Source organism: Duganella fentianensis, from assembly GCF_964031615.1.
GTDB classification, from domain to species: domain Bacteria; phylum Pseudomonadota; class Gammaproteobacteria; order Burkholderiales; family Burkholderiaceae_D; genus Rugamonas; species Rugamonas fentianensis_A.
Genome location: NZ_CAXIQN010000022.1, coordinates 460,969 through 515,376 on the forward strand (window position 1 = coordinate 460,969; position 54,408 = coordinate 515,376).

Genomic DNA, 54,408 nt, shown 5'->3' on the forward strand with positions numbered 1-54,408 from the left:
TGTTCCAGCCAAGCGTAGCCAGATGTTCCTGTGGGTCGCCGCAGAAGAACAGGGCCTGCTCGGTAGCGCCGCCTATGCGGCCGCACCGCTGTGGCCACTGGCGAAGACTGCTGCCAACCTGAATCTGGATAGCCTGAACTTTGTCGGCGCCACGCGTGATATCGGTACCCAGGGTAGCGAGCGCACAGAACTGGGCAAGCTGGCCGAAACCACGGCCAAGGCCATGGGTATGCGCATCGCCGACGCCGAGCCGGATCTGGCCGGTGGCTACTTCCGTAGCGATCACTTCAACTTCGCCAAGAACGGTGTGCCGGCCTTCTCGATCGAGTCAGGCCGCGATTACATCAAGGATGTGGCAGCCGCCAAAGCCAAGGCCGCAGCTTACGGTCCGCGCTACCATCAGGTGACGGATGAATACGACGCCAGCTGGGATCTGTCGGGCATGGTGCAGACGGCACAGTACACGCTGAATCTGGGCCGTGTGATTGCCAACGGCGCCAAGCTGCCAGAGTGGAAAGCGGGCGACGCGTTTGCCCAGCCACGCAACAAGAAGTAAGCCGCACTAGCTGTAACACGAACTGAAACGTAAAAGGGCGGACAGTAGCGATACTGTCCGCCCTTGCTGTTTCTGGCCCCGGCTTAGTGGTGGAACGAGACGGTGATGGTGGTGCCCGTCAGGTCGATGCCGCGGATAGCAATGCTGCCGAAGCTAGGCCCTTCCGACCCTTTGACGCGGATGTTATCGAAATTGATTTCCCCGATAGAGGAGGGCATGGCCAGCGTGAGCGAACCATCTTTGTTGATGGTGGCGGTGGCCTTGCTGGGATCGTAGACCACGTTCTTCATGCTGGTATCGGCTTCCAGAAAACCCAGCACGGGATTGACGATCTTGGCCATATCGCCGATCACTTCCAGCCCGTTGTGCTTGGCGTCCTTGACGGCGTTGACCAGCTGGTCGCTCAGACCTTGCGCCGAAGTCTCGCCCAGTTCCTCTTCGCTCATGGCCTGCAGGCCGGCTCGTTCGTTGATCTGCAGACCGCGCTGGTCTTTGCTCAGCATGACGGGCGTGCCGATCGCCAGCGAAGGCAGGGCCTGTGCCGCATAGCCTTCCAGCGGTGCCAGTAGCGAGGTCGCGATAGCAGCGGCCATACGCAGGCGGCGCTGCTTGCGCAGGGCGTCTTCGATGTGCTGCTGGGTGATCAGGTTAAGCTCGGAGAAAATGTCACCGAGGCGCTGACCTGTCTTGCGCTGGGTTTCAATTGCCTGCGCCAGCTGTTCTTCCGTAATCAGCTTCTGCTTAACCAGCAGCTGACCCAGCATCGATTTATTCTGTGTATTCGACAACCATCCCATCGCTGTTCTCCTCTGTTGTTTTTATGCCGACTTGCGCGGCAAGTTGGCTTGTAGCGATTCCGGTTCGGGCCCCGATTGATGTGCCAGATGCACAATATCCGAAGGCGCCATACCGAACCAGCGCTTGCAGGCACGGTAGAACGCACTCGGTTCGGAGAAGCCGAGCTGGAAGCTTAGCATCTTTAAGGACAATTCCCCGCAGCTCAGTGACTGGCGTGCCAGTTCGCGCCGCGTGTCGTCCACCAGATTGGTAAAGCTGGTGCCTTCTTCGGCCAGCCGGCGTTGCAGGGTGCGCTCGCTCATCATCAGCTGGGCGGCCACATCGTCGCGATGGGGCGGGCCTTTGGGCAGCAGGCTGGCTAGCAGTGCCTGTACCTTGGCGCTGAAGGTCGGTGGTTCGGCCTTGGCCAGCGACGCCAGCACGGGCGCGCCGCTACCGGCCGCCAGTGGCGGATTGGCTGGCAGCGCCATCACCAGATCGGTATCGGAAAACTCCATCACGTTGTGCGGCATGCCGAATTTGACGGGGCAGCCGAAGGTCTCTTCGTAGATGTGGGCATTGGCCGGTGCGGGGAAGCTGTATTCCACCACAACAGGGGCGATGTCATCGCGCCCCGCCGCGCAGCGCAGCGAGCGCAGTAGCACGCACCAGACAAAATCGTAGCGTTGTTGCGGCACCACGCGCTGGGCACCGGGCAGCACCAGACCGACGCGGGTATTGCCGTGGCAGCGCTCGATGGAGCTCTGTACCGTGGGCGAGACCAGCATGATGTGGCCCATCACGCCCAGCCAGCCGAGCCTGTGCGGCGAGGAGATCTTCAGGCCGATCAGCGGATCACCCGACTGGGCCACCACCAGTTCCCACAGGTGGCTTAATTTGTCGGACAGCGTCAGTGCATCGCAGGCCAGACCTTCGCCTTCGTTCAGACCGGCTTGGGCAAACAGTGCATCAGCCGCTACGCCGGAACTGGTCAGGCGCGATTTGACGCCACGCACCAGATGCAGGGCGGAGGAGTAACTCATGGCGTTACCGCAGCGCGCAGGCGCAGGCCGATTTTTTCTTTCAGCCCCTGCAGCTTGGGATCGATCACGGCGCGGGTGTCGGCGGCCACGCCCTCACCCAGAGTCTTCTGCATTTCCGGCAGCATGGATTCAAATTTCTTCTTGACGGGCGATTCCAGAATGGCGATCAGCTGGCGCAGTTCGTCTTCGCTGAAGCGTTCTGCCATCAGCGGCGCAATCTTGGACTGGATCAGTTTGTCGGCACTGGCCTTGGTGATCGGCGTGGCATCGGCCATGAAGGCTTTGGCTTCGTTGACGATGTCCAGCATGGCCGCATCGCGTTTCTCCGGCGCGGCGCGGCCCTGCAGCATGGCACGGGCCTGCTGCACGGCGTCGGCCACCGGCACCTGCAGCATGGACTGGCCGATGGTGTCCGGATTCCACAGCTTCAGCACCTGTTCGACCAGTGCCTGCTTGGAGGGCGCGGCCGGTGCCGGCGTGGCGGCATGAGCGGCGGCGCAGGCAGCGCTCAGCGCCAGTGCCAGCAGGCTGCGGGTGAGGATGGGTGTGCTCATAGTTTGCTCCTTGTTCAATCAGAATCGCTTGTTGATTTCAAATCCGACATAGCGCACGTGGATATCGCCGTTGACGTTCTGTCCGGCATACGGGTTATAGATAATGTTGAGGAAGTTGCTGCAGTTCAGGTTGCAGTCGGTATTGGCCGGCACGTTGTAGCGGCCTTTCATGTACGAGCCGGTAACACTGATGTCCAGATTCTTGTTGACCTTGAAGTTCAGCCCTGCGCTCAGCAGCTTGGTGTTGGGCAGCGGCGCCAGCAAGTCGATCTTGTCGTTGGGGACGGAAGTCTTGCGCGGCTCGAAGCCGAAGCGCAGGGCCAGACGGTCGAACGGGAACAGTTGCAGGCCGTAAGCGAAATTCACCAGACTCTTGTAGCCGCGCGGGATCACCAGCTTGCCCGAATCGGGAATGCCGTACAGGCGCGCCACTTCCAGCAGCTTGATGCTCTGGTCGAACTGGAAGCGCAGCGCATCCCATTCGCTCCAGCGTGCATAGCTGGCATCCACATTCAGCTGCAGCATGCTGATGGGGCGCAGCTTGATGCCCACCTGCAGGTGCGAAGGGAAGGGAATGATGGCGCTCATATTGCCCTTCTGGGTGGCCGGAATCGAACTGGGGAAGCCCAGCGTGGCACCGGCGATAGGCCCCAGCAGGCTGGCGTTCATGCCGCGCACGAAGTTACGCAGCATGGGTTCGGTGTCGAACTGGTAGTAGCCCGTATAGTGGGTTTTCGAGCCGCCCTGATACACCACGCCCAGTGCGAAGCGGGGATTGGGCTCCCACAGCACGCCCAGATTGATGGTGGGATCGAAGGGTGCCGTCATTTCAAGGCGCATATTGGCCGCCTTCTTGAACGGGCTGACCATGCCTTCCTTGCCACCGCCGCACACGCCGAAGCCCAGCACGTCGATGATGTTGCCGCCGTCTTCAGGGCACCAGCCTTTCTGCAACTGGCCGAATACGCCCAGCAGTTCGTTGGGGAAGCGCATATTGGTATCGACCACGAAGGCGGCGTGGGCGATAGGTACGGACACGCCGAAGCGCAGCGTGTCGGAATATTTATAGCCCACCGAGGGCGATAGATACACCAGCCGCTGGATCTGTTCCTGCCGGCCCTGATACTGGCCCGGATCGTTGGGATCGGTGGTGCGGTCCAGACTCATGGCCTGCGACATATAGCTGTCCGTGGCGAAGGTCCATGGCGAGCCGGCCTTGTTCCACGCCATGCCCACGCCCGGCACGGCCACGGCCGGCAGGCGCCAGCCCGGTACGCCGTAGCCGGGCACGAACATGATCTGGCGCACGGGACCCGTGCGGGTATTCGACAGCGGGTCGTCGCGCCAGCCGCCGATATCGAAATTCGGCCCCGGCGTGAGCGCGGCCGAGGTGCGGATCGAGGCGACGAAATTGTGGATGCTTTCGCTATCGCCCGTCAGGCGCGCCAGTCCGGCCGGATTGAAGTGGATCGAAGCAATACCGGGCGGATCGGCCGTGACGGCATTACCCAGCGACATAGCCACCACGCTGGTGGTGAGGTTTTCCGTCAGCGCCGCCTGCGTGGCCAGCGGCCACAGGGCAGCGCAGGCAGCGAGGGCGCTGGCAACGGCCAGCGCGGCCGGACGCATGGCGAACGCCGAGGCTGGCATCGACGCGCTGGTCTGGCGGCTGGCGAATGGAGCGAACATGGCGGCGCGATCCGGTCAGGCTTAGAAGTTGAGCGGCATGTTCATGCCCACCGTCATGTTGGGCGAGTCCGGCGTCAGGCCGATACCCACCGACAGATTGATGGTGGTCTTGGGCGAGATGCGGTAGCCCAGACCCATGTTGAGCAGGCTGGAAGTCTGCATATGGGTCTTGGCTTCGAGGCCGTCGGCAAAGCGCAGCTTGGAGCCAGCCGAGATGGCCTGCTGGAACGACAGCGTGGTGGAAATGCCATACGACAGGGCGTACGCAAAGCCCATGCCGAAGCCGACCGTCTTGCCCGGCTGTACGCGCGTCAGAATACGGGTGCCGTTGACTTGCCACAGGTTCTTGGCCGGCGCGCTGACGGTGAAGTTCAGCGAGCCGAACAGCGCAACCGGATCGACGATGCGGTTCACGCTCAGGCCGCCAGTGAAGGCACCCACACCGCTGCCGGTGGCTTCGCCGCTACCGGCGATGATCTTGAACGGGCTGCGGCCGGTAGGCAGACGCAGATTGCTGGTCAGGGTCAGACCGGGACGGTCACGCTTGGCTTCGAATGGCTGCCAGCGTGCGCCCAGCGCCAGATCGCCCAGCGAGTTGGATACGCCGTTGGACAGGTTGTTGTCCGAGTAGCGCGAAATAAACGGCATGGTGACGTTGCCGGTCAGATTGTCGAGCAGACCGTAGTCGACCGAGAAGGTATTGGTGACGCTGTGCGAGCTGGTGTTCTCGATGTTGAACAGGGTGGTGCTGCCATTGGCCAGATCGGTAACGATGCGTTCCTCGCCGACGTAGGAATAGGTGATGTCATAGGTCACGGCTACCTGCTTGCGGCGGATCAGCGAGTACTGCTTGTCGACGGCCGTCAGGGTCTGCTGCAGCAGGGCGCTCTGGTCGCCTTCGCCGTCTTTCTTGGCCAGAGCATCGCGGGCGGCGTCGGCGCTGGCAGGCGGCGTGGTGCCGGACTGGGCCTGTGCCGATGGCGCCAAGGCAGACAGGGTGGTAAGAGCGAGGGCAAGCGGGAGGGCAGTGGGGAACTTCATGGTGGTCATCCTTGTGAGAGTGGGCGAGGCGCTGTAGTGGCTAGTGGCTGATAAGGCTTAGTTACGATGCATCCAGGTACCGGCGGCGCCCGAATTGACAGCCCGCAGTAACTGCTGGGCCGAGTTGCTCATAGGGCCATCCAGCCGGCCCTTGTTGGTGACGCGGTCCATGTCCGCGATGCCAAGTTCGTGATCGGTCAGTGCCATCTTGGCTAGCGGCTGCTGACCGGCCGCGGGGGAGATGATGAACAGGGTGTTCTTGTCCCACCAGCGGGCGAATTCTTCCACTGAAAAAACGATGTTGCCGGCCGAGGGATCGGCCAGAAATACCGCGCCGTCGCGGATGCCGCGCAGTACCACGAAGTGTTTAAAGCCGGCATAGTCGATCGGCACGATGGCCGGTTCGTTGAGCGCCATCAGGTCCTTGATTTCGGCACGGAAGCCGGCGCCGGACAGACCCAGCGAACCGACATAGCGCTTCATGTCGAGCAGCGAGAAGCCGCGCCGTTCGATGATTTTTTCCTTCTCGCCTTTTTCCAGCATGCCTTCCATGGCCTGCTGTTCGTTGACCATCACACCCAGGTGATAGTTGAGGATGGTGACCAGCGCGGCCGAGCCGCAGCTGAAGTCGAAGGCCTGGCGCACGATGTGGCGGTACTTGAGTTCGGAGAACGGTTCGGCCTTGAACGACTGCACATAGCTGCCCCCGCCCAGCAGGGTCTGGGGCATTTCGAACTGGTCGTTGGGGCGGTCTTGCGGGGTGTGGCGTTCGATCAGACCACCACCGCCGATGACGGCAGCGAGCACGCCGAGCAGGATCATCAGCATGATCAGCCAGCCTCGCCTGCGTGCGCGTCAGGCGCGCCGCTTACGCGCTTTGCCCGCGCGTAAAACAGGTTTTTCCGGGGCGCAGAGTGAGCGTATCCCCGGGGCGTCTGGCGCCCCATTGCTGGTGTCATGTAGTCTCCGAATTTACTTATACGAACGACCGTGCTTTTATTTGGCGCTAATCGTTCGCGGTTTTTTATTGATGCCATTAACGCATGTGTCGGTTCCGCAAGGCATGCATTTTTTTAGAAATGTACCTCTAGACTTTTTCGACACAGGCTGTGGTAGCCGCAACAACTTATTTGCAACATTGCTCTCACTCTCAGTGGCTCTCAAGGTCAAGCTGTTGGCTTTTTGGGTCAGCGCGAAAAGATAGACCGTGGTTCGACAGGACTTTTAAGATGGACTCACTTAATAGCCAAATATTAAGATTTCACGCACCAAGCAGTGCACCCCGAAACTCCTACCCGGAGCCTAGGAAGGACCTGAGGAACGTGAGCCCACATTACAAAACCAACATAAACCCGGAGATCACAAATGCAAATCGTTAAAACCGCAATCGCAGCAGCCCTGGCATCCTTCGCTTTCTCGGCTTCGGCCATGACCCCGATCCAAGACGCAGAACTGAGCACCGTTAGCGGTCAGGACGGCGTGTCGATCGCTGCCAATCTGAACATCAAGATTGACTCGTTCGTCTACACCGATACCGACGCAGTTGATGCCAACGGCTTCGGTGGTGGTTCGGTAAGCTTCAACGGTATCAAAGTGAACGGCCTGATCGCCGCTAACATCGATATCCTGTCGAAGAACTCCTTCCTGGCCGCTGCTGGCGCTGCTGGCGTGACCAACCCGGGCACCTTCTACAACCCAGCTACCGGCGGTGACGTGGTACAGATCGCGATCCCGGCGAGCGTGGTTGCTGACGGCCACTACCTGAACGTGTCGGTTGATTCGATCAAGATGGGTAACAACGCTGCATCGTTCGGTTCCGTCGCAATGAACCAGATCGACATGCGCGGCACCACCGTGTGGATCTTCGCTCACTAATCTAGCAAGGCAACGCAACGAACTGGCCTGACGGGTCTGTAGCTTGGCCTGTCAGGTCAGTGTAGCAAGCTAGACGGTAATAAAGCAGCGGCCCTAAGATGGCTTAGCAGCACAACAAGTAAGAAAACAAAAACACAACCATATCGGTTCATAACATACACGGAGACTTACCATGCAATTCTTCAAAACCGCAATCGCAGCAGCCCTGGCAACCGTCGCTTTCTCGGCATCGGCCATGACCCCGATTCAAGACGCAGAGCTGAGCACCGTTAGCGGTCAGGACGGCGTATCGATCGCTGCTAACCTGAACATCAAAATCAATTCCTTCACCTACACCGATACGGACGCTCTGGACGCCAACGGCATGGGTGGCGGTTCGGTAAGCTTCAACGGTATCAAAGTGAACGGCCTGATCGCCGCTAACATCGATATCCTGTCGAAGAACTCCTTCCTGGCCGCTGCTGGCGCTGCCGGCGTGACCAACCCAGGCACCTTCTACAACCCAGCTACCGGCGGCGACGTGGTACAGATCGCTATCCCAGCGAGCGTCGTTGCTGACGGCCACTACCTGAACGTGTCGGTAGACTCGATCAAGATGGGTAACAACGCTGCATCGTTCGGTTCCGTTGCAATGAACCAGATCGACATGCGCGGTACCACCGTCTGGATCTTCGCTCACTAATCAGGCGAGCTTCAACAACAGCCGCGCAAGCGGCTGTTGTTGTCTCTACACTTCCCATGAAGATGACATTGCCCTCGCGCTGCCTGCATGTGTGCATGGCGCTGGCGTTGCTTTGCAGCCTGCCGACCGCCTCGGCCCAGATGCAGCCGCTCAGTGAAGCGGAGCTGTCCAGCATGCACGGACAGGGCATCGTGGCGATGACCAATACCAGTCTGAATGGCTTCGATTTCAGCAAGGTGTCGCTGGATGCCGACATCACGCTAAGCGCCAATCTGCGCAATGTGCGTCTGGGTGAATACACCTATGCTGCGCGCAATGGCACGGGCGCCGATCTGGATATCTCGCTGCTGCAGTTTGGCCGCAGCGATGGCAGCGAAGCCCAGCGGCTGGTGCATATTGCAAATCCCTATTTCGAATTCGTCTACCGCAATGCGGCCGATGGCGCTACCCGCGAAGCCATAGGCATGCGCTTCGGCTTTGAAGCCATCAGCGGTGACGTCGGTATGAAAATCAACACCCTGTCCGGCTCGATGGCCGTGACGGGTATCGCTGCCGACGGCAGCACCGTGCAGCTGGACTCGCGCACCGATGCGCTGGGCGGCAAGCGCTGGGATGGCGCGTGCACGGCACCGTGCCTGACGCTGGCGCAGGTGGGCGGTGTCACGGCCGGCGATGCCAGCGGCCCTAGCCGCGATTTCTGGGTGTCGCTGCTGAAGACCACCGTGCAGTTCCCCACCACTAACGGCGCGCCTGCAACGGATGCAGCGCAAGCCGGGGTGTGGCTGAACTGGCGCGACAAGCTGCAGGCGATCAACACCAGCGGGCTGGTGCCTGCCAACCTGCCCAAGGGCCGCTGATGCACGGCGCGCCGGCCCGTTCCATCTGCAAGGCCGCACTGCTGGTGCTGGCCGCATCGGCCGCACTGACGCTGGCCGCGCCGGTACTGGCGCTGGAGCCGCTCAGCGATGCGGCGCTGTCGGCCGTGCGCGGACGCGATGGGGTGAGCTTTGATCTGAACGGCTTTGCCATGAGCGGCGATGCGCGCGTCAGCTACACCACGCCGATCGGCACCACACTGTATGTGGAAAAATTCACTGCTTCGCGCAGCGATAATCCGCTGCCGTTTTCCGACCCGTACACACTCGACATCGTGCCCGGTGCAGCGGGGCTGGCCGATGTGGTGAATATCGCTTTCCCGCAGAATACCTATGCCCAGCAGCGCTGGCAGATGGCCTACGACTGGGGCATGACGGCCAATGGCGTGACGCGCGAGCAGAGCAGCGTGGTCATCAAGGATCTGGTACTGTACGGCGGCGGCCTGCAGTTCACTACGCCGCAAGTCAATGATGGCGTGGCCTTCGGCGCGGCACTGCGGATGGATATCGGCCAGCTATCGCTGCGTCCCCGTGGCCGCACGGACGACACGGAAGCCATGGTGTGGAACGGCATCCATGTGGGGGCCGTCGATGGCAGCGGCATGTTCACCAATACGCCGTGGATGCTGGCCAATGTGGCGTCGCAGCCGGCGGTGATCAATGCGCTCAGCGACGAAACGGGGCCGCGCCTGCACATCGGCATCGACTGGCCGGATAGCCGTTACGGCAGCGGCGTGGCACCGGCTGGCGGCATCGTGGTCGATAATATTTCCTTTGTCAGTCCCGCTCAGCCGACGGTGGATCTGGGTTCTTCGCGCATAGGCTCGATCCAGATTCAGTACCTCGATATCAAGTTCAAGCACTGATGGCCGACCTCCTATCTACCCAGTGGCGTATCCGCAAGCTGCCAGCCGTGCTGGCGCTGGTGGGCGCGGCTGTCAGCGCCGTCGCCAGTTCTACCGCCAGTGCTGGTTCTTTGCGCGCGCTCGATGATCAGGAACTGGCGCAGGTCACGGCGCGCGATGGCATCAGCTTTGCCGCCCACATTTCGCTCAACGATCCCACACTGGTGGGCGCCGTCAGCGATAGCCGGCTGTCGCTGGGCTTTAATGGCGACGGCCAGAACCGCTACATCGTGTTCAAGAATGTGCGCGGCAAGGTCGACATGTTCGCCGTCAGTCTGGGCGTGGAAACCCGTAGCGATGGCGGCGGTGATTACATCGCCATCGGCCTGCCCGGGTTTGTCCGCTATACCAATCTGGGCTTTGAATCACTGAGCGTGCAGAATGATCCGAATGCCCCCGTTACGGGCAATCTGGGCAGCCTGAATATCAATGGCACCGTGTCCCTGCAGGGACAGGTGCGGCTGTGGTCACACTGAAGCCCGGCGTGAAGCGGGCGGCTAGTCGCGTGCGGCAGCCAGCCAGATAGCGAAGGCCGTCAGGGGAAACGCCAGCCCCGTCCACAGTACGCCCTGCCAGCCATGCCGGGCAAACATCCACGCACCGAGCGAAGAACCGAGCGCACCGCCGAGGAAGAATAGCGCGATGTACAGCCCGTTCAGGCGGCTGCGAGTTTCTGCTGCCAGTGCGAACAGCGCGCGCTGACCCGTTACCAGATTGGCCGAGACGCCCATGTCGAGCACGATCGACGCTGCTACCAGCACGGCCAGTTCCAGCATGCGGCTGCCGTGCACCAGCAACGGCAGCGCGTATCCCGCCACCCCTAGCAGCAGCGCGGCGGCGGTGGTGCTGTGACTCTTGCCCTGATCGGCCCGCCGTCCGGCAATGGGTGAAGCGATGGCGCCAGCCACACCCACCAGTGCAAAGATGGCGACGCCGGTCTGGCTCAGTTGAAAACGCGGTCCCGTCAGTTCCAGCGAGACGCAAGTCCAGAACAGGCTGAAGGCGCCGAACATGCAGGCCTGATAGGCGGCACGGCGGCGCAGCACGGGGGTGTCGCGCAGCAGATGCCAGAGCGAGCCCAGCAGCGCAAAGTAATGCAGGCCGGCGTTAGGCTGGCGTTGCGGCAGGCGCTGGCGCAGCAGCGCCGCCAGTGCCAGTGTGGCGCAGGCCGACAGGATGAAGATGGCATGCCAGCCCAGCGCATCGGCTACCAGACTGGCAACGGGACGGGCCAGCATGATGCCCATCAGCAGGCCGCTCATTACGGTGCCCACCGTCTGGCCCCGTGTTTCGGGGCGCGACAGGTGGGCGGCGAATGGCACCAGTATCTGCGCCGCCACGGCCGTCAGGCCTATGCAGAAAGCGGCTAGCAGGAACAGGCTGGCACTGCTGGTGCTGGCGGCGGCCAGCAGGGCAGCGGCGCAGGCCAGCAAGGCGAGGCAGATCAGGCGGCGGTTTTCCAGCAAGTCACCGAGCGGGACAACAAACAGCAGGCCGAGGCAGTAGCCGATCTGGGTTAGCGTGACGATCAGGCCTGCCGCGCCGGGCGCCAGTCCCGTGGTCTGGCTGATGGGACCGATCAGCGTCTGGGCGTAATACAGATTGGCGACGATCAGGCCGGTAGCGCTGGCCAGTAGCCAGACCATGCCGGCCGAAATGTCTTGCTGGTTCGGAGACTGGCTCATTGCACTTCCTACAGTTAGCAGGCGGCAATTTTACCGGCGATCACAAAATGCTGCTGAGCGCGAGTTAATCGGGACGGCGTTGCCACAGCAGATACAGCACGCTGGCCGCCAGCACGGCGGCGCTACAGTCCACCGCCCAGTCGCCCAGGCTGCCATGCCGATAGGGGAAGAAACTTTGCACCACTTCGTCCAGTGCGCCCATGGCGGCAATGGTGAGCACGGCTTTCACGGCGCGCTGGCGTGGCCGGCCGCTGCCGCCGGTAAATAGCAGAAAAGTCAGGCCCGCGTAGGCGATGCTGTGCAGGATCAGGCCGGAGGCCACCTGGCCGATATCCTGTCGTGCCCCGGGCAGCGAGCCCAGTATCAGTATCAGCAGGTAGAGGGTGATGGCAGTCCAGTAGCGCAGACGGCCATAGGTGTCGGTGAGGAGTAGAAGCTTGAGCATGGACCGGACAATAGCACGGCTGGCATAAAAAGAAAGTGCGCCAGCAAGCTGGCGCACTGTACTTCCGTCATGCCTATCTGGTGCATGTACCGAAGATGTGTCCAGTATAGGGGGCGATTGTGACGGCCTTATGACGCGGCACAAGCCTATCAGCAAAAAAAAAGCCCGCTGATGAAAGCGGGCTTAAAACTATTTTCTTGGAGGAGAATAGTGGAGACAGGTGAGATTATGGGCATGGCGCAGATATTTGTCTAATTGTCGTTTCCGATAACTGACATGCGCTTTACTTATATCTCACTCCTGCACAGGCACGGTGTAGTTGAGGGCAAGGCGGCCGCCATCCACATACAGGGTCTGGCCCGTCATATAGCTGGCATCGTCGCTGGCGAGGAAGGCGGCAATCGACGCCACTTCTTCCGGTTCGCCGCAGCGGCCCATGGGCGTGCGCGACAATATGGTGTGGCGCGCTTCCGGGCTGGCCATGACGGCCTGCTTGGCCAGTTCCGTCAGAATGGTGCCGGGGCCGATGCCGTTGACACGGATGCCGTGGCTGACCAGATTCAGCGACATGACTTTGGTGAGCTGGTTGATGGCACCTTTCGACACCACATATGGCACCTGATTCGGGATCGCCAGTTCCGCGTTCACGCTGGACATATTGATGATGCAGCCGCTGTGCTGCTTGACCATTTCGCGCGCCACGGCCTGACCGCACAGGAACATGGATTTCAGGTTGATGCGTAGCACGCGGTCGAAATCTTCCTCGCACACGTCCAGGAAGTTGGCAGCGTGGGTCACGCCGGCGTTGTTGATCAGGATATCGATGCGGCCAAACGCGGCCAGCGTGGCCGCCACCATGGCATCCACATCGGCTTTCTGGCTGACGTCGGCGGCGAAGAAGCGGGCCCGTTCGCCTAGCTCGGCGGCGGCCGCAGCGCCCTCCGGTTTGATATCCACCAGCATCACGCTGGCGCCTTCACGGATCAGGCGCTGGGCGCAGGCCAGTCCGATGCCTTGCGTGGCGCCCGTGACGATGGCGACTTTCTGGCTTAATTTCATGGTGTGCTTCCGATAAGTTTGAAGGGTGAATTCTAGCAGCCCTGACACGCAGCAATTCGGCCAGTGCCGCGCGGATTTCGTTACAATAGAGGGTTTGCAACAGAATAAAAGGGCAGAGCCGTGACTTTCATCAATAAATTATCCGCCGCGTGGACGGCTAACGACTCGCTGCTGTGCGTGGGTCTCGACCCCGACATGGCCAAACTGCCCGCCCAGTTCCAGCAGGACCCGCAGGGCATCTACCACTTCTGCCGCGAAATCATCGATGCGACGGCTGATCTGGCCTGCTCGTTCAAGCCGCAGATTGCCTATTTTGCCGCGCTGCGCGCGGAAGCCCAGCTGGAACAGATCTGCGCCTACGTGCGCGACAATTATCCGCACATTCCCCTGATTCTGGATGCCAAGCGCGGCGATATCGGCGCCACGGCACACCAGTATGCGCGCGAAGCCTATGACCGCTACGGCGCCGACGCGGTCACCGTCAATCCCTACATGGGTTCCGATTCGGTCGATCCGTATATGGACTGGGCCGACCGTGGCGTGATCATCCTGTGCCGCACCTCGAATGCGGGCGGCTCCGACCTGCAGTTCCTGAACGTAGATGGCAAGCCGCTGTACCAGCATGTGGCGCAGCTGGTGGCGCAGAAGTGGAACCGCAATGGCCAGTGCGCACTGGTCGTGGGCGCCACCTTCCCGGAAGAACTGGCACAGGTGCGTGCCATCGTGGGCGACATGCCGCTGCTGGTGCCCGGCATCGGTGCGCAGGGTGGCGATATCGCTGCCACCGTCAAATCGGGTCGCACCGCCAATGGCACGGGCATGATGATCAATTCTTCGCGGGCGATTCTGTACGCGCCGCAGCAGGCCGGCGAAGACTTCGCCGCCGCTGCCCGCCGCGTGGCGCAGGAAACCCGCGACGCCATCAATCAGTACCGCGCCTGAGGCTAGGCTGACCTACTAGGCTGGCCTACTGGGCCGGTGCGATCAGCTCGACATATTCGTACAGCTCGGACAGAATCTGCTCGGCCCGTTCATCGGCATCCTGCTGCAGATGATCGATCTCGCCGAAGAACTGGTCGATGCTGCGCACCCCGCCCGCGCCATCGTAGAAACGGGCAGCACGGTGCTGCTCCCAGTGCTCGAACTCCGTTTCCGACAGCGTGTCGGGGAAATTGCGCGCGCGGTAGCGGAACAGCAGTTCGCCCAGACGGGCATCGCCGAAGGCTGGCGAGGCAGCGGCCAGACGGGCCGGGGTTTCCTTGCGCAGACTGTCGAGCAGGCGGCGATCGTCCTTGCTGACAAAGCCGTTGTACAGGTCTTCATCCACATCCAGCGCTGCGCCAGCAGGGCGGTAGAACACTTCGGCCCACACGGCGTCCATATCCGGCCCCGTTGCCGCCAGTTCTGCCGCAATAGCCGCGTTAGCCTTGCCCTGCTCCAGATCGAGCCCCCATTTGGCTGCCATGGCGGGCGACAGAGTTTTTAAATTCGATACCAGCATCGGTGATTTATTCAGGTGCACGCTTTTCACGGGCAGCCGTGTCATCCCTGCCGGCATGGCGTCGCTGCGGGTGAAGATGCGGGTGCGGATGGTGTCGGCATCGAGCGCGTACAGTTCGCGCGGATCATAGGCGCAATCCCAGACGATCAGTTCGTTCTTGTTGGTGGGGTGGGTCGCCAGCGGCCACACCAGCGCCAGACAGCCGCGCTCTGCCGGGAACATGCCCGACACGTGCAGGAAGGGCTGGCGCAAGGCCGGTGCCAGATGCAGGCCTACTTCATCGGCCACGCGGTCTTTCTTGTGCAGGGCCAGACAGAAATCGAACAGCTTGGGCTGGTGCTGGCGGATCAGTCGCGCCAGCGCAATGGTGGCGCGCACGTCGGACAGTGCATCGTGCGCTGCTTCGTGCACCAGACCATTGGCGCGGGCCAGATCTTCCAGTTTGAAACTGGGCTTGCCATCTTCCTTGCTGGGCCAGACGATGCCGTCCGGACGCAGCGCATAGGTCATGCGCACCACATCGAGCAGATCCCAGCGGCCGCAGCCGTTCTGCCATTCGCGCGCATACGGGTCGATCAGATTGCGCCAGAACATGAAGCGGGTGATCTCGTCATCGAAGCGGATGGTGTTGTAGCCCACGCCGATAGTGCCGGGCTGGGAGAAGGCCTGTTCGATGGTGGCGGCAAATTTATGCTCGGGCACGCCCCATTCCAGACATTGCTGCGGGGTGATACCGGTGATCAGGCAGGACTGCGGATCAGGCAGGAAATCATTGGCAGGCTTGCAGTACAGCATGATCGGATCGCCGATCTCGTTGAGGGCAGCATCGGTGCGGATTGCCGCAAACTGGGCCGGACGGTCGCGGCGCGTGTTGGCGCCAAAGGTTTCGTAGTCGTGCCAGAGGAAAGTGGTTGTGCTCATAAGTTGCGGTCAAGTTATTCGAAATTCTGCCGTTAATTGCAGGATACCCCTCATCAGGAGTCAGATCATGGCAACTCCCGTATCGGCCACTGCAGGCGGCAGCGCCGCCGCGTCCAGCGTCCCTGCCGCAGCCAGAGACGACAGCAAGATGTCGTCCACGGCCAAAGCCAAGGCACAGCTTAACGGCTCTATCGTACAGGCTTCTTTGACAGTGTCGCTGAATTCCTCCAACGAACCCCTGTCCGTGGTGCTGAAAACGGCGCTGACCGGCATCAACGAGGCGCTCAAGGACCAGTTTGGCGATAACGCCATCCAGAATGCCATGTCGCAGGATAATACGCCGGAAGGTACGGCGAGCCGCATTGTAGCGCTGTCCACCGCGTTTTACGATGCTTTCAAGCAGCAGCATGCGGGGGAAGCGGAGGATGCCGTGCTCGACAAGTTCATGGCTACGCTGAAGCGGGGTGTGGATCAGGGCTTCAAGGAAGCACGCGACATCCTCGACGGACTGAAAGTGCTGAACGGCGAAGTGGCCAGCAATATCGACAAGACCTATACGCTGGTGCAGCAGGGCTATGCCGACTTTGCTGCCGCGCATAAGACCCAGCCTGCAGCGGAGGCGGCGAGCAGCTAGGCGGCAGGCGTGGCGGGCTGCGCTGCCTCTGCCTGATGGCGCGCCACGCAATTGCGCCCCAGTGCTTTGGCGCGGTACAGCGCGGCATCGGCGTTGGCGATCAGCGCCTGCTCGTCCTGTCCCGGCTGCAGGCTGGCGACGCCGAACGAGGCTGTGATGTGCGGCAGCGGCAGCCGCATATCGCTGAACACTTGCGCCTGCCGCATGCGTTCGCACAGGCGCTCGGCCACGGCCACGGCGACTTTTTCGCTGGTGTCGGGCAGCAGCACCATCATTTCCTCACCGCCATAGCGTACGGCAAAATCAGTCGGGCGCAAGGCACTGCCCAGCACTCCGGCGGCCGTGCGCAGCGCCTGATCGCCGGCCAGATGGCCATGGGTATCATTGAAGCGCTTGAAATGGTCGAGATCGAGCATGATCAGGGCCAGTGGTGCGTGCGAGCCGTGTGCCGTGGCGATCATGGTGGGCAGCAGGTCGTTCAGCCAGGAGCGGTTGTACAGGTCGGTCAGGCCATCGATCATGGATAGCTGGCGGTAAAACTCGCCCAGCTTCTGGCGCCGCCGCAACTGCGCATTGGCAGCACGGATGCGGAACGACAGCAGGCGCAGCAGATTGCGCGCCAGCACATGCGATTCGTCAATCAGCTGCCAGACCAGTTCGGCATTGATCATCAGCACATCGGTTTCTTCCAGCGCCGTGATGGCGTTCAGATTGGCTTCCTCGTCCAGCACGGCCTGTTCGCCCACACTCTCGCCGGGCAGTATCTTGCTGATGGTGCCATCGGCCATGCCGGTACGGGTATCGGTGGCCACGGCCAGCGCGCCACGCAGGACAATGTACAGGTGGGCGATGTGCGATTCGGCGATGCTTTCATCGGCCGCCAGCCGCATGATGGGGCAGGGTGCCAGCAGGCGGGCCATGGCCTCGGCGTCGGTGGAATTGCGCAGCAATTGCAGATCGCTGATCTGGTAGTCCGAGGCGCCGAAGGTGCTGATGTGTTTCAATGTGGTCTTTCAGAATGCTGGTTGATACGCCTGATCATCATAGCTGAACTGCCTGTTGGCCTGTGTAAATTTTGTTCAGGAAGTTGTTGCATGATCTATCAGGCGATGCTCCAATACCGCCTTTACGCCTTAGGGAAAGCCCGACATGAAATGGACTGATGCAGTGGGAACCGGTCACCGGGCAGCGGCCGATGCGCGCATCGTTTCGCTGGTGCCATCGATTACGGAAATGCTGTGCGACTTCGGGCTGGCTGGCCAGCTGGTGGGACGCACGGGCTTCTGCATCCACCCTAGCGAAATCGTGCAGGATATTCCCAAGGTGGGCGGCACCAAGGATGTGAATATCGACAAGATCCGCAAGCTGGCGCCTAGCCATCTGGTGGTCAACATCGATGAAAACGAAAAGCCCACGGTCGAGCAGCTGGCCGAATTTATTCCCCATATCGTCGTCACGCATCCGGTCGCGCCGCGTGACAATCTGGCGCTGGCGCAGTTGCTGGGCGGCGTGTTCTGCCGCCAGCAGGAAGCCGCGGCATGGTGTGCCGATTTCGAAGCAGAATATGCGCGCCTGCGCGCCATGCCGCCAGCGCCGCCGCGCACAGTGCTGTACTGCATCTGGCAAGACCCGTGGATGACGGTATCGGGCGATACCTATATTGCCCGCATGCTGGCGGAAATCGGCTGGCGGTTGCCGACTGAATTGCAGGGCTACGCTATTCGCTATCCGGAGTTCAGCTGGGCACCGGAACTGCTGGCGCAGATTGATGGCGTGCTGCTGTCGAGTGAACCCTATCGCTTCACGGAGGCCCATGCGGCCGTGCTGGAACAGCAGATCGGCAAGCCGGTACAACTGGTGGATGGGGAGATGCTGTCGTGGTATGGCAGCAGAGCGCTGCAGGGCTTGCGGTATTTGCAGGAGCTAGCAGGGCGCTAGCTCCGTGGCGTACTGAGTGGCCGTGGTTTATTCGGCGTCGGCTTCGATGGCTACGCCGCTGTGGCGTTTATCCTGCAGGCGACCTAGGGCGCTATCGACGGCGCGTTTGAGTTTTTCGGCAGCACCGCCGATGGCCTGATGCAGGGTGGCAGCGTGGTCGCTGACAGCGATCGGCTGCAGACCCGTGACGCGGGCTTCCAGCATGCAGCGGTTGTCGCCGTCTGCCGATTTCTGGACCAGATTGTCGCTCAGATGCACTTCGACGCGATTGATTTGTTCGCCGAATCGTTGGAGCGCATTCTTCACGACAGTTTGTACGTGCTCATCGAGACCTGCATGACGTTCGATGGTTTTGTCGGCATGGATAATGATTTGCATATGCTTGCTCCTTGTTGTTGAACTGCGATTTCATCTTACTCCTTTTTTGCTCAGGTGGGCGCTTAGGTAAAACTTAAGCGGGAGGGAGATGGGCAGCAAGGCGCTAGCCGTTGATCAGGGAAGCGCCGATATTGATCGACAGGCCCAGCACGGCCAGATTGTAGAAGAAGCACAGCACCGACTGGCACAGCACGACTTTGCGCAGTGCGCGGCTGTGGATGCTTACATCGGCTGTTTGCGCGGCCACGCTGATGGTGAACGAAAAGTACAGAAAATCCCAGTAATTGGGCGTCAGATTCTGGTCGGGAAACTGCAGCACGGGCGCGGCGGCGTCGGCCCCGCTGCGATTGATGTAAAACAGATGGGCATAGTGCGAGCAGAACATGGTGCCTATCATGAACCACGAACCGGCCAGCGTCAGCACCACGAAACCATAGTGGTACAGCATGTCCGTGGGCGGGGCATTTTTCAGCACCGACAGTTGCGACACGATGGCGGCCAGACTGGCCAGTATCAGCAGCGATAGCACGGCAAGTATCACGGGACCTCTTTCATCCTGCCGGCAGGCGGTGCGGCGAATGTCGTGGTGGTCGGCCCGCGCCATCATCCGCGCCATCATGGCGAGGTAGCTCCACACGGTGACATTCCACGCCGTCAGCAAACAGGTCAGCAGCGGCCAGCTGGCCGGCAGCAGCAGACCGGTGGTCGTGCCCAGTGCCAGTGCGGCGCTCAGGTGCGGACGGGTGTGGATGATGCGCGGTAGCGGCAGGCTCATGAACTCTCCGTTTGGTTCTGTGCGGCGCGTTCCTCGTGGGGGAAACGGTCCATGCGCGACAGCACGGGGAACAGCACGCTCCATAGTCCCGTCACCACCAGCGTGGCGGCCCCGCCAAACAGCACGGCGCGAGTCAGCCCCATCCAGTTTGCCGTCAGGCCTGATTCGAATTCGCCCAGTTCGTTGGAAGCGCCGATAAAGACGGAGTTGACGGCGCTGACGCGGCCACGGATAGCATCTGGCGTTTCGTACTGTACCAGCAGGTGGCGCACATACACGCTGATCATATCGCCTGCGCCCATCAGCAGCAGCGCGATCAGCGCGACGATGAATGTGGTGGTGGAACCCAGTACCAGTGTGCACACGCCGAACACGGCGACGCCGCCCAGCATCCACGCACCCACGCGGCGGGTAATCGGGAAGAAGGTCAGGGTGATCGAGCAGACGGCAGCGCCTATGCCGGGCGCCGTACGCAGCATGCCCAGCCCCGTCGGCCCCACATGCAGCACGTCGTGCGCCAGCGCCGGCAGCAGGGCGGTGGCGCCGCCGAACAGCACGGCGAACAGGTCGAGCGAAATAGCACCGAGGATCACTGGCCTGGAGCAGACGAAGCGTAAGCCTTCCAGCACGGTATGCCAGGTGGCCGGTTCGCGGTGGCTGGCTTGCGGTGCCGGTTTGGTCAGGCACATCAGCACGACTGCTGCCAGCAGCAATGCTGATGAAATGAGGTAAACCGTTTTCGGCCCGGCCAGATACAGCAGGCCGCCCAGCGTGGGGCCGAGGATGATGGCCAGATGGAAGCTGGAAGAACTCAGCGCCACCGCCTTGCTGAAACTCTCAGGCGGCACCAGATTGACCAGCATGGCTTGCGTGGCCGGCCCCATGAAGGCGCGCGCGCTGCCGAACAGTACCAGTACGGCGAACACGGGCCAGACGGTCCCCAGGCCGGCCAGCGTGAAGCTCAGTAGCAGCAGGCCGCACAGCAGTTGCGCGGCCAGCGCCAGCGCCACCAGATTGCGCCGGTTGTAGCGGTCGGCCGCGTGACCGGCCAGCAGGATCAGTAGCAGGAAGGGGGCAAACTGGGCCAGTCCGATCAGACCCAGATCGAACAGATCGTGCGTCATGTCGTACACCTGCCAGCCGATGGCCACATTCTGCATCTGCACGGCCAGCGTGCCGAGCGTGCGGGCTGACAGATAGAAGGTGAAATTGCGATGGCGCAGAACGCTGAAGCCGTTGCGCGAGGCGCGAGCGTCGCTGCTGGCGTTAGTGTTGGCGTTACTGTTACTGGCGGGGTGACTGGCGTGCTGGCTGCCGGAGGAACTGGTACTGTCGGACATGGGCGCTTTCAGGGCACCGCGCCGGATGGCGCGGCATCCGTGTCGGCGCCCGCTGGGGTGAGAACTTAAGGTTGGTTGAGGTCGGCTTCGCTGGTGAAGGCGTCGGCGTAGAACTCGTCTTCCGGCAGTTGGCACTGGGCGACGAAATCGCGCTTGGCCGATTCCACCACGATGGGGGCACCGCAGGCATACACCTGATGACCGGACAGGTCGGGCAGGTCGGCCATCACGGCAGCGTGGACAAAGCCGCTGCGTCCTTGCCAGCCATCTTCCGGCAGGGCGTCGGAGACCACCGGCACGTAGCGGAAGTTAGGCATTGTTGCGGCCCACTGGCGGCACAGACCATCCATGTACAGATCCTGCGGACGGCGGCCGCCCCAGTACAGCGTCATGGCGCGCTGCGAGCCTTGTGCCTGCAGGTGCTCGACGATGGCTTTGATGGGCGCGAAGCCCGTGCCGGAAGCCAGTAGCACCATAGGTTTGTCGCTATCCTCGCGCACGAAGAAGGTGCCCAGCGGGCCTTCGAAGCGCAGAATGTCGCGCTCTTTCATGGTGGAGAACACCTGATCGGTGAACACCCCGCCCGGCATGTGGCGGATGTGCAGGCTCAGTGGCTGGTTCTGGTCCGGTGCCGTGGCCAGACTGTAGCTGCGCCGCTTGCCGTCGCGCAGCAGGAATTCGATGTACTGGCCGGCGCGGAATTTCAGGGTTTCGTTGGCGGGCAGTTGCAGCGTCATCACCACCACATCGGCGGCGACTTTTTCCAGTGTGGCCACGCGCGACGGCATTTTGCGCAGCGGGTAGTCTTCGCTACCGGCCACTTCGCGCGCTTCGATCACCAGATCGCTGTGCGCCGTGGCGCAGCAGAACAGCGCCATGCCGGCAGCCGCTTCTTCAGCCGGCAGAGCACGTTCCTGATAGGCTTTGTGGCTGACCGTGCCGCTGACGACCTTGCCTTTGCACGAACTGCAGGCGCCGTTCTTGCAGCCATATGGCAGGCCGATACCGGCGCGGACTGCGGCGGCCAGAATGGTTTCGTCGTCCTCGCAGCTGAATTGGTGGCCGCTAGGCTGTACAGTAACTTGAAACGTCATACAATCCTTCGATGAATAAAATCTCACTACAAAAATTCGCCCGTCCGCGCCTGCTGATCATCGGCTGCGGCGATGTGGGGATGCGCATGCTGCCTTTGCTGACACCGTATTTCCGCGTGTTTGCCGTCACCAGCCAGCCGGCCCGCTGCGCCGAACTGCGCGCGCTGGGTGCCCAGCCGCTAGTGGCTAATCTGGACCAGCCGGCCAGCCTGCGCCGGCTGCGCGGTCTGGCCCGTACGGTACTGCATCTGGCTCCGCCGGCAGCGCAAGGTGTACAGGATGTGCGTACGCGCCATCTGACCGCCATTTTACCTGAGCGGGCGCAAGTGGTTTATGTGAGTACCACGGGCGTGTATGGGGATTGCGGCGGCGCCCGCTTCGATGAAACCCGGCGCGTGGCCCCCACGACGCCGCGGGCCCAGCGCCGCGTCGATGCCGAACAGGTGCTGCGCCGCTGGGCGCGCCATGCGGGCGGACTGCTTTCGATACTGCGGGTGCCGGGCATTTATGCGGCCGAGCGGCTGCCGCTGGCACGGCTGCAGGCGGCAACGCCGGCCCTGAGCGCGCAGGACGATGTGCATACCAACCATATCCATGCCGATGATCTGGCGCGCATCGTGGTGGCGGCGCTGTTCCGTGCCCTTCCCCAGCGGGTCTATCATGCGGTGGACGATAGTGCCATGAAGATGGGCGAGTATTTCGATGCCGTGGCCGATGCCTACGGCATGGCACGACCACCGCGTCTGCCCCGTGCCGAATTGCGCCAGGTGGTGACGCCGGCGCTGCTGTCGTTCATGTCGGAGTCGCGCCAGCTGGAGAACCGCCGCTTGCGGCGCGAGCTGGGCGTGCGCCTGCGCTACCCTAGCGTGCAGGCATTTCTGGACGGGCAGGCGCGAGGCTGACAGCTTGCGGGCTTAGGCCTTGCGCTTGCGCTGCTGCTGCACGCGCTGCTGCTGTTTCTTCTGGGTCTGATTGCGATCCTGCTTGGCCTTGTAGATGGCCTTGGCATCGATACGCGCCTGTTCCGGCGTGCGCAGTTCTTCCAGATCATCATGCTTGACGAAATAATCGTTGGCTTGCGCGTCCATCACCAGTTTGATGGCGGCGTCGTCGTCCAGCTCGTACATTTCGTACAGCAGGGTGGTTACTTCATCGAGGAATTCTTCGTAGGTCATGGTGATGTAAAAACTTGTAAAAATGGCAGGTCGGGTAGCGCGCCCATAGGCGGGGCGGGCTGAAATGTGTCAAAATAACAACCTCTTGGCTGTCGAACATCAAATCGACCCACATCATACGGCATTCGCGCCCGTGCCGGACTTGAGCGGTTCAGCTCGCTTTACAAAAATTTATACCTTTTCTTACAACAGATGAATACCTAACATAAGTTTTAGGGGTAGAATCTCTCAAAATCTCACGAAATTAAGTGGTCTGTTAGAGGATCACTAACGAAAACGTGTATTATTTCGATCTGGTGCTAAAACTCAGGATAAATTTCTGAAATTTGTAGTACTACATCGGTAATAGAGCAAAAAATTTTTTTACCCATGTGTCGTTTTTTACGCAAGAACGGCCGCAATTATTGAAAATTCATCATGTCTCTCAAAGAAATCACCTCCTCGCCGACCTATAATCCGAATCGCGTGCTGGACGCTATCATCGAGAAGCTGCAACTGAAAAACGATGCCGCCCTGTCCCGCGCACTGGAAGTAGCGCCGCCCGTGATCAGCAAGATCCGTCATAACACCCTGCCTATCGGCGCCACCATCCTGATCCGCATGCACGAGATCAGCGATTTCAGCATTCGCGAACTGCGCGAACTGATGGCTGCCTGATTGCAGCAGATAGCGGAAAACATAACGGCGCGCACCTTACGGTGACGCGCCGTTGTTATTTGCAGCCGGCCTAAGCCTCAGTTCAGGCCGAAGTGCTGATGGTGGTACCGATGCGCTGGCCACTGGTATTGACGGTGGGCGCGACCGCTGCCTGGGGTGGCGGCGGTGGCGGTGGCGGCGCCGCCTGCTTGACCTGCTCGGCAGGTTTATCGACGGCTTTACCGGCCGTCGATGGCGTCAATTGAGTGGGCTGGACCTGTACGGTCGAAGATTGTGCGGCTGGCTGGACGGCCATGGCGGGCTCCCAGAGTTGTTCGGATACCCGTCAGTATGCCACTTTTTTGGGCATAATGCCAAAAATTTCCACTCGGCACTATTTTCGTTTTAAGCGGCCTGCGCCAGATGTGGGCGTTCAGCGAACAGGCTGCCTGCTGCTGTGCCTGTGCTGACTGCCGAATAGGCTGTGCCGTTCGCTACGGCCGAGTAGGCGCTACGGGCGGCAACGGCAGAATACGCCGTCTGCGCAGCGACTGCCGAATAGGCGGTCTGGGCTGCCACGGCCGAATACGCGCTGCCCTTGACCTGCCGGGGGTTAGCGCCCAGCAGCACGGGATAGGCCGTGCCGAAAGTTGCTTCATACAGTTGCTGCATACGCAGGCCGAGGCGCTCGTGGGCGGCCAGATCGTCCTCGCCACGCAGACCGATGTAGGGGAAGTGGTGCAGGAAGTGGCCGAACACGGCCTGACAGTCTTCTGCGTACTTGAGCGTATCGAGGATGTGATAGTGCCAGAAGGTATCCACATCGACCAGCGGCGCGGCCTGTTCCTGCGGGAAGGTCTTCATCAGATACAGGAAGCGGCGGTATTCGGCTTCCACGGCACTGGCATGTTCCAGCGTCCAGCCTTCACCGGATTCTTTGTGCATCAGTTTGACTTTAATCGGTTCCAGATCGAGCGCGTCGATAACGTTCATGGGGCATCCTTTGCATTAGTTAGGTGGAGCAACGTGGTGGAGCAGAAGCAATTTTGTCTGCTGAGCGGAACGTCCTTTTGATCTTGCGCAAACTTCGTCAGTAAATTCCCATGGCGTGCACGGAATTGCCTGAAGTGGGACGGAAATATCCTGCCCTCGTCACAGCGATTAGATGCTGGTTTCGGCAGCCAGTCTGGCGCTGGCGTTGATGTCTTCCACCGCAGGCGGTGCCACATAATCGATAGGCACGGAAATCGATATCGTGGTGCCGGAATGGTGGCCGGCCGTGATGGTGCATTGTCCGCCCAGCAGGTGGATGCGTTCTTCCATGCCGACCAGACCGAAAGAGCCCACTTTATTGCGGCTACCCTCGACCATGCCGATGCCGTTATCGCTGATGGTCATGTTGAGCATGCCGTTGCTATGGCGTAGTTCCACCCGCACCAGACTGGCGCGCGCATGCTGCATGATGTTGGACAGTGATTCCTGCAGGATGCGGAAAATTGCCGTGGCACAGTGGTCATCGAGATGGATGTCGCTCTGCTGTTCTATCAGTTCGCAGACGATGCCGGAGCGCTGACGGAACTGGGCGATCTGCCATTCCACTGCCGGTGTCAGGCCCAGATCGAGCACGGTGGGGCGCAAGTCGTTGATGATGTGGCGCACGCTCTTGATGGTGCTGTCGATCTGCGCCAGCGTGTGGCAGGCGCGCGCATGCAGGCGCGGGTGGCGCAAACGGGTGCGGGTGGCCAGCATATCCGTTTCGATGCGTAGCGCCAGCAGGTTCTGGCCCAGATCGTCGTGGATTTCGCGCGCGATGCGTTTGCGTTCCTGTTCCTTGATCTGGTCCGCATGGGCGCCCAGCTGGCGTAGCCGGTGGTGCGATTGCTGCAGACGGGACTGGCTGTCGCGCAGCTCCTGCGTCATGGCGCGCGCCATTTCGATGGCACGCCGGCGCGATGACGCGAGTGTGTGGAACAGCAGATAGATCAGCAGCGAACCGATGAAGCCGCAAGCCATGGCCAGCCATGGTAGAAAGGCATCGAAGCGCGACAGCCACAGCTTGCTGGGGGCGCTGAATTCGGCATTCCAGGTGCGGCCGTTGAAATCCAGCGGCAGGGTGACGCTGAAGCTGCGCTCTTCATGCTGGGCGGCAGGCAGGCTGGCCAGATTATCGAACAGCAGGGTAGGCGGCGACTGGCTGCCATCGCTGTTGTGGCCATCGTCGTACAGTCGCAGGTGGACGCTCTGCAACTGGCTGCCTTCCAGCGCGCCCAGTACCAGACGGGGCACGCTGAAGCCTATGCCGACCGAACCGATATAGGCAGCGCGGCGCTGCTGCAGGTCGCCTAGCGGCAAGTCTTTGCGGTAGATCGGCATGCGCAAGGCCAGTGCCCAGCCCTGCGCATGGCGGGTATTTTCCACCGGCATACCCGTGGTCATCAGCTGGCCCGTATCACGCGCCTGTGCCAGCGCTGCCGCAGCGCCGGGACGTACGCCGATATCGAGGCCGATACGGTCGCGGAAGGCGGTGGTTGGTTCTATCATGGTCAGCACGGTGTAGGACGCGCGCTGGCTGGCCGGATGGATCTGGAAATCGGGATAGCCGTCAGCGCTGCCATCGCCGCTGCGGGCGCTCCAGCGTTCGAAGGCGGCACGACGGGGGCCGCTGACCAGTTCGGCATAGTTGATATTGTCGAGCGCGGGGAACTGTTTTTTCAGCATCAGACCACTCACATAGCGGTGAAAACCGGCGCGGTCTATGCGTTCGCTGGCGGCCAGAAAACTGGCCGTGCCGCGCAGTACATCGGTGTAGGAACTCAGACGGGCATTGATGCTGTAACGCGCGTTGAAGGCTTGCTGGGTGAAGCGGCCATAGGCTTCATGTTCGATGGTATGGCGTACCAGCACTTGCAGACAGGTGCCGATCAGCAGAGCCAGCAGGATGCCGCTCCACCAGACCGGAGGCTCCGGCGCGAACCATTTCTGTTGCGGGTGCAGGAGAGGCATAGCTGAGCTCGGTTGGGGCGATGCGCCAGACTATAGCGGATGTTATTTATGGTGACTTGATTAATTTTGCCTAATTGATACTTGTCCTGAACGAAGTGTTGCAGCGGCCATGAAAAAAAGCCGGAGGCTCCTAGGGGAGGGCACCGGCTTTTTTTATTTTTGTCTAAAATGGTCTAGAACGGTCTAGAACGGTCTAGAACTTGCATCAGCGAATTACTTGGAACTCCAGTTATCTTTCAGTGTAACAATCCGGTTGAACACCGGCTTGCCGGGCTGGCTGTCGACGCGGTCGGCCACGAAATAGCCATGGCGCTCGAACTGGTAGCGCTGGTCGGGCAGGGCAGCGCTCATGCCCGGTTCCAGATAGGCCGTGACTACTTCCTTGGCGTTCGGGTTGAGCAGCGAGATGAAGTCCTTGCCGCCCGCGTCCGGCTGGGCATCGGTGAACAGACGGTCGTACAGGCGCACTTCGGCCTGTAGCGCGCTGGCGGTGGATACCCAGTGGATATTGCCTTTGACTTTGTAGTTGTCGGAACCGGGCGTGCCCGATTTCGAATCGGGGAAGTAGTTGACGTGGACGGCGATGACTTTGCCGTTTTCGTCCTTGTCGTAGCCCGTGCATTCGGTCACATAGCCATGGCGCAGACGCACGCGTGCACCCGGTTTGTCGTCGATCGGCGGGTAGTAGCGGAAGTAGCCCTTGCTCGGCACTTCCATGAAGTCTTCTTCTTCGATCCACAGTTCGCGCGAAATCGGGAAGGTGCGCACGCCCATTTCCGGATGGTGCGGGTGCACCGGCGAGCTGCATTCTTCCGTCTGACCTTGCGGATAGTTATCGATGATCAGTTTCAGCGGACGCAGCACGGCAGTTGCACGCGGTGCTTTCGGATCCAGATCTTCGCGCACGCAGCCTTCCAGCGTGCTCATGTCGATCCAGCCGTCCGCCTTGGTCACGCCTATGCGTTCGCAGAACAGGTGGATGGCTTCCGGCGTGTAACCACGGCGGCGCAGGCCGACGATGGTGGGCATACGGGGGTCGTCCCAGCCGTCGACGATCTGCTCTTCCACCAGCTGGCGCAGCTTGCGTTTACTGGTCACCACATAGGTCAGGTTCAGGCGCGAGAATTCATACTGGCGTGGCACCGGCAGCTTGAAGAAACCGCCTTTCGACAGGGTGGCCAGCAGCCAGTCGTAGAACGGACGGTGATCCTGGAATTCCAGCGTGCAGATCGAGTGGGTGATGTTTTCCAGCGCATCCGAAATCGGATGGGTGTAGTCATACATCGGGTAGATGCACCATGCGTCGCCCGTGCGTACGTGGTGGGCGTGACGGATACGGTAGATGGCCGGATCGCGCATATTCATGTTGGGCGCGGACATCGCGTCTTCGCTGATCTTGGCGCGCAGGATGTGCTCGCCGTCAGCGTATTTGCCCGCCTTCATGTCGCGGAACAGTTGCAGCGATTCGGCCGCCGGACGGTTGCGGAACGGCGAGTTCTTGCCCGGCGTGCTGAAGTTGCCGCGGTTGGCGGCCATGTCTTCGGCCGACTGGCTGTCCACATAGGCATAGCCCTGCTCGATCAGGTATTCGGCCATCGCGTACAACTGGTCGAAGTAGTCGCTGGCGTAGTGCAGGTGGTGGTCGATGCCGCCGGCAGCGTTGGGGTAATCGTAGTTAAAGCCCAGCCATTTCACGCTGTCGATGATGGTGTCGACGTATTCCTGTTCTTCCTTGGCCGGATTGGTGTCGTCGAAACGCAGGTTGCAGCGGCCCTGATAGTCGCGCGCCAGACCGAAGTTCAGGCAGATCGACTTGGCGTGGCCCACGTGCAGGTAGCCGTTCGGCTCGGGCGGGAAGCGGGTAATAACGCTAGGCATGCCTTCGCGCACGTGGGTGCCGGCCGCCAGATCGGATTCGACGATGGCGCGCAGGAAATTCGAAGGCAGCGCTGGCGCTGGGCTGTTTTTATCGTTGCTCATCTGTATTGTGGCTAGAAAAAAAGTTCATATTGATCGCTATGGCAGGCATTCTACCGTATCCCCAGCCCATCCTCGGGGGAAATGCGGGCCTACGGCAGCCACAGCGGGATCTGGCGGCGCGGGACAGGTATAATTCGCCTTTACCTGTTTCGGCAACAAGGCCCGGAGTTTCCAAAATGGAAAATTATTACAACACACTGGGTATCGCGCCTAACGCCAGCGAAGATGAGATTAAAAAGGTGTATCGCTCGCTGGCGATGCGCTTCCATCCGGACCGTAATCAGGCCCCCGGCGCGGAAGCCCGCTTCAAGAGCATTACCAAGGCCTACGAGATCCTGTCCGATCCCGCCAAGCGCGAGGAATACAACCAGAGTCTGAACCACCGCATCATTATCGACGCGGAGGCGGAAGCCTATCAGCTGTGGCGCTCGGTATTCAATCTGCACGGCACCCAGTTGCCGCCGGCCTGAGCGCATCAAATAAGAAGAATTGGAAAGTAAGTAATGAGAAAAGTACATCCCGAGTTCGCCTATCAGGCGCGCGAACTGGAAGGCCAGATCGAAGGCATACTGGGCGATCCGCCCGATCGCAAGAACTACCAGCGCATGATCGATGCGCTGGTGGAAGAATATGCCAGCGGCGGCGGCATCGAAGATGTCAACATGCTGGCCTTCGCGCTGGTCGATCAGCTCGAGTTCAACGATCCGAAAGGCTTGCTGGCCGAAGCGGAAGACTACGAATTCGGCGATGCCGCACGGGTGTTTGCCATGGCCAGCTGCAAGGGCGATGCGGCGGCGCGCATGTACGCGGCGCTGGAAGAGAATATGCCGGAGCTGGGCCGTCAGGCCATTATCACGGCTTTCCTGCACCTCAATCCCCGTCGCTGGGACGACGACGACCAGTCGCTCGAACAGCTGTCGGCCAATGATGATGGTGATGATATCGACGATGAAGATCAGGCGAGCGACGACTTCGCCCAGATGTTCGATCAGGATGGAGATTAAGCATGAGTGACAACAGCAATCTGCCGGCGCTGAGCAAGCAGGTAACCGAGCTGGTACTAGCCGGTTCCATCGAGCACGCCGAAGAAGCTTTCGCCGAAGCGGCCGACCAGTTCGGCGATCTGGCCGTGGTGGAAGTGCTCAACAATATTCCGCCGCAAGTGACGGCGCTGCACATGGCCGGTTTCGACGGCGGCAAGATGTCGCTAGCCACGCTGCTGGTGCCGCCCAAGGCATGGGCCGACAGTCTGGCGTTTATCGCCGCGACGTGGCAGGACGATCTGATCGAGGATGATCCCGAGCGTATCGCTGAATCGCTGTTCGCCCACATCCACGGCGTGGTGTTCTCGACCGACGACGAAGAGCGTCGCAACGAACTGCTGGCGGCTGCCTCGGCCACCGACCACGGTGCTACCGCGTTCGCGATCCTGTTCTCGATGGCGCCGAAAGAAATTCTCGAAGTGGCCGGCGAAATCATTTCCAAAGGCCCGTATCTGACGGGGCAGACCTCGTCCGATAACGACGTCGTGCCACTGGCGATTGCGCTGGCGCAGGCGTCGGAAGATGGCTGGGACCGCGCGCTGTTCGAGCTGTTCCCGGAATTCCGCCACAGCGCCGATCTGGCCGATGCCGAATACGACGATGATCCCGATGCCGAGCCGAGCATCCTGCAGCGTTCCACCCGCGAACTGCTGTACCGCTTGCGCAAGCAGGTGCCGTCCACGCGCAGTGCAGCCAAGCCCGGCTCGCGCCGCAGCATGGGCACCAAGATCTTCTCGTAAGGGTTGTCATGCTGCCTGCATTAGTCATAGAACGATTGCCGCGTCTGACGCGCGCGATCCAGCAACTGGCCAGTCATCCGGACGACGACGCGGCCTACGCGCTGGCCGACGAGCTGACCGGCATTACCGCCATGGTGGCCGAGAAATTCACCAACGACCGCACCGCCGAAGGCATACAGAAAGCCCTGCTGCTGACGGTGGGCGGAGTGTCGCTGGGGCTGGAACATGCGCTGGGTGAGGATACCGATCTGGCCGCGCTGGAATACCTGATCGAGCATGGCGCCGAACATGCGTTCCAGCAGGGCTTCCGGCTGGTCAAGGAACTCTCGGCCATGCCGCAGGATGCACTGGTAGGCGAGTACGATACCGATCCCCTGTACGCGGCGCGGCGTCTGCGCGACCTGTTCGTGGAACTGTGCCAGACCGATCCCAACCAGAACTGGAACGGCATGGAGCGCTATCAGGTCATGCTGAAACAGCGCAAGGAAGTGCAGGCGGTGGTGCGTTTTGCCAGCTGGCTGCGCCGCCACAACAGCGAAGGCGTGGTGACGGATACCGATCTGAATGCGGAAGGCGTGATTGCGCTGGCCGTAATCTTCGCCGTCGAAGGTGGCGGTCGCATCGTTGCACGTACGGGTCAGAAGGAGTTCGAGCGCTTCGTCAAAGCCGTGCGCAAGAACAAGCCCGATTTCGAGCAGGGCTGGGCTGCACTGCTGGCCGTGGTGCCGGTCCAGCATCACCCCGTGCTGATCGAGCGCATCGACAACTACCGCCGTTCCTGCAGCGTGCTGCAGAACATCACGGGCCGCACGGCCATGAAAACCCTGTTCGCCGAACTGGAAAACTACGCCGGTTCCGAACTCGACGCCGACTACGCCTAACGCCTTTTCACTGGCGCGCGTCATTTCCATTCACCGTTGCAAGACGGTAAGCTGCTTGCTGCCTCGATCAATCTCAGGATTGATTGAGGCTGCTTAAGCCAGTACAGGCAGTTGTGGATATCCTTGAGGCTATCCGCAACCTGCGTATAATTTCCATGAATGCCGTCTTTGTCGAACTACCGGCCTTTGCCCGTTATCGCGATGTCCGGCGCGGCAAGGGGAGTCTTGGCGGCCTGCGGGTTATCTATTACTGGTGGGATGGCGGCCCTGAATTCTGGCTATTTACGCTCTACGATAAGGATGAATTGGCGGATCTGAGTGCCAGCGACCGGAAATTGCTTAGGGATAGGCTGACAGCAGAGCTGAAGGCGAGAAAATGAAGAAGCGTAATCTATTAGCCGAATTGAACGAGGGATTTGACGCTTTGGCGGATCAGTGTGCCGGCAAACAGACCTTGCGCACACACGAAGTTGAAATTCAGCCGGCGCTATTAGTCACGGCCGACGAGGTGCTGGCATTGCGTGTAAGACTGAATCTGTCGCGCGCTGTATTTGCCCGCTATTTACGGACTAATCCTCGCACGCTGGAAAACTGGGAGCAGGGCAGGGCTAGGCCGAATGCGCAGGCCGCACTTTTGCTACGCCTAGTCGATAAGTTTCCTGATACGGTACAGCGTCTGTCCGAGGTTTAGTGGACTAGTGTATGTCCCGTGCACGGCCAGTACGGGACTGGCTCGCAATCACTCGCCTGACTGTTGAGCGATCGCCATGGCGATGGCGACAAACGCTGCGACTAGCGGCGAGTTTTCTTCCTTGCGTTGTGCCAGCATCAGTGCCGTGGTGGCCGCTGCGTCGCTAAGCGGGCGGTAGCACACGCCCGCCATGCGGATAATTTCGAACGAGGCGGGCAGAATGGAAATGCCGCAGCCGGCTGCCACGAGGCCGATGATAGTGGACGCTTCGCCCGCTTCCATGGCGATGCTGGGCTGGAAGCCGGCCGCACGGCACAGGCGGAATATCTGCGGATAGATGCCGGTGCCGGTGGTGCGCGGATACATTACCAGTGGCTGGTCGCGCAGGTCGCTGATGCTGACGCTGGGCTGGCTGGCCAGCGGGTGATCGCTAGGCAGTACCAGTACTAGCGGATCTTGCCGCAACGCGGTCAGGCTGACGCTGTCGGGGATGCTGATATCGGGCGGACGCACCAGCCCCAGATCCAGTTCGCGTTCGGCAATCGCGGCGATCTGCGGCACGGTGGGCAGTTCATGCAATGTCAGCGTGACGCCAGGATACTGCTGGCGATAGCGGTTGACCACGCTGGCGAACAGTGGCGTCAGCGGGGTGGAGTAGGTGTAGCCTACCCGCAATTCGCCCGCTTCGCCCCGTTCGGCGCGGCGTGCTGTCTGCATGGCTTGTTCGGACAGCGCCAGTACGCGGCGCGCATCGTTCAGAAACAGTTTGCCTGCCTCCGTTAGCCGCACCCAGCGCTTGCTGCGATCGAGTAACTGAGCGCCCACTTCGCTTTCCAGCTGCTGAATCTGGTGGCTGAGCGGCGGTTGGCCGATGTGTAGACGGGCGGCGGCGCGGGTAAAACTGAGTTCTTCGGCAACGGCAACGAAGTAGCGCAGGTGGCGCAATTCCATAGTTGTTATCTGTAAAAAGTATAAGAATCACCTTAAATATATATTGGACTCAAGGCGAGAGCAATCCTAAGATGCAGACTCCCTGCCTGACCGAGAGTTAGTCCATGCCACCACCCGTCGCCAGCCTTGATTCCGATACCTTGAGTGCTAATAGCTGTGCCAGCGGCACGTCCGGCGCTATCGCCAGCAGCGCTGCCAATCAGCCCGCTGCAGGCCTTGCGCGGATTGCCGCAGGCAGTGCAGCTTTCCGGCGCAGCAACCGTGCGCTGTTCTTCGGTGGCTTTTCCACCTTTGCGCTGCTGTATTGCGTGCAACCGCTGATGCCGCTGCTGTCACATGAATTTGCCCTCAGTGCGGCGCAGAGCAGCATGGTGCTGTCTGCATCGGCGGCGGCACTGGCCCTGTCGCTACTGGCATCGAGCGTGGTGTCTGAGCGACTGGGGCGCAAACCGCTGATGGTGGCGGCCATGGCGATTGCTGCCGTGCTGACTTTGGCCTGCGCTGCCAGCCACAACTATGGGCAATTGCTGGTACTCCGTAGCTTGCTAGGCATCGCGCTGGGCGGCATGCCGGCCATCGCCATGGCTTACCTGGGCGAGGAAATCGAACCGAATTCGCTGGGCCTGTCGATGGGCTTGTACATCAGCGGCAGCGCGCTCGGTGGCATGGCCGGACGGGTGATCGCCTCTGTCATCAGCGACCATTATTCGTGGCGACTGGCGCTGGCCGTGGTGGGCGCGGCAGGGGTACTGGCTGCACTGGAATTCTGGCGCTCGCTGCCAGCATCGCGCCACTTCCGTCCGCAACATACGGCATGGCGCGCGCTACCGGCAGCGTTCCGCGGCCACCTGGCCGATGCCGGCATGCCGTGGCTGTTCGCGCTGGCGTTCTTGCTGATGGGCTCGTTTGTCAGCCTGTACAACTACATCAGTTATCGCCTGCTGGCGGCTCCTCTGCTGCTGAGTCAGAGTGTGGTGGGTGCCGTGTCACTGCTGTATTTGCTGGGCATCTATAGTTCGGTGTGGGCCGGACGGCTGGCCGACCGGTATGGACGGCGTCATGTGCTGTGGGCACTGATCGCCATTCTGCCAGCGGGCCTGCTGCTGACGCTGTCGAACTGGCTGCCATTGATCGTGGCCGGTGTGGCGCTCTACACCTTCGGTTTCTTCGCTGCCCATTCCGTGGCCAGTAGCTGGGTAGGGCGGCGCGCACTGGGCAACCGTGCGCTGGCTTCAGCGCTATATCTGTTCTTCTACTACTTCGGTTCGAGCGTGGTAGGTTCGCTCAGCGGACTGATGTGGGAATCGCATGGCTGGCCCGGCGTGGTGCTGGTTTTGGGCAGCCTGCTGTTGCTGGCGCTGCTGATCGGCTGGCGTCTGCGCCGCTTGGCCCCCTTGGCGCAGGCCGATCTTTAAGCGGCTTTGCGTGACGGCTGCGGCGCGCTTCACGGGCAGTTGGAATAGGAACGCCGGCCTTCCGGACTGATGCTGACGCAGTAACTGCCGAACGCTGTGCTGATCTTGTACAGGCGCGATTTGCGTTCCCCATCCGCGCTGCTGAGCTCCACCATCCGTGCGCCCTGATACCACTTGGGCGGCACCGCCTCATGTGCCGCATTGATGCCACGCTCTAACTTGGCTTGCAGGCCATCCGGTGGTGGCAGGGGAAAGCGCTGGGGCGATTCGGCACGCAATTGCTGATCGATCCGGCCCACGCTCTTGCGAGCCTGCTGCAATAGTTCGTCGGCGCTGGCCGGTGTAGAGCGTGCGGCTGCCGGTGCTTCCGGTGCGAAGGGATCGTCCTGCCGGCTCTCCTGCAGCGCAGGGGCTGGTACTACCGTCGCAGCGGTCGGCGGCGTAACGGCTGCTGTGCTTGCGCTGGGTGTGATGATCGCTGTAGAAGCCGGTAACAAAGCTTGCGCGGCACGGCGTGGTTGGGTACGGGGTGCGGGCTTAGTCGCGGCGGGAAGTAGCCACTGTATGGCGGGACCGCGTGGAGCGGATTTGTGCTGGGTTGGAAGTTCTTGCAGCATAGCTAGTAGCAGTGCGCCATGTAGCAGCACGATCAGCAGTAAGGGCGGCAAGGCGCGTGGACGGGCAGTCATGGCGGCAGCATATCTTGCCAGATTGATAGCGCCGAGCCATGTCACAACTATTTACAAAATTTGCAACTTCAACGGGAACTGATCTGTCTCAGATGTGCCGCCAATAGCCGGCCATGCCATGCAACGCGGCAGGCGCGGGCGAGTCGAACGGGGAGCAGCACAGCCGTGCATGCAGCGATCTAGGAGGAGCATCATGTTGCCGACACTAGAAATCCATCACCGCTTTCAACTGCTGGCGCAAGCCGTGGGGCAGGCGGCGCAAGCCTGTTCAGGCGAGCGCTTGCTGCCGGCAGAATTGCGCAGCAGCGTGCAGCGACTGGATCAGTATGCCGATAAGCTAGGTGAATTGCTGGCCACGGCAGATAGCGCCCAGCTGGACCGCCTGCTGGCGGAAATGCGGGTGCTGGTGGAGCGCGCGCGGCAGGTGTGTATCAATGTGCCGCAGATATCGGCGCACACCCGCAGCGCAGTGCAGGCAGTGCAAAGCCAGTTGCAGGAATTGCAGAGTGATTTGAGTGCGCGCGCCTGAGCGCCGTGGCATGCGGCGCGGATAGTCGCTGCGCTACAACTGCTGGCGACCTAGCGCTTGGGCAGCAGATGGCGGAACGTAGGCTCGATATTCCGCTCGTGGAGATGACGGATGATGTCGTCCAGCGTGGCGTCCTTGAGCAGCAGGCCGTCGTTGCGGGATATTGCGGCACCAGTTGTAGCGCTGGGTTCGGCTTTTGCCGCAGCGCTGGTCGCTAGAGCAGCGTCAGGCTGCTGGCTCTGCAGCAGGGCACAGGCGTGGTTCCACTGGGTTACGCTGATGCTGTGCAGCCTTTCCAGAAAAGCTGCCTGACCGGCGGCAGGTGGCTCCACTTCGAGTCCCGCTTCTTCTTCGAACGCGGCGCCCATGCCGGGGTGGATAAAGGCGGACCACAGGCCATTGCTTTGTACGCGGGGCGGACATTCCACGCGGCTTTGGACATGCTGGTCAGCGTGTTGCGGTAGCCAGTCCAGTTCGTCTGCGAGCACATCGGGGAAATAGCTGGCGCACAGTTGCAGCAGAAAGGTCTCGGCCTGCTCTACAGGCACGGCCTGGCTGAGCGATAGCCATAGCTGGTAGCTGTTCTTGCCGGAGATGCTGACGGCCGGTGCGGGCAGTTCCAGCTGCTCTTGCAGGTAGTTGGCCATGCGGCACAGATTGTCCCAGTGACGGGGCACAGCCTGTCCCGCTTTGCGGCGGAATTCCAGCACCATGGCACGCGTCTGGCCAGTCGCTGAAACCAGTTCCAGCGGCTGGCTGTCGCTGTCGCCACCTAGGCGGTACAGGCGGCTGACTTCAGCGTTGAGCGGGGTGTGCATCACACCACTCCCTGTGCGCGCAAGGCGGCGATCTCGGCATCGCTGTGGCCCAGTACTTCGCGCAGGATGTCGTCCGTATGCTGGCCCAGCAGCGGTGGCGCCACCGCTACGTCGGTCGGTGTGAGCGACATCTTCATGGGGCTGCGTACCAGCTTGGTGGAGCCGGCCGTCGGGTGTGGCACTTCCATCACCAGTTCGCGCGCCAGCACTTGCGGGTTCTTGTAGACGTCATCGAGGTTGTTGATGGGGCCGCAAGGCACGCCGACCGCTTCCAGCTGTTCGATCCAGAACGCGCGCGTCTGCCTGGCCACCATCTCGGCCAGTATAGGCACCAGTTCGTCGCGGTGCTGCACGCGCAGCGGGTTGGTGGCATAGCGCTCGTGGGTGGCCAGATCGGGCCGGCCGCCCACTTCGACAAACTTCTGGTACTGGCCATCGTTGCCGCTGGCGACGATGATGTAGCCATCGCTGCAGGCAAAGGTCTGGTAGGGCACGATATTCGGGTGGGCGTTACCCCAGCGCTTAGGCGCTTTGCCGCTGTTCAGGTAATTGCTGCCCATATTCGCCAGCATGGCGACCTGCACATCGAGCAGGGCCATGTCGATGTACTGGCCCTCGCCGCTGCGGTCGCGGTGGGTCAGGGCGGCAAGGATAGCGATGGTGGCATACATGCCCGTCATCAGATCGGTCAGCGCCACACCGGCTTTCTGCGGGCCGCCGCCGGGCAGGTCGTCGCGTTCACCCGTGACGGACATCAGGCCGCCCATGCCCTGTATTAGGAAATCATAGCCGGCGCGGTGCGCGTAGGGGCCGTTCTGGCCGAAGCCGGTAATCGAGCAGTACACCAGATCGGGCTTGATGGCTTTAAGTGATTCGTAATCGAGACCGTAGCGCTTGAGCTGGCCCACCTTGTAGTTTTCCAGTACCACGTCGCTGTGGCGTACCAGTTCGCGGATCAGCGCCTGACCGCCGGTGCTGGCGATATCGACCGTGATCGAGCGCTTGCCGCGGTTGGCGGCCAGATAGTAGGCTGCTTCCGTGGTGTTGTTGCCGTCGGCATCTTTAGCGTAGGGCGGGCCCCAGGCACGGGTATCGTCGCCACTGCCGGGTCGCTCCACCTTGATCACATCGGCGCCGAGGTCGGCCAGATTCTGCGAACACCACGGTCCGGCAAGGACGCGGCTGAGGTCAAGGACGCGGATATGTCCTAATGCTTGGGCAACGGTCATGTGGTCTACCTTTACAAATTTGCTATCAGGCCATTAGTGTAGTGGTTCGTCTCGGCTCATGCACAAGGTTTTTTCGTCCACATCCGATATCTTGTACAGATTTGTGTACAATGATTCGCGGGATAAGCTGTACCGTTTAATTCAATAGGCTGAGGGGCATCACAAATGAACGTGTTAACTTTTAGCGAGGCGCGCGCCGGGCTGAAGAGTGTGATGGACGATGTTTGTATGGATCACAGTCCTGCGATCATCACTCGCCAGAATGGCGAAGCGGTCGTCATGCTGTCGCTGTCGGATTTCAGCGCAATCGAGGAAACACTTTACCTGCTCGGTTCGCCCAAGAACGCCAGCCGCCTACTTGCATCTCTGGAGCAGCTAAATGCCGGCAAGGCCCGTAGACGGGCACTGGTACGCAATGAAAAACCAGAAGGCAAGTAACAAGAAGCAGGCCGCCCAGTCCGTTGTGGCGTTCACGGATATAGGCTGGGAGGACTATCAGTACTGGCAAACTGAGAATCCGAAACTTGCACAGAAAATCAATCTTCTGATTGATGCCTGCCTGTCCGCGCCATATAGTGGAATAGGCAAGCCGGAACCGCTGAAAGGCAATCTGACAGGGCTCTGGTCGAGGCGCATGGATCTGACGCACCGACTGGTCTATGCCTACGTTGATGGCGTGCTTAATATTGTCGCTTGCCGTTATCACTACTGACTAACACTGTTAAATCGATCGCGCCTGCTGGCGTGCTAGTGTGGAACTATGTGGCCATATCCTAAAATTGTTGCGCACCGGGGCGGCGGCACGCTGGCGCCGGAAAATACGCTGGCCGGTCTGCGCGCCGGTCTTGCCCATGGTTTTCATGCGGTGGAGTTCGATGTCATGCTGTCGCGCGATGGCATCGGCATGGTGATCCATGATCCTGACTTCGGCCGTACCGTGGGCGGGCAGGGCAGCGTGGCCACCAGCACAGCGGCCGAACTGGCTGCGATGGATGCCGGTAGCTGGTTCGGTCCTGACTACGCAGGCGTCACGATACCCCGCTACACGGATTTCATCGCCTTTTGCCGTGCCGAACGCATCTGGATGAACGTAGAAATCAAACCGGCCGATGGCTACGAGGCGGCCACGGGCGACTGGGTTGCAAAAACAACACGCGAGCATTTCCTTGAAGAACTAGCAAACGGCGATCCAGCCCGGCTGCCCTTATTGTCCTCGTTCAGCTATGCTGCACTGGCAGCTGCGCGCGATGCCGTGCCGGAGTTACCACGCGGCTATTTGCTCGATCGTTTGCCGGACAACTGGCTGGAACAGGCGCAGGCACTGGGCGCCGTGGCCATCCACACCAACCAGCGCCACCTGACGGCAGCCCAGGCAGCGGCCATCAAACAGGCCGGCTATGGCCTATTCTGTTACACCGTCAATGATCCCGCCCGCGCGCGTGAAATTCTGGACTGGGGTGTGGACGGCTTTTGCACCGACCGTATCGATTTGATCGGCCCCGCCTACGCCTGACAGCCCTGTCCACCCCGTGCTCATATATAATCAACCCTTTGCATCTGCCAGCTACTTCTGCTTACGACATGAAATCATCTGAAATCCGCGACAAATTCCTCAAGTTTTTCGAATCCAAGGGTCATACGATTGTCCGCTCCAGCCCGCTGGTACCTGGCAATGATCCAACCATGCTGCTGACCAATAGCGGCATGGTGCAATTCAAGGACGTATTCCTCGGCCTCGATACCCGCCCTTATTCGCGCGCCACCACCGTGCAGCGCTGCGTACGCGCCGGCGGCAAGCACAACGATCTGGAAAACGTCGGCTACACGGCACGTCACCACACCTTCTTCGAAATGCTGGGTAACTTCAGCTTCGGCGACTACTTCAAGCGCGACGCGATCAACTACGCGTGGGAACTGCTGACCAAGGTCTACCTGCTGCCGGCCGAGAAGCTGACCGTCACCGTGTATTTCGAAGATGACGAAGCCTACGATATCTGGGCCAACGAAATCGGCGTACCGAAAGAGCGCATCATCCGTATCGGCGACAACAAAGGCTCGCGCTACGCGTCCGACAACTTCTGGCAGATGGCCGACGTCGGTCCATGCGGCCCTTGCACCGAGATTTTCTACGACCACGGTGCCGACATCTGGGGTGGCCCTCCGGGCTCGCCAGAAGAAGACGGCGACCGCTTCATCGAGATCTGGAATCTGGTGTTCATGCAGTTCAACCGCGACGAACAGGGCGTGATGCACAAGTTGCCTAAGCCATGCGTGGACACGGGCATGGGCATGGAGCGTCTGGCCGCCGTACTGCAACACGTGCACAGCAACTACGAAATCGACCTGTTCCAGGCGCTGATCAAAGCTGCCGCACGTGAAACGGGCGCCACCGATCTGGAATCGAAATCGCTGCGCGTGATCGCCGACCACATCCGCGCTGCTTCCTTCCTGATCGTTGACGGCATCATTCCTAGCTCGGAAGGCCACGGCTACGTGCTGCGCCGTATCATCCGCCGCGCGCTGCGTCACGGCCACAAACTGGGCCAGACCAAGCCATTCTTCTACAAGCTGGTGAACGATCTCAATATCGAGATGGGCACGGCCTATCCGGAACTGACGGAAGCCATGGAACGCGTGGCCCAGACCCTGAAGCAGGAAGAAGAACGCTTCGGTGAAACGCTGGAAAACGGCATGAAGATTCTGGAAGCCCAGCTTGCCAAGGACGCCAGCCGTCTGGACGGCGCCACCGCCTTCACCCTGTACGACACCTACGGCTTCCCGCTCGACCTGACGGCCGATATCTGCCGCGAACGCAACATCACGCTGGACGAAGAAGGTTTCGCTGCGGCGATGGAACAGCAGAAGAAAACTGCCCGTGCTGCCGGTAAATTCAAAATGGCTGCCAACGTCGAATACAGCGGCGAGAAAACCAAGTTCGTCGGCTACGAAGAACTGAGCGCCAACGCCAAAGTCATCGCGCTGTACAGCAATGGCGCGCCAGTGCAGCAACTGAACGCAGGCGAGCAGGGCATCGTGGTGCTGGACACCACCCCGTTCTACGCCGAATCGGGTGGTCAGGTCGGTGATCACGGTGTGATCAAAGCCGCTGGTGCCCACTTCGAGGTGGAAGACACGCTGAAGATTCAAGCCGATGTATTCGGTCAGCACGGTGTGCTGGCACAGGGCACGCTGAAAGTGGGCGATGCCGTGTCGGCCGAAGTGGATCTGGACAAGCGCGGCCGTACCATCCGTAACCACTCGGCTACCCACCTGATGCACAAAGCCCTGCGCGAAGTGCTGGGCGGTCACGTGGCGCAGAAAGGTTCGCTGGTTGATCCCGACAAAACCCGTTTCGACTTCAGCCACAATGCGCCGCTGACGGCCGAGCAGATCGCCGAAGTGGAAGCCAAGGTTAACAAGGAAATTCTGGAAAATCACGCCACCAAAGCCCAGCACATGTCGTTTGACGATGCGGTGAAGCATGGCGCAATGGCCCTGTTCGGCGAGAAATACGGCGACGAAGTGCGCGTACTGGACATCGGTAGCTCGAAAGAGCTGTGCGGTGGCGTACACGTGCAGCGCACCGGCGACATCGGCCTGTTCAAGATCATCGCCGAAGGCGGTGTCGCGGCCGGTATCCGCCGTGTTGAAGCCGTCACCGGCGTGGGCGCACTGGCCCTGGTACAGAGCCTGAACCGTCGTCTGCTGGATGCAGCGGCCGCACTGAAAACCAATCCGGAAGAACTGGGCAGCCGTATCGCTCAGGTACAGGATCACGTCAAATCGCTGGAAAAAGAACTGGCAGCGCTGAAGTCGAAGCTGGCTGCGGGTCAGGGCGATGAACTGGCGGCGCAAGCCACCGACGTGAACGGTGTGAAAGTGCTGGCCGCCACGCTGGAAGGCGCGGATGTGGCCGGTCTGCGCGAAACCATGGACAAGCTGAAAGACAAGCTGAAAACCGCCGCCATCGTGCTGGCCAGTGTACAGGATGGCAAAGTCAGCCTGATCGCCGGCGTCACGGCGGACGCGACCAGCAAAGTCAAAGCGGGTGAACTGGTCAACTTCGTTGCACAGCAAGTGGGCGGCAAAGGTGGCGGACGCCCCGATATGGCGCAGGCTGGCGGTACCGATGCTGCGGCGCTGCCGGCAGCGCTGGCCGCTGTCATCGGCTGGGTGGGCGAGCGCGTTTAATCCTTTAAGCGCCCCGCTGAAGTAGTGTTTATGCGGCCTGCGTGATCCACGCAGGCCGTTGTCGTTCATGACAGGCTGTTGTATACTTTCCAGCTTGCGTTGCAAAGATGCAACGAACGATGAACTATTTTGGTGCAGCGCGTCAATCCTACCGTTTTGGAGTAGACTGGCGTCAGTCCTAACAAAACGAGCAGGTTTTTGATGAGCGACATGTTATTAGAAGAAGCAGTCATGGAATTCCACCAGGAACTTGATGCACGCGGTTTGAATTGCCCTTTGCCCATTCTGAAAGCGAAGAAAGCGCTGGCAGAACTGCAGAGCGGGGAAGTGCTGCGCATCATGGCGACCGACCCCGGTTCCGTACGGGATTTTCAGGCCTTCTGCAAACAGACCGGCAACGCTCTGCTGTCGCACGTACAAACTGGCCGCGAGTTCGTCTTTTTGATGCGCCGCAAATAAGCGCATTGTTCTAGTTTTTCCCAAAGTCATCGTCTAGAAGATTTATTTTTTAGACGATTTCTACTAGCTAAAAAACGCACGATCGTGCTTTATTTTCTTGTGCGGCGTGGATTTCTCATATAATCTAGCCCACAGAATTTAGTCCTGCCTAACTGGTGCGAGCGATGTACAGCACCTTGGCCCGGTTTTAACCCCGATTTTTACTTTTTCCAAAGGCACAGTTATGAAAGTCTTGGTACCCGTTAAGCGCGTGGTCGACTACAACGTTAAAGTGCGCGTCAAATCCGACGGCACCGGCGTGGATATTGCCAACGTCAAAATGTCGATGAACCCATTCGATGAGATCGCGCTGGAAGAAGCCACCCGTCTCAAAGAAGCCGGCAAAGTGACCGAAGTGGTGGCCGTATCGTGCGGCGTGACCCAGTGCCAGGAAACCCTGCGCACCGGTATGGCGATCGGCGCCGACCGCGGCATTCTGGTAGAAACCAGCGCCGAACTGGAGCCGCTGGCTGTGGCCAAGCTGCTCAAAGCACTGGCTGACAAAGAACAACCGCAACTGATCATCCTGGGTAAACAGGCGATCGACGACGACTCCAACCAGACCGGCCAGATGCTGGCTGCGCTGCTGGGCTGGCCACAGGCCACCTTCGCGTCGAAAGTCGTGCTGGAAGACGGCAAAGTCACCGTCACCCGCGAAGTGGACGGCGGTCTGGAAACGCTGGCACTGACTCTGCCAGCCATCGTGACTACCGACCTGCGTCTGAACGAGCCACGCTATGTAACGCTGCCGAACATCATGAAGGCGAAGAAAAAGCCGCTGGATGTGACCAAGCCGGAAGATCTGGGTGTAGACGTGACCCCGCGTCTGAAAACCCTGAAAGTGGCCGAGCCGGCCAAGCGTTCCGCTGGTATCACCGTACCGGACGTCGCCACCCTGGTCGCAAAACTGCGTACCGAAGCCAAAGTCATCTAAAGGAACAATCATGGTCGCATTAGTTATCGCTGAACACGACAACGCTAGCCTGAAGGGCAGCACCCTCCACACCGTGACCGCAGCCGCCCAGTGCGGTGGTGACGTGCACGTGCTGGTGGCCGGTTCCAACGCAGGCGCAGCCGTGGCTGCCGCTGCACAGATCGCCGGTGTATCCAAAGTGATCGTGGCGGACGCCCCTTACTTCGCTGAAGGTCTGGCCGAAAACGTGGCCGAGCAGGTGCTGGCGATTGCCGGCGGCTACAGCCACATTCTGGCGCCAGCTACCGCCTACGGCAAAAACATCCTGCCACGCGTTGCTGCCAAGCTCGACGTTGCGCAGATTTCGGAAATCACCAAAGTCGAATCGGCTGACACCTTCGAGCGTCCTATCTACGCTGGTAACGCCATCGCTACCGTGCAATCGACCGACGCTGTGAAAGTCATCACCGTGCGCGCAACCGGCTTCGACGCTGCTGCTGCCACCGGCGGCGCGGCTGCTACCGAAACGGCTGCAGCTGTAGCCGACAGCGGCAAATCGGCCTTCGTTGGTCGTGAAGTGGCCAAGTCGGACCGTCCTGAACTGACCGCTGCCAAGATCATCGTTTCCGGTGGTCGCGGCATGGGTTCGGGCGAAGCCTTCAAGATTCTGGAGCCGCTGGCCGACAAGCTGAACGCCGCTATGGGTGCTTCGCGCGCCGCCGTGGACGCTGGCTACGTACCGAACGACTGGCAGGTTGGCCAGACCGGTAAGATCGTGGCACCGAATCTGTACGTTGCCGTGGGTATTTCGGGCGCCATCCAGCACCTGGCTGGTATGAAAGACTCGAAGACCATCGTGGCCATCAACAAAGATCCGGAAGCGCCTATCTTCTCGGTAGCCGACTACGGCATCGTGGGCGACCTGTTCGAGATCGTGCCGCAACTGGTAGCGGAACTGGGCTAATCCCCCGACGCACTAGGCGCCAGCCAGAGCCACGCTGATCCGTAAGCCGGATTGACGTGGCTTTTTTTTAGCGCAAATTCGCAGAATTCTGGAGATATTGGAGAAAAACGATGCCTTATCAAGCACCCCTGAAAGACATGCTGTTCGTGATGAACGAACTGGCCGATCTGGCCGCCGTGAACGCACTGCCCGGCAATGAAGATGCAACGCCTGACACGGCCGAAGCCGTGCTGGAAGAAAATGCCAAATTCGTCGCCAACGTCGTCGCCCCGCTGAACCACGCCAGCGACAAAGAGCCTAGCTATCTAGCCGATGGTAAAGTCACCACCTCGAAAGGCTTCAAGGAAGCGTTCACGGCTTATGCGGAAGCGGGCTGGCAGGGTGTGCAGCATCCGGTCGAATTCGGTGGTCAGGGCCTGCCCAAGCTGCTGGCTACGCCATGCATCGAAATGCTCAACGCGGGCAGCATCTCGTTCGCGCTGTGCTCGCTGCTGTCGGATGGCGCCATCGAAGCGCTGCTGACGGCCGGTAGCGACGCACAGAAAGCCACCTATCTGGAAAAACTGGTCTCGGGTCAATGGACCGGCACCATGAATCTGACCGAGCCACAGGCCGGTTCCGATCTGGCTGCCGTGCGCACTCGCGCCGTGCCGCAGGAAGATGGCACCTACAAAATCTTCGGCACCAAAATCTTCATCACCTACGGCGAACACGACTTCACGGAAAACATCGTCCATCTGGTGCTGGCACGCACCCCGGACGCACCGGCTGGCGTGAAAGGCATTTCCCTGTTCATCGTGCCTAAATTCCTCGTCAATGCCGACGGCACGCTGGGCGCGCGCAATGATGCGCACTGCGTCTCGCTCGAACACAAACTGGGCATCAAGGCCAGTCCGACGGCCGTACTGCAGTTCGGTGACAACGGCGGCGCCATCGGCACGCTGGTGGGTGAAGAAAATCGCGGCCTCGAATACATGTTCATCATGATGAATGCAGCCCGCTTCGGCGTTGGCATGCAGGGTATCGGCCTGGCCGAGCGCGCATACCAGAAAGCCGTCACCTTCGCCAAAGACCGCGTACAGTCGCGTGATCTGGCTGGTTCCGCTGGCCCTGTTGCCATCATCAATCACCCAGATGTACGCCGCCTGCTCATGAATATGCGTTCGCAGACGGAAGCGGCGCGTGCACTGGCTTACGTCGGTGCCGGCCTGAGCGATATCGCCCACAACCACGCCGATGCCGAAGTGCGCAAATCGACGCTGGCTGTGTACGAATATCTGGTGCCTATCATCAAAGGCTGGTCGACTGAAATGTCGCAGGACGTCACCCGTGACGGCGTGCAGGTGCACGGCGGTATGGGCTTCATCGAAGAGACGGGTGCAGCCCAGCACTACCGCGATGCCAAGATCCTGACCATCTACGAAGGCACCACAGCGATTCAGGCCAACGACCTGGTTGGCCGCAAAACTGTACGCGACGGCGGTGCCGTAGCGAAGAACCTGATCGCACAAGTACGCGCGACGGTAGCCGAACTGGCCGCACGTGATGGCGCCGACTTCAAGGCCATCGAAGCCCAGCTGAGCGCCGCCAGCGCGGATCTGGAAGCGGTAGTGGACTTCGTGGTTGCCAACGTCAAGAGCGACATCAAGAGCGTGTTCGCCGGTAGCGTGCTGTACCTGAAGCTGGCTGGTCTGGTTTTGGGTGGTTGGCAGATGGCCCGCGCCGCCCTGATCGCCCAGCGCAAGCTGGACGCAGGCGAAGGCGATCCCGCCTTCTACAGCGCCAAGATCGTCACCGCCCGCTTCTTTGCCGACCACATCCTGTCGCAAGCAGGCAGCCTGCGCAGCGCCATCGTATCTGGCAGCAGCGGCGTGCTAGCACTGTCCGTCGAGCAGTTCTAAAAAATTGGGGTCAGATCTGTCATTCGGACATCCGACCCCGATACTTGAGCTATCTCAAGATCATTCTCTAAAAACGTTCAGCGGCAAGTCTTGCGCTGAACGTTTTTTTATGTGGTTGTATTCCCACTTTGTTCGGGTGGTCATTGCGGTATATCAATGGTGTGATCTGCATGTCCGAATGACAGATCTGACCCCGAAGTTGTTTAGCCGTAGGCGCCGCCCGTGTAGAGCAGGTCGAACAGGCGCGACATGGTGGCAATCAGGCTGCCGGCACCCAGCATCATGCTGGCGACGAGGATGACGGCTAAAGGCCATTGGCTGGCCGACTGGCGCCCGCTGTTGGCGTTGTGGCGCGCATCCCATTTTTCGTCGCTGGTCAGGCCCATGATCAAGGCTTCGAGAAAGCCGATCAGGCCCGAGATGATGATGGGTAGCAGGTGGTAGAACGGGTCGGCTTGGGGCCATACGGCGCTGGCGGCGGCGCATAGGGGGAGGGCGCTCAGATGGGCCCACAGGGCGCGATCGCGCAGGCCGCCCAGATACAGGCGCTGGGCACCGATGCCGCCCAGTAGAAAGGCCAGCAGGGTGGCCACGGTTTTGTTTTTGTGGCGGACTTGATGCACTTCGGTCATGTTTGTTCGCTAATTTGCCGGTAAAACAGCAGTATCGGGCATAATATCGCCTCCGGCGGAGGTTTTTTTGTGCTTCAGCCTATTGCTCCGCACGCCGGATCGGGGGATAATCTTTGATTACCCCAACATTGCCCGATTATTTCATTAACGCTTGCTGCTTCGCGGCAAAGCGCGCTATAATTTGCGGCTTTTTCCGTCCTAGCACACTTTTTGGAAATATTATGGTCGTTATTCGTTTAGCTCGTGGAGGCGCCAAGAAGCGTCCGTTCTACAACATCGTTGCAACCGACTCGCGCAATCGTCGCGATGGCCGTTTCATCGAACGTATCGGTTTCTACAACCCGATGGCTTCCGGTGGTGAAGTGCCTCTGCGCATTACCGCTGACCGTCTGGCTCACTGGCAATCGGTTGGCGCACAACTGTCGCCAGCAGTTGCACGTCTGGTAGCCCAGAACAAAGCAGCTTAATACTGGTTGCTGGTTTGACCGTCAAGAATGCATCCGGGGTGCAAGTCCCCGACGATCTGGCACAGGTAGGCTTTGTCTACGGTGCCTACGGCGTTGCAGGCTGGGTCAGGATACGTCCTTTCTCGGAAGATGCGGATGCACTCCTGCGGGTTAAAACCTGGTGGCTCGATAAGCCGGGTGTCCATGATGTCGATGTCAAGCATTGCAAAATGCATGGCGGCGATGTGGTGGCGCAAATTATCGGCATTACGGATCGTAACGTTGCGGAAGCACTCAAGGGTGCTGCTGTGTCGATTCCCCGTAGCCGTTTCCCGGTCTTGTCGGACGACGAGTTTTACTGGGCTGATCTGATCGGTCTGGAAGTAGAGAATTTGCAAGGTGAGCACCTCGGTACGGTGTCTGACATGATGAGCAATGGTCCGCAGTCGATCTTGCGCATTACGCCAGCAGCCACGGCCGAAGCTGTTCCGGAAGATGGGGCGCAAGAGCGCCTGATTCCATTTGTGGACGCGTATGTCATCAAGGTAGACAAGGCCGCAAAGAAAATCACAGTCGACTGGGGCCTTGATTACTGAACATAAAGAGGGCGGCCCGCCATGCAATTTGATGTCGTGACCCTGTTCCCTGAAATGTTCGCCGCTCTGACGCAGTCGGGTGTCACCCGGCGTGCGTTCGAACAGAATAAATGTGGTCTGTCGCTGTGGAATCCGCGTGATTTCACCACCGATAATCACCGCACCGTGGATGATCGCCCCTATGGTGGCGGCCCCGGCATGGTGATGCTGGCCAAACCGCTGGAAGCGACGCTGAACGCCGCGAAAGCGCGCCAGACCGAGGCCGGTCTGCCGTCGCCGCGGGTCGTGTTCATGTCGCCGCAAGGCAAACCGCTGACCCATGCGCGGGTGATGGAGCTGAAACAGGAAGCCGGTCTGGTGATCCTGTGCGGCCGTTACGAAGCAGTCGACCAGCGTTTGCTGGATCGCTGCGTGGATGAAGAAATCAGCCTAGGCGATTTCGTCCTGTCCGGTGGCGAGCTGCCGGCCATGGCCTTGATGGATGCCGTGATCCGCCAGATTCCGGGCGTATTGAACACGGATGCGTCGGCCGTGGAGGATAGTTTCGTCAACGGTCTGCTCGATGCGCCGCACTACACGCGCCCCGAGACGTATGAAGGTGTAACTGTGCCGCCGGTACTGATGGGCGGCAACCACGCCGAGATTGAAAAATGGCGCCGCCAGCGCATGCTGGAAGCGACCGCGCGCAAGCGCCCCGATTTACTCGTTGAAGCCCGTGCAGCCGGTTTGCTGACGCGCAAAGACGAACAGTTTTTGGCAGGTTTGTAAAAACCTGCTGATGTCATGTGCAGGCATGTTGCTTGTACGTGTAACCCCCATCCTCTACTGGGCAAGTAGTACAGCGCGCCAGCATGATGGTTTATGGAGCCGTAAAATGGATCTGATTCAACAACTCGAGCAAGAAGAAATCGCTCGTCTGGGCAAAAACATTCCTGAATTTGCACCTGGCGATACCGTGATCGTTAACGTAAACGTCGTCGAAGGCACCCGTAAGCGTGCTCAGGCGTACGAAGGCGTTGTGATCTCCCGTCGTAACCGTGGCCTGAACTCGAACTTCATCGTTCGTAAAATCTCGTCCGGCGAAGGCGTTGAGCGTACCTTCCAGCTGTACTCCCCGCTGATCGCTTCGATCGAAGTGAAACGCCGCGGTGACGTACGTCGCGCTAAACTGTACTACCTGCGTGATCGTTCCGGTAAATCGGCACGTATCAAAGAAAAGCTGCCTAACCGTCGCCCAGCGGCGAAAACCGACGCTGCATAATTGTTGCGTTAGTTTAGGAAGCATGAGGCTGCAGGCCTCGGGAAAGGGCGCCACTGGCGCCCTTTTTTGTTCTGAATTCATCACTGGAGGAGAGCGTATTGGCACGCCCCCCGTTTGATCCCCGTGCACTACCCGTTGATGCCGTGGCCGGCGAAGCCGCCGTGGCGCCGGACCGTCTGACGCCGCACTGGCTGCGCCAGCGCTTTGCCGAGCAGCCTGCATGGCAGGCCGAGACAGCCGATGAATCAGCCATGCTGGCGGGCGCGCAGACGCCCACGCCAGCTTCGGTGCTGATTCCGCTGGTGGCGCGCGAACACGGCCTGCAATTGCTGCTCACGCGCCGTACCGAACACCTGAGCAAACACGCGGGCCAGATCAGTTTTCCCGGTGGTCGGGCCGAAGACTACGACGCCAGTGCGATCGAGACGGCGCTGCGCGAAGCAGAGGAAGAAATCGGTCTGGCCCGTCATCATGTGGATGTGCTGGGCACCTTGCCGCGCTATCTGACGGGGACGGGTTTCTGCGTGACGCCCGTGGTGGCGCTGCTGCAGCCACCGTTCGAACTGCAGGCCGATGCAGGCGAGGTGGCGGAAGTATTTGAAGTGCCTTTGCATTTTCTGATGGATGGCCAGAACCACCAGCGCCTGTCCGTCGAGCTGCCGGCAGGACGGCGCAGCTTCTACGCCATGCCGTATGGCGAGTATTTCATCTGGGGCGCGACGGCCGGTATGCTGCGCAATCTGTTCCATTTCTTGCGCGCCTAAGCTCGGTGCGCTATCGTAGCGGGCATTGCAGCTTAGCCCTATCCAAGGACGTTAGATGACTTTTCTTTCTATTTTATGCGCGCTGCTGATCGAGCAGATGAAGCCACTGCGGGCTGATAATCCGATTTACACGGAAATCAAGGCACTGGCACTGCGCATGGAGACCTGGTTTAACGCCGGTCACTCGAGCCACGGCCGCATGGGCTGGTTCCTGATGATGGCGCTGCTGATGGTACCAACTGCGCTGATATACGGCCTGCTCAAGCATTACAACCTGTTCCTCGCCGCGTTTGCATGGAACGTGCTGATCGTCTACCTGACGCTGGGCTTCCGCCACTATAGCCACTATTTCACCTCGATCCAGCTGGCGCTCAATGCGGGCGACGAAGCGGCTGCACGCAAGCTGCTCGGCGAGTGGACCAAGCAGGATACGGTGGGCATGGAAAGTAGCGAAATCGCCCGTCTGGCGGTAGAGAAATCGCTGATCACCACGCACCGCAATGTGTTCGGCGTATTCTTCTGGTTCCTCATGCCGCTCGGTCCTGCCTGCGCCGTGATGTACCGCGTGGCCGAGCATCTAGCGCGTGCGTGGAACGAACCTGAACACATGCGCAACGAAGCCTTTGGCCAGTTCGCAGCACGCGCGTTCTACTGGATAGACTGGATCCCGGTGCGCCTAACGGCCGTGGCCTTTGCCGTGGTGGGCAACTTCGAGGACGCCATCTATGCATGGCGCAACTTCGCCCACCGCTGGGCCGACGAAGCGATCGGCATCATTCTGGCGGCCGGTGGCGGCGCCATGGGTGTGCGTCTGGGTACGCCGGCCGAGAATGCCGCCAAGGTGCTGCCCGTCGATGCGGCCACGGTCGATACCAGCGATGAAGAGCCGGACGTACTGCCGGGTGAAGAGCCTAACGTGCGCGCGCTGCAAAGCACGGTAGGTCTGGTCTGGCGCGCCTTGCTGTTGTGGATGATGTTGTTATTGCTGCTGTCCGGCGCCGTGTGGCTGGGAGCTGCACCTTAAAGGGGTACAATAGGTGTCGCCATGGTGCAGAATGATGATAATTCTGCACCAAAATGCTTAAGCGTGAAAATTAACGATGTTATTTCAAGGACTTACGTTTTAGGGTCTTCTATAAGATATAATACGTAAGATTCTTACAGAATGATATCCGCCCGGCAAATCCGTCGGGAACGTTCACGCATTCTTGTTACCAACAAGTATCTACGCAGAAGCAGCCCGCCTATGGCCGAGTCAGCCCACAATCCGTTAGAACAGCAGGATTCGTTCTTCATCATTGGCCGCACCAGCAATGGTCGCCAGTTCCGTCCGAGTGACTGGGCCGAACGTCTGTGCGGCGTGATGGCCTGCTTCAAGCCGGAAGGTTTCGGCGGTGGCCGCGATTCCCACCTGCAGTTTTCGCCCTATGTGCGCCCCGTGGTGCTCGACGGGGTGAAGTCGGTGGTGGTGAACGGCAAACTGCGCGACCTCGAGCCTATGGCTTACCACTTCGTCATCTCCTTCGCCAAAGACAACGACCTGCAAATGGTCGATGCCTGCATCCTGCCGGACAAGACCTAACACCCGCGGTCTGCGGCCAGCGCCTGGGCTCAGGCGCTGTATTGCCATTAAATTCAGCTTAAGCTTCTAGCCGCCGCGTCGCGCTCGGCGTATGCTGCACGTTCCTAGAATTTGCGAGAGCTTCCATGAACTGCAGCCGCCTGAAATCCTGCGCTGCCGCCAGCCTGCTGCTGTGCGGCCTATCCACCTATGCCACCGGCTCGGCATGGGCCGCCAGCGCTTTGCCGCAAGGCGTAGTGGCGGGGCCTGCGACCGATGGTATCAGCGAATACCGCCTGCCCAATGGCCTGAAAGTACTGCTGTTCCCGGATGCTTCCAAGCCGACCGTCACCGTGAATGTGACTTATCTGGTGGGTTCGCGCCACGAGAACTATGGCGAAACGGGCATGGCCCATTTGCTTGAGCACATGCTGTTTAAAGGCACGCCGAAAAATCCATCCATCGTGCAGGAGTTCTCCCAGCGCGGCATGGAGTTTAACGGCACCACCTCGCTCGACCGCACCAACTACTACGAAGTGTTTCAGGCCAGCGAAGACAATCTGAAATGGGCGCTGGCGATGGAGGCGGACCGCATGGTGCACTCCAAGGTGGCGCGCAAGGATCTGGATACGGAAATGACGGTGGTGCGCAACGAGTACGAGAGCGGCGAGAATAATCCGTTCGGCGTGCTGCTCAAGCGCATGCAGAGCGTGGCTTATGACTGGCATAGCTACGGCCGCTCGACCATCGGCAACCGCAGCGATATCGAAAACGTGCGCATCGAGAATCTGCAGGCGTTCTACCGCACTTACTACCAGCCGGATAATGCCGTGCTGCTGGTGGCAGGCAAATTCGATCCGGCCAGCACGCTGGCATGGATCAGCAAGCAGTTCGGCGTAATCCCCAAGCCCAAGCGCAGCCTGCCGCCGTTCTGGACGGTGGAGCCGGTACAGGACGGCGAGCGCAGTTTCGTGGTGCGCCGTAAAGGTGATATGCAGTTGGTGGTGGTCGGCTACAAGGTACCGTCGGCGCTGCAGGAGGATAGCGATGCGCTGAGCTTCATGTCCGAAATTCTGGGTGATACACCGAACGGCCGCCTGCATAAGGCGCTGGTAGAAACGGGCAAGGCAGCGCAGGTGTTCAGCTATGGCCAGACCGGCTATGCGCCGGGGCTGCAGATGATGGGCGCCGTGGTGAAAGTGGGCGAGCCGCTGGAGCCCGTACGCGATGCGCTAATTGCCGCAGTTGAGAGCTTTGCCAGCACCCCGCCCACGGAAGAAGAGATGGCACGGGCGCGCCGTAGCTTCGCCAACGGCATCGAGAAAGCCCTGAATGATCCGCAGCGCGTGGGCGTGAGCCTGTCGGAAGAAATCGCGCTGGGCGACTGGCGGCTACTGTTCCAGGGGCGCGACAAGTTACCGAGCTTTACCTCGCAGCAGGTAGCGGCGGCTGCCGGCCGCTATCTGAAACGCGATAACCGCGTCGTCGGTACTTTTGTGCCGGAAGATGCGCCGCAGCGCGCTGAGATCCCGCCAGCGCCGCCGGTGGCACAGGTGCTGCGCGATTTCAAAGGGCAGAGCAGCGCGCTGACGGCGGAAGTGTTCAACCCCGATCAGGACAATATCGATGCGCGCACCGAACGCCTGAATATCGGTGGCCTGCAAGTGGCGCTGCTGCCGAAGAAGAACCGTGGTGCGGCGGTTTCCGTGAATTTACAGCTACACTGGGGCGACGAGAAAAACCTGTTCGATCAGGCCATCGTCGCCAGCGTGGCCAATGAAATGCTGACGCGCGGTACCAGCCAGTACACCCGTCAGCAACTGGCCGATGCGTTCTCGGAACTGAAGATTTCCGGTGGCCTGTACCAGTTCGAGACGACTGGCCCCCATCTGGCAGCAGCGCTGCAACTGGTCGCCCATGTGCTGAAAGAAGCCAGCTTCCCGCAGACCGAGTTCGAGCAGTTGCGCCAGCAGTGGCTGGTAGCTATCGAAGCCTCCCGCAACGAACCACAGACACTGGCGCAAAACGCGCTGGAGCAGCACTTTGCCCATTACCCGAAAGGCGATCCGCGTGCCACCATGAGCACTGACGAATTGCTGGCCGCCGTCAAGGCGCTCACGCTGGAGCAGGTGGTGGCCTTCCATCGCCAGTACTACGGCGCCAGTCATGGCGAACTAGCGATCGTGGGCGACTTCGATGCGGGTGCTATCAAGCCAGTGGTAGCGAGTGCCTTTGAGCAGTGGGACAGCAAGGTGGCGTATGCGCCGCTACTGCGCAGCAATGCCGATCCGGCGCCGCTGCAACGCTTCATCGATACGCCAGACAAGGAAAATGGCGTGTACATGGCGCGCCTGCCGCTGGCATTGAATCTTGACGATGAGGATATGCCGCTGCTGGAACTGGCCAACTACATCTTCGGTGATGGCGGCCTGAAATCGCGTCTGATGGACCGCATCCGTCAGAAGGATGGGCTATCGTATGGCGGCGGCAGCGCCGTGCAGGCAGGGCAGCTGGACAAGGCGGGCAGCTTCACTATCGAAGCCATCGCCGCGCCGCAGAATCTGAAAAAGCTCGCGGCGGCAATCCAGCAGGAACTCGAGCGTGCCGTCAAAGATGGCTTCACCGCGCAGGAGCTGGCGCGCGCCAAATCGGGATTGCTGCAGCAGCGCGCCCAGAACCGTGCGCAGGATGGCATCGTAGCGGCGGGCTGGTCGAATAATCTGTTCCTCAAGCGCAGCTATAGCTGGAGCAAAGCCTATGAAGCCAAGTTGCGTGCCGCCACACTAGCGCAAGTCAACGCGGCCTTCCGCAAAGCCATCGATCCATCCCGTCTATCCGTCGTGACAGCCGGCGACGCCCGCAAGAAATAGTTGGGGTCAGGTCGGGCAAAGTGCAGGTGTCAGGTCGGGCATGGGGGGCAAGTTGCCATGGTGAACTGCTGCCGAGGTTTGGAGTTATTGTTTGTTGAGGTGGGCGCGGATAATCCGGCCTACCTTGCGGCGCGAGAAGCCGCAATGGCGCGCTATTTCATTCATGGAAAAACTTAACGACTGATGCGCTTGAATAATGGCAGTTTCGGTACTCTGGCTAGCCGTAAAGTATTCGCTGAGCTGGGGATGCAAAGCGCCTTTCTG

61 protein-coding genes (2 of these 61 cut by a window edge) are annotated in these 54,408 nt (G+C 60.4%); 35 read left to right on the top strand and 26 right to left on the bottom strand.

The window, feature by feature from the left end:
- Positions 1-556: the end of a M28 family peptidase gene (locus ABNT42_RS19165; protein WP_348699657.1), read on the top strand. Its footprint begins 1,085 nt before the window's first position; 556 of the gene's 1,641 nt are visible here — the last part of the coding sequence; its start codon lies off the left edge, out of view; it ends in the stop codon at positions 554-556.
- 83 nt (positions 557-639) lie between these two features.
- Here ABNT42_RS19165 and ABNT42_RS19170 read toward each other — a convergent pair whose 3' ends face one another.
- Genes ABNT42_RS19170 through ABNT42_RS19195 form a run of 6 tightly spaced genes read right to left on the bottom strand, consistent with a single transcriptional unit; the run spans position 640 to position 6,488 of the window.
- Positions 640-1,320 carry a hypothetical protein gene (locus ABNT42_RS19170; protein ID WP_348699659.1) on the bottom strand — a complete coding sequence of 227 codons (681 nt, stop codon included), beginning with the start codon at positions 1,318-1,320 and terminating at the stop codon, positions 640-642.
- A gap of 54 nt (positions 1,321-1,374) precedes the next feature.
- A complete protein-coding gene (locus ABNT42_RS19175) occupies positions 1,375-2,376 on the bottom strand; it encodes an AraC family transcriptional regulator ligand-binding domain-containing protein (RefSeq protein ID WP_348699661.1) in 1,002 nt (333 codons plus the stop codon).
- Complete coding sequence (locus ABNT42_RS19180; RefSeq protein WP_348699663.1) at positions 2,373-2,930, bottom strand: DUF2059 domain-containing protein; 558 nt, start codon at positions 2,928-2,930, stop codon at positions 2,373-2,375. Before ABNT42_RS19180 ends, ABNT42_RS19175 begins: the two co-directional genes overlap by 4 nt.
- An 18-nt stretch (positions 2,931-2,948) precedes the next feature.
- Positions 2,949-4,619 (bottom strand): outer membrane protein transport protein, encoded by a 1,671-nt coding sequence (locus tag ABNT42_RS19185; RefSeq protein ID WP_348699664.1) that lies wholly within the window; start codon positions 4,617-4,619, stop codon positions 2,949-2,951.
- 21 nt (positions 4,620-4,640) lie between these two features.
- Positions 4,641-5,660, bottom strand: a complete 1,020-nt coding sequence (locus tag ABNT42_RS19190) for a transporter (RefSeq protein ID WP_348699665.1) — start codon at positions 5,658-5,660, stop codon at positions 4,641-4,643.
- A gap of 57 nt (positions 5,661-5,717) precedes the next feature.
- On the bottom strand, positions 5,718-6,488 hold the full coding sequence (locus ABNT42_RS19195) for a C39 family peptidase (RefSeq protein ID WP_348699667.1): 771 nt from the start codon (positions 6,486-6,488) through the stop codon (positions 5,718-5,720).
- A gap of 537 nt (positions 6,489-7,025) precedes the next feature.
- Here ABNT42_RS19195 and ABNT42_RS19200 point away from each other — a divergent pair.
- The 5 genes from ABNT42_RS19200 to ABNT42_RS19220 all read left to right on the top strand — a co-directional run bounded on the left by ABNT42_RS19200 (position 7,026) and on the right by ABNT42_RS19220 (position 10,473).
- Positions 7,026-7,535 carry a DUF6160 family protein gene (locus tag ABNT42_RS19200; protein ID WP_348699669.1) on the top strand — a complete coding sequence of 170 codons (510 nt, stop codon included), beginning with the start codon at positions 7,026-7,028 and terminating at the stop codon, positions 7,533-7,535.
- A gap of 172 nt (positions 7,536-7,707) precedes the next feature.
- On the top strand, positions 7,708-8,217 hold the full coding sequence (locus ABNT42_RS19205) for a DUF6160 family protein (RefSeq protein WP_348699671.1): 510 nt from the start codon (positions 7,708-7,710) through the stop codon (positions 8,215-8,217).
- A 56-nt stretch (positions 8,218-8,273) separates the two neighbouring features.
- Positions 8,274-9,074, top strand: coding sequence for a hypothetical protein (locus tag ABNT42_RS19210; RefSeq protein WP_348699673.1), 801 nt, complete (start codon positions 8,274-8,276; stop codon positions 9,072-9,074).
- Entirely contained in the window at positions 9,074-9,958 is an 885-nt protein-coding gene (locus ABNT42_RS19215; protein ID WP_348699675.1) for a hypothetical protein, read from the top strand. The genes ABNT42_RS19210 and ABNT42_RS19215 overlap by 1 nt, the downstream gene beginning before the upstream one ends.
- Entirely contained in the window at positions 9,958-10,473 is a 516-nt protein-coding gene (locus ABNT42_RS19220) for a hypothetical protein (protein WP_348699677.1), read from the top strand. Before ABNT42_RS19215 ends, ABNT42_RS19220 begins: the two co-directional genes overlap by 1 nt.
- Before the next feature lie 21 nt (positions 10,474-10,494).
- Here the strand turns inward: ABNT42_RS19220 and ABNT42_RS19225 are convergent, their stop codons facing one another.
- From ABNT42_RS19225 to ABNT42_RS19235, 3 genes are all read right to left on the bottom strand, one after another.
- The gene (locus ABNT42_RS19225) at positions 10,495-11,682 is read right to left on the bottom strand and encodes an MFS transporter (protein WP_348699678.1); all 1,188 of its coding nucleotides are present in this window, start codon (positions 11,680-11,682) and stop codon (positions 10,495-10,497) included.
- A gap of 64 nt (positions 11,683-11,746) precedes the next feature.
- Positions 11,747-12,127 (bottom strand): VanZ family protein, encoded by a 381-nt coding sequence (locus ABNT42_RS19230; protein ID WP_348699680.1) that lies wholly within the window; start codon positions 12,125-12,127, stop codon positions 11,747-11,749.
- A 294-nt stretch (positions 12,128-12,421) separates the two neighbouring features.
- Entirely contained in the window at positions 12,422-13,186 is a 765-nt protein-coding gene (locus tag ABNT42_RS19235) for an SDR family oxidoreductase (RefSeq protein WP_348699682.1), read from the bottom strand.
- Between the two features lie 120 nt (positions 13,187-13,306).
- Here ABNT42_RS19235 and pyrF point away from each other — a divergent pair, with 120 nt between their 5' ends.
- Positions 13,307-14,128 carry an orotidine-5'-phosphate decarboxylase gene (gene pyrF / locus ABNT42_RS19240; protein WP_348699683.1) on the top strand — a complete coding sequence of 274 codons (822 nt, stop codon included), beginning with the start codon at positions 13,307-13,309 and terminating at the stop codon, positions 14,126-14,128.
- A gap of 25 nt (positions 14,129-14,153) precedes the next feature.
- Here the strand turns inward: pyrF and sbcB are convergent, their stop codons facing one another.
- Entirely contained in the window at positions 14,154-15,608 is a 1,455-nt protein-coding gene (sbcB, locus tag ABNT42_RS19245) for an exodeoxyribonuclease I (protein WP_348699684.1), read from the bottom strand.
- A gap of 67 nt (positions 15,609-15,675) precedes the next feature.
- Between sbcB and ABNT42_RS19250 the strand changes: the two genes are divergently transcribed.
- The gene (locus ABNT42_RS19250) at positions 15,676-16,242 is read left to right on the top strand and encodes a DUF5610 domain-containing protein (protein WP_348699686.1); all 567 of its coding nucleotides are present in this window, start codon (positions 15,676-15,678) and stop codon (positions 16,240-16,242) included.
- On the opposite strand, the gene ABNT42_RS19255 is transcribed toward ABNT42_RS19250, so the two are convergent.
- Complete coding sequence (locus ABNT42_RS19255) at positions 16,239-17,246, bottom strand: GGDEF domain-containing protein (protein WP_348699688.1); 1,008 nt, start codon at positions 17,244-17,246, stop codon at positions 16,239-16,241. The two genes, ABNT42_RS19250 and ABNT42_RS19255, sit on opposite strands and share 4 nt — an antisense overlap.
- Positions 17,247-17,391: 145 nt before the next feature.
- Between ABNT42_RS19255 and ABNT42_RS19260 the strand changes: the two genes are divergently transcribed.
- Positions 17,392-18,180 (top strand): helical backbone metal receptor, encoded by a 789-nt coding sequence (locus tag ABNT42_RS19260; protein WP_348699690.1) that lies wholly within the window; start codon positions 17,392-17,394, stop codon positions 18,178-18,180.
- A gap of 27 nt (positions 18,181-18,207) precedes the next feature.
- Here the strand turns inward: ABNT42_RS19260 and ABNT42_RS19265 are convergent, their stop codons facing one another.
- The 4 genes from ABNT42_RS19265 to ABNT42_RS19280 all read right to left on the bottom strand — a co-directional run bounded on the left by ABNT42_RS19265 (position 18,208) and on the right by ABNT42_RS19280 (position 21,767).
- A complete protein-coding gene (locus tag ABNT42_RS19265; protein WP_348699692.1) occupies positions 18,208-18,558 on the bottom strand; it encodes an HPF/RaiA family ribosome-associated protein in 351 nt (116 codons plus the stop codon).
- Positions 18,559-18,661: 103 nt separating this feature from the next.
- On the bottom strand, positions 18,662-19,333 hold the full coding sequence (locus tag ABNT42_RS19270; protein WP_348699693.1) for a DUF1345 domain-containing protein: 672 nt from the start codon (positions 19,331-19,333) through the stop codon (positions 18,662-18,664).
- Positions 19,330-20,673: an MFS transporter gene (locus ABNT42_RS19275; protein ID WP_348699696.1), complete on the bottom strand. Its 1,344-nt coding sequence runs from the start codon at positions 20,671-20,673 to the stop codon at positions 19,330-19,332. The genes ABNT42_RS19270 and ABNT42_RS19275 overlap by 4 nt, the downstream gene beginning before the upstream one ends.
- Positions 20,674-20,738: 65 nt before the next feature.
- Positions 20,739-21,767 carry a CDP-6-deoxy-delta-3,4-glucoseen reductase gene (locus tag ABNT42_RS19280; RefSeq protein WP_348699698.1) on the bottom strand — a complete coding sequence of 343 codons (1,029 nt, stop codon included), beginning with the start codon at positions 21,765-21,767 and terminating at the stop codon, positions 20,739-20,741.
- 11 nt (positions 21,768-21,778) lie between these two features.
- Here ABNT42_RS19280 and ABNT42_RS19285 point away from each other — a divergent pair, with 11 nt between their 5' ends.
- Positions 21,779-22,669: a sugar nucleotide-binding protein gene (locus ABNT42_RS19285; protein ID WP_348699700.1), complete on the top strand. Its 891-nt coding sequence runs from the start codon at positions 21,779-21,781 to the stop codon at positions 22,667-22,669.
- A gap of 12 nt (positions 22,670-22,681) precedes the next feature.
- Here ABNT42_RS19285 and ABNT42_RS19290 read toward each other — a convergent pair whose 3' ends face one another.
- Positions 22,682-22,942, bottom strand: coding sequence for a hypothetical protein (locus ABNT42_RS19290; protein WP_348699702.1), 261 nt, complete (start codon positions 22,940-22,942; stop codon positions 22,682-22,684).
- Between the two features lie 417 nt (positions 22,943-23,359).
- Between ABNT42_RS19290 and ABNT42_RS19295 the strand changes: the two genes are divergently transcribed.
- Positions 23,360-23,599, top strand: coding sequence for a hypothetical protein (locus tag ABNT42_RS19295; RefSeq protein WP_155434577.1), 240 nt, complete (start codon positions 23,360-23,362; stop codon positions 23,597-23,599).
- Between the two features lie 82 nt (positions 23,600-23,681).
- Here the strand turns inward: ABNT42_RS19295 and ABNT42_RS19300 are convergent, their stop codons facing one another.
- From ABNT42_RS19300 to ABNT42_RS19315, 4 genes are all read right to left on the bottom strand, one after another.
- Complete coding sequence (locus ABNT42_RS19300) at positions 23,682-23,894, bottom strand: hypothetical protein (protein ID WP_348699704.1); 213 nt, start codon at positions 23,892-23,894, stop codon at positions 23,682-23,684.
- 89 nt (positions 23,895-23,983) lie between these two features.
- Positions 23,984-24,571, bottom strand: coding sequence for a glycine-rich domain-containing protein-like (locus ABNT42_RS19305; protein WP_348699706.1), 588 nt, complete (start codon positions 24,569-24,571; stop codon positions 23,984-23,986).
- A 168-nt stretch (positions 24,572-24,739) separates the two neighbouring features.
- Entirely contained in the window at positions 24,740-26,581 is a 1,842-nt protein-coding gene (locus ABNT42_RS19310; RefSeq protein WP_348699708.1) for a CHASE domain-containing protein, read from the bottom strand.
- Positions 26,582-26,794: 213 nt separating this feature from the next.
- Positions 26,795-28,561, bottom strand: coding sequence for a glutamine--tRNA ligase/YqeY domain fusion protein (locus tag ABNT42_RS19315; protein WP_348699710.1), 1,767 nt, complete (start codon positions 28,559-28,561; stop codon positions 26,795-26,797).
- Between the two features lie 176 nt (positions 28,562-28,737).
- Between ABNT42_RS19315 and ABNT42_RS19320 the strand changes: the two genes are divergently transcribed.
- From ABNT42_RS19320 to ABNT42_RS19345, 6 genes are all read left to right on the top strand, one after another.
- On the top strand, positions 28,738-29,031 hold the full coding sequence (locus tag ABNT42_RS19320) for a DnaJ domain-containing protein (RefSeq protein WP_155434582.1): 294 nt from the start codon (positions 28,738-28,740) through the stop codon (positions 29,029-29,031).
- Positions 29,032-29,064: 33 nt separating this feature from the next.
- Positions 29,065-29,565 carry a hypothetical protein gene (locus ABNT42_RS19325; RefSeq protein ID WP_348699712.1) on the top strand — a complete coding sequence of 167 codons (501 nt, stop codon included), beginning with the start codon at positions 29,065-29,067 and terminating at the stop codon, positions 29,563-29,565.
- A gap of 2 nt (positions 29,566-29,567) precedes the next feature.
- Complete coding sequence (locus ABNT42_RS19330) at positions 29,568-30,344, top strand: hypothetical protein (RefSeq protein ID WP_348699714.1); 777 nt, start codon at positions 29,568-29,570, stop codon at positions 30,342-30,344.
- Positions 30,345-30,352: 8 nt separating this feature from the next.
- Complete coding sequence (locus ABNT42_RS19335; RefSeq protein ID WP_348699716.1) at positions 30,353-31,225, top strand: DUF6178 family protein; 873 nt, start codon at positions 30,353-30,355, stop codon at positions 31,223-31,225.
- 113 nt (positions 31,226-31,338) lie between these two features.
- Complete coding sequence (locus ABNT42_RS19340; protein ID WP_348699718.1) at positions 31,339-31,605, top strand: hypothetical protein; 267 nt, start codon at positions 31,339-31,341, stop codon at positions 31,603-31,605.
- Positions 31,602-31,916, top strand: a complete 315-nt coding sequence (locus ABNT42_RS19345) for a transcriptional regulator (protein ID WP_348699720.1) — start codon at positions 31,602-31,604, stop codon at positions 31,914-31,916. The genes ABNT42_RS19340 and ABNT42_RS19345 overlap by 4 nt, the downstream gene beginning before the upstream one ends.
- Positions 31,917-31,964: 48 nt before the next feature.
- On the opposite strand, the gene ABNT42_RS19350 is transcribed toward ABNT42_RS19345, so the two are convergent.
- Positions 31,965-32,867: a LysR family transcriptional regulator gene (locus ABNT42_RS19350; protein ID WP_348699722.1), complete on the bottom strand. Its 903-nt coding sequence runs from the start codon at positions 32,865-32,867 to the stop codon at positions 31,965-31,967.
- A gap of 104 nt (positions 32,868-32,971) precedes the next feature.
- On the opposite strand from ABNT42_RS19350, the gene ABNT42_RS19355 reads away from it, so the two are divergent.
- Entirely contained in the window at positions 32,972-34,282 is a 1,311-nt protein-coding gene (locus ABNT42_RS19355; RefSeq protein ID WP_348699724.1) for an MFS transporter, read from the top strand.
- Between the two features lie 29 nt (positions 34,283-34,311).
- Here the strand turns inward: ABNT42_RS19355 and ABNT42_RS19360 are convergent, their stop codons facing one another.
- A complete protein-coding gene (locus ABNT42_RS19360) occupies positions 34,312-34,971 on the bottom strand; it encodes a hypothetical protein (RefSeq protein WP_348699725.1) in 660 nt (219 codons plus the stop codon).
- Between the two features lie 193 nt (positions 34,972-35,164).
- Between ABNT42_RS19360 and ABNT42_RS19365 the strand changes: the two genes are divergently transcribed.
- Positions 35,165-35,500 carry a hypothetical protein gene (locus ABNT42_RS19365; protein WP_348699727.1) on the top strand — a complete coding sequence of 112 codons (336 nt, stop codon included), beginning with the start codon at positions 35,165-35,167 and terminating at the stop codon, positions 35,498-35,500.
- Positions 35,501-35,550: 50 nt separating this feature from the next.
- Here ABNT42_RS19365 and ABNT42_RS19370 read toward each other — a convergent pair whose 3' ends face one another.
- A complete protein-coding gene (locus ABNT42_RS19370; RefSeq protein WP_348699729.1) occupies positions 35,551-36,318 on the bottom strand; it encodes a hypothetical protein in 768 nt (255 codons plus the stop codon).
- Positions 36,318-37,547, bottom strand: coding sequence for a CaiB/BaiF CoA-transferase family protein (locus ABNT42_RS19375; protein WP_348699731.1), 1,230 nt, complete (start codon positions 37,545-37,547; stop codon positions 36,318-36,320). Before ABNT42_RS19375 ends, ABNT42_RS19370 begins: the two co-directional genes overlap by 1 nt.
- A gap of 165 nt (positions 37,548-37,712) precedes the next feature.
- On the opposite strand from ABNT42_RS19375, the gene ABNT42_RS19380 reads away from it, so the two are divergent.
- The 8 genes from ABNT42_RS19380 to ABNT42_RS19415 all read left to right on the top strand — a co-directional run bounded on the left by ABNT42_RS19380 (position 37,713) and on the right by ABNT42_RS19415 (position 46,014).
- A complete protein-coding gene (locus ABNT42_RS19380) occupies positions 37,713-37,985 on the top strand; it encodes a type II toxin-antitoxin system prevent-host-death family antitoxin (protein WP_348699733.1) in 273 nt (90 codons plus the stop codon).
- Positions 37,963-38,259, top strand: a complete 297-nt coding sequence (locus ABNT42_RS19385; RefSeq protein ID WP_348699734.1) for a Txe/YoeB family addiction module toxin — start codon at positions 37,963-37,965, stop codon at positions 38,257-38,259. Before ABNT42_RS19380 ends, ABNT42_RS19385 begins: the two co-directional genes overlap by 23 nt.
- A 48-nt stretch (positions 38,260-38,307) precedes the next feature.
- Positions 38,308-39,060: a glycerophosphodiester phosphodiesterase gene (gene ugpQ / locus ABNT42_RS19390; RefSeq protein WP_348699736.1), complete on the top strand. Its 753-nt coding sequence runs from the start codon at positions 38,308-38,310 to the stop codon at positions 39,058-39,060.
- A gap of 68 nt (positions 39,061-39,128) precedes the next feature.
- Positions 39,129-41,738, top strand: coding sequence for an alanine--tRNA ligase (gene alaS, locus ABNT42_RS19395; RefSeq protein ID WP_348699738.1), 2,610 nt, complete (start codon positions 39,129-39,131; stop codon positions 41,736-41,738).
- 231 nt (positions 41,739-41,969) lie between these two features.
- Positions 41,970-42,197, top strand: a complete 228-nt coding sequence (locus ABNT42_RS19400; RefSeq protein ID WP_161036831.1) for a sulfurtransferase TusA family protein — start codon at positions 41,970-41,972, stop codon at positions 42,195-42,197.
- Positions 42,198-42,420: 223 nt separating this feature from the next.
- Entirely contained in the window at positions 42,421-43,170 is a 750-nt protein-coding gene (locus ABNT42_RS19405; RefSeq protein WP_155434596.1) for an electron transfer flavoprotein subunit beta/FixA family protein, read from the top strand.
- A 10-nt stretch (positions 43,171-43,180) separates the two neighbouring features.
- Positions 43,181-44,113 carry an FAD-binding protein gene (locus ABNT42_RS19410; protein WP_348699740.1) on the top strand — a complete coding sequence of 311 codons (933 nt, stop codon included), beginning with the start codon at positions 43,181-43,183 and terminating at the stop codon, positions 44,111-44,113.
- 110 nt (positions 44,114-44,223) lie between these two features.
- On the top strand, positions 44,224-46,014 hold the full coding sequence (locus ABNT42_RS19415) for an acyl-CoA dehydrogenase (protein WP_348699743.1): 1,791 nt from the start codon (positions 44,224-44,226) through the stop codon (positions 46,012-46,014).
- 203 nt (positions 46,015-46,217) lie between these two features.
- Here ABNT42_RS19415 and ABNT42_RS19420 read toward each other — a convergent pair whose 3' ends face one another.
- Entirely contained in the window at positions 46,218-46,646 is a 429-nt protein-coding gene (locus ABNT42_RS19420; protein WP_348699745.1) for a hypothetical protein, read from the bottom strand.
- Between the two features lie 221 nt (positions 46,647-46,867).
- On the opposite strand from ABNT42_RS19420, the gene rpsP reads away from it, so the two are divergent.
- From rpsP to ABNT42_RS19460, 8 genes are all read left to right on the top strand, one after another.
- A complete protein-coding gene (gene rpsP / locus ABNT42_RS19425; protein ID WP_155434600.1) occupies positions 46,868-47,113 on the top strand; it encodes a 30S ribosomal protein S16 in 246 nt (81 codons plus the stop codon).
- A 14-nt stretch (positions 47,114-47,127) separates the two neighbouring features.
- On the top strand, positions 47,128-47,688 hold the full coding sequence (gene rimM / locus ABNT42_RS19430) for a ribosome maturation factor RimM (protein WP_348699747.1): 561 nt from the start codon (positions 47,128-47,130) through the stop codon (positions 47,686-47,688).
- Positions 47,689-47,709: 21 nt separating this feature from the next.
- Complete coding sequence (gene trmD / locus ABNT42_RS19435; RefSeq protein ID WP_348699749.1) at positions 47,710-48,456, top strand: tRNA (guanosine(37)-N1)-methyltransferase TrmD; 747 nt, start codon at positions 47,710-47,712, stop codon at positions 48,454-48,456.
- 106 nt (positions 48,457-48,562) lie between these two features.
- Positions 48,563-48,949, top strand: coding sequence for a 50S ribosomal protein L19 (gene rplS, locus ABNT42_RS19440; RefSeq protein ID WP_155434603.1), 387 nt, complete (start codon positions 48,563-48,565; stop codon positions 48,947-48,949).
- A 98-nt stretch (positions 48,950-49,047) separates the two neighbouring features.
- On the top strand, positions 49,048-49,713 hold the full coding sequence (locus ABNT42_RS19445) for a CoA pyrophosphatase (protein WP_348699753.1): 666 nt from the start codon (positions 49,048-49,050) through the stop codon (positions 49,711-49,713).
- A 55-nt stretch (positions 49,714-49,768) separates the two neighbouring features.
- On the top strand, positions 49,769-50,737 hold the full coding sequence (locus tag ABNT42_RS19450; RefSeq protein ID WP_348699755.1) for a CobD/CbiB family protein: 969 nt from the start codon (positions 49,769-49,771) through the stop codon (positions 50,735-50,737).
- Between the two features lie 222 nt (positions 50,738-50,959).
- Positions 50,960-51,295 carry a DUF3579 domain-containing protein gene (locus tag ABNT42_RS19455; RefSeq protein ID WP_155434606.1) on the top strand — a complete coding sequence of 112 codons (336 nt, stop codon included), beginning with the start codon at positions 50,960-50,962 and terminating at the stop codon, positions 51,293-51,295.
- Between the two features lie 125 nt (positions 51,296-51,420).
- Complete coding sequence (locus ABNT42_RS19460) at positions 51,421-54,144, top strand: pitrilysin family protein (protein ID WP_348699757.1); 2,724 nt, start codon at positions 51,421-51,423, stop codon at positions 54,142-54,144.
- 84 nt (positions 54,145-54,228) lie between these two features.
- Here ABNT42_RS19460 and ABNT42_RS19465 read toward each other — a convergent pair whose 3' ends face one another.
- Positions 54,229-54,408 carry the 3' portion of a transposase gene (locus tag ABNT42_RS19465; RefSeq protein ID WP_348699759.1) on the bottom strand. 663 nt of this gene lie beyond the right edge of the window, so only the last 180 of its 843 coding nucleotides appear in the window; its start codon lies beyond the right edge, outside the window; it ends in the stop codon at positions 54,229-54,231.

What these genes read in the sequence shown, in the direction of transcription:
- ABNT42_RS19170 (WP_348699659.1), bottom strand. Translation starts at nt 1,320, where the DNA reads ATGCTGGGTCAGCTGCTGGTTAAGCAGAAGCTGATTACGGAAGAACAG.
- ABNT42_RS19175 (WP_348699661.1), bottom strand. Translation starts at nt 2,376, where the DNA reads ATGAGTTACTCCTCCGCCCTGCATCTGGTGCGTGGCGTCAAATCGCGC.
- ABNT42_RS19180 (WP_348699663.1), bottom strand. Translation starts at nt 2,930, where the DNA reads ATGAGCACACCCATCCTCACCCGCAGCCTGCTGGCACTGGCGCTGAGC.
- ABNT42_RS19185 (WP_348699664.1), bottom strand. Translation starts at nt 4,619, where the DNA reads ATGTTCGCTCCATTCGCCAGCCGCCAGACCAGCGCGTCGATGCCAGCC.
- ABNT42_RS19190 (WP_348699665.1), bottom strand. Translation starts at nt 5,660, where the DNA reads ATGAAGTTCCCCACTGCCCTCCCGCTTGCCCTCGCTCTTACCACCCTG.
- ABNT42_RS19195 (WP_348699667.1), bottom strand. Translation starts at nt 6,488, where the DNA reads ATGCTGATGATCCTGCTCGGCGTGCTCGCTGCCGTCATCGGCGGTGGT.
- ABNT42_RS19200 (WP_348699669.1), top strand. Translation starts at nt 7,026, where the DNA reads ATGCAAATCGTTAAAACCGCAATCGCAGCAGCCCTGGCATCCTTCGCT.
- ABNT42_RS19205 (WP_348699671.1), top strand. Translation starts at nt 7,708, where the DNA reads ATGCAATTCTTCAAAACCGCAATCGCAGCAGCCCTGGCAACCGTCGCT.
- ABNT42_RS19210 (WP_348699673.1), top strand. Translation starts at nt 8,274, where the DNA reads ATGAAGATGACATTGCCCTCGCGCTGCCTGCATGTGTGCATGGCGCTG.
- ABNT42_RS19215 (WP_348699675.1), top strand. Translation starts at nt 9,074, where the DNA reads ATGCACGGCGCGCCGGCCCGTTCCATCTGCAAGGCCGCACTGCTGGTG.
- ABNT42_RS19220 (WP_348699677.1), top strand. Translation starts at nt 9,958, where the DNA reads ATGGCCGACCTCCTATCTACCCAGTGGCGTATCCGCAAGCTGCCAGCC.
- ABNT42_RS19225 (WP_348699678.1), bottom strand. Translation starts at nt 11,682, where the DNA reads ATGAGCCAGTCTCCGAACCAGCAAGACATTTCGGCCGGCATGGTCTGG.
- ABNT42_RS19230 (WP_348699680.1), bottom strand. Translation starts at nt 12,127, where the DNA reads ATGCTCAAGCTTCTACTCCTCACCGACACCTATGGCCGTCTGCGCTAC.
- ABNT42_RS19235 (WP_348699682.1), bottom strand. Translation starts at nt 13,186, where the DNA reads ATGAAATTAAGCCAGAAAGTCGCCATCGTCACGGGCGCCACGCAAGGC.
- sbcB (WP_348699684.1), bottom strand. Translation starts at nt 15,608, where the DNA reads ATGAGCACAACCACTTTCCTCTGGCACGACTACGAAACCTTTGGCGCC.
- ABNT42_RS19250 (WP_348699686.1), top strand. Translation starts at nt 15,676, where the DNA reads ATGGCAACTCCCGTATCGGCCACTGCAGGCGGCAGCGCCGCCGCGTCC.
- ABNT42_RS19260 (WP_348699690.1), top strand. Translation starts at nt 17,392, where the DNA reads ATGAAATGGACTGATGCAGTGGGAACCGGTCACCGGGCAGCGGCCGAT.
- ABNT42_RS19265 (WP_348699692.1), bottom strand. Translation starts at nt 18,558, where the DNA reads ATGCAAATCATTATCCATGCCGACAAAACCATCGAACGTCATGCAGGT.
- ABNT42_RS19270 (WP_348699693.1), bottom strand. Translation starts at nt 19,333, where the DNA reads ATGAGCCTGCCGCTACCGCGCATCATCCACACCCGTCCGCACCTGAGC.
- ABNT42_RS19275 (WP_348699696.1), bottom strand. Translation starts at nt 20,673, where the DNA reads ATGTCCGACAGTACCAGTTCCTCCGGCAGCCAGCACGCCAGTCACCCC.
- ABNT42_RS19280 (WP_348699698.1), bottom strand. Translation starts at nt 21,767, where the DNA reads ATGACGTTTCAAGTTACTGTACAGCCTAGCGGCCACCAATTCAGCTGC.
- ABNT42_RS19285 (WP_348699700.1), top strand. Translation starts at nt 21,779, where the DNA reads ATGAATAAAATCTCACTACAAAAATTCGCCCGTCCGCGCCTGCTGATC.
- ABNT42_RS19290 (WP_348699702.1), bottom strand. Translation starts at nt 22,942, where the DNA reads ATGACCTACGAAGAATTCCTCGATGAAGTAACCACCCTGCTGTACGAA.
- ABNT42_RS19295 (WP_155434577.1), top strand. Translation starts at nt 23,360, where the DNA reads ATGTCTCTCAAAGAAATCACCTCCTCGCCGACCTATAATCCGAATCGC.
- ABNT42_RS19300 (WP_348699704.1), bottom strand. Translation starts at nt 23,894, where the DNA reads ATGGCCGTCCAGCCAGCCGCACAATCTTCGACCGTACAGGTCCAGCCC.
- ABNT42_RS19305 (WP_348699706.1), bottom strand. Translation starts at nt 24,571, where the DNA reads ATGAACGTTATCGACGCGCTCGATCTGGAACCGATTAAAGTCAAACTG.
- ABNT42_RS19310 (WP_348699708.1), bottom strand. Translation starts at nt 26,581, where the DNA reads ATGCCTCTCCTGCACCCGCAACAGAAATGGTTCGCGCCGGAGCCTCCG.
- ABNT42_RS19315 (WP_348699710.1), bottom strand. Translation starts at nt 28,561, where the DNA reads ATGAGCAACGATAAAAACAGCCCAGCGCCAGCGCTGCCTTCGAATTTC.
- ABNT42_RS19320 (WP_155434582.1), top strand. Translation starts at nt 28,738, where the DNA reads ATGGAAAATTATTACAACACACTGGGTATCGCGCCTAACGCCAGCGAA.
- ABNT42_RS19325 (WP_348699712.1), top strand. Translation starts at nt 29,065, where the DNA reads ATGAGAAAAGTACATCCCGAGTTCGCCTATCAGGCGCGCGAACTGGAA.
- ABNT42_RS19330 (WP_348699714.1), top strand. Translation starts at nt 29,568, where the DNA reads ATGAGTGACAACAGCAATCTGCCGGCGCTGAGCAAGCAGGTAACCGAG.
- ABNT42_RS19335 (WP_348699716.1), top strand. Translation starts at nt 30,353, where the DNA reads ATGCTGCCTGCATTAGTCATAGAACGATTGCCGCGTCTGACGCGCGCG.
- ABNT42_RS19345 (WP_348699720.1), top strand. Translation starts at nt 31,602, where the DNA reads ATGAAGAAGCGTAATCTATTAGCCGAATTGAACGAGGGATTTGACGCT.
- ABNT42_RS19350 (WP_348699722.1), bottom strand. Translation starts at nt 32,867, where the DNA reads ATGGAATTGCGCCACCTGCGCTACTTCGTTGCCGTTGCCGAAGAACTC.
- ABNT42_RS19355 (WP_348699724.1), top strand. Translation starts at nt 32,972, where the DNA reads ATGCCACCACCCGTCGCCAGCCTTGATTCCGATACCTTGAGTGCTAAT.
- ABNT42_RS19360 (WP_348699725.1), bottom strand. Translation starts at nt 34,971, where the DNA reads ATGACTGCCCGTCCACGCGCCTTGCCGCCCTTACTGCTGATCGTGCTG.
- ABNT42_RS19365 (WP_348699727.1), top strand. Translation starts at nt 35,165, where the DNA reads ATGTTGCCGACACTAGAAATCCATCACCGCTTTCAACTGCTGGCGCAA.
- ABNT42_RS19370 (WP_348699729.1), bottom strand. Translation starts at nt 36,318, where the DNA reads ATGCACACCCCGCTCAACGCTGAAGTCAGCCGCCTGTACCGCCTAGGT.
- ABNT42_RS19375 (WP_348699731.1), bottom strand. Translation starts at nt 37,547, where the DNA reads ATGACCGTTGCCCAAGCATTAGGACATATCCGCGTCCTTGACCTCAGC.
- ABNT42_RS19380 (WP_348699733.1), top strand. Translation starts at nt 37,713, where the DNA reads ATGAACGTGTTAACTTTTAGCGAGGCGCGCGCCGGGCTGAAGAGTGTG.
- ABNT42_RS19385 (WP_348699734.1), top strand. Translation starts at nt 37,963, where the DNA reads ATGAAAAACCAGAAGGCAAGTAACAAGAAGCAGGCCGCCCAGTCCGTT.
- ugpQ (WP_348699736.1), top strand. Translation starts at nt 38,308, where the DNA reads ATGTGGCCATATCCTAAAATTGTTGCGCACCGGGGCGGCGGCACGCTG.
- alaS (WP_348699738.1), top strand. Translation starts at nt 39,129, where the DNA reads ATGAAATCATCTGAAATCCGCGACAAATTCCTCAAGTTTTTCGAATCC.
- ABNT42_RS19400 (WP_161036831.1), top strand. Translation starts at nt 41,970, where the DNA reads ATGGAATTCCACCAGGAACTTGATGCACGCGGTTTGAATTGCCCTTTG.
- ABNT42_RS19405 (WP_155434596.1), top strand. Translation starts at nt 42,421, where the DNA reads ATGAAAGTCTTGGTACCCGTTAAGCGCGTGGTCGACTACAACGTTAAA.
- ABNT42_RS19410 (WP_348699740.1), top strand. Translation starts at nt 43,181, where the DNA reads ATGGTCGCATTAGTTATCGCTGAACACGACAACGCTAGCCTGAAGGGC.
- ABNT42_RS19415 (WP_348699743.1), top strand. Translation starts at nt 44,224, where the DNA reads ATGCCTTATCAAGCACCCCTGAAAGACATGCTGTTCGTGATGAACGAA.
- ABNT42_RS19420 (WP_348699745.1), bottom strand. Translation starts at nt 46,646, where the DNA reads ATGACCGAAGTGCATCAAGTCCGCCACAAAAACAAAACCGTGGCCACC.
- rpsP (WP_155434600.1), top strand. Translation starts at nt 46,868, where the DNA reads ATGGTCGTTATTCGTTTAGCTCGTGGAGGCGCCAAGAAGCGTCCGTTC.
- trmD (WP_348699749.1), top strand. Translation starts at nt 47,710, where the DNA reads ATGCAATTTGATGTCGTGACCCTGTTCCCTGAAATGTTCGCCGCTCTG.
- rplS (WP_155434603.1), top strand. Translation starts at nt 48,563, where the DNA reads ATGGATCTGATTCAACAACTCGAGCAAGAAGAAATCGCTCGTCTGGGC.
- ABNT42_RS19450 (WP_348699755.1), top strand. Translation starts at nt 49,769, where the DNA reads ATGACTTTTCTTTCTATTTTATGCGCGCTGCTGATCGAGCAGATGAAG.
- ABNT42_RS19455 (WP_155434606.1), top strand. Translation starts at nt 50,960, where the DNA reads ATGGCCGAGTCAGCCCACAATCCGTTAGAACAGCAGGATTCGTTCTTC.
- ABNT42_RS19460 (WP_348699757.1), top strand. Translation starts at nt 51,421, where the DNA reads ATGAACTGCAGCCGCCTGAAATCCTGCGCTGCCGCCAGCCTGCTGCTG.